The 56932-nt window shown below is 69.8% G+C and carries 52 protein-coding genes, 1 pseudogene and 1 riboswitch (1 of these 54 cut by a window edge); of the genes and pseudogenes, 20 read left to right on the top strand and 33 right to left on the bottom strand.

Going from position 1 to position 56932, the window contains the following annotated elements; genetic code table 11:
- A protein-coding gene (locus OC490_RS33350; protein ID WP_262061752.1) for a LysR family transcriptional regulator crosses the window boundary here: on the bottom strand, window positions 1-386 show its 5' end (the start). The gene continues 517 nt to the left of window position 1, outside the view; 386 of the gene's 903 nt are visible here — the first part of the coding sequence; it begins with the start codon at window positions 384-386; the stop codon falls past the left edge of the window.
- 59 nt (window positions 387-445) lie between these two features.
- Entirely contained in the window at window positions 446-1777 is a 1332-nt protein-coding gene (locus tag OC490_RS33345; RefSeq protein WP_262061751.1) for an aminotransferase class I/II-fold pyridoxal phosphate-dependent enzyme, read from the bottom strand.
- Window positions 1778-1849: 72 nt separating this feature from the next.
- Between OC490_RS33345 and OC490_RS33340 the strand changes: the two genes are divergently transcribed.
- Together OC490_RS33340 and OC490_RS33335 are read left to right on the top strand one after the other, a co-directional pair.
- Window positions 1850-2536 carry a pyridoxamine 5'-phosphate oxidase family protein gene (locus tag OC490_RS33340; RefSeq protein WP_262061859.1) on the top strand — a complete coding sequence of 229 codons (687 nt, stop codon included), beginning with the start codon at window positions 1850-1852 and terminating at the stop codon, window positions 2534-2536.
- The gene (locus OC490_RS33335) at window positions 2536-3168 is read left to right on the top strand and encodes an FMN-binding negative transcriptional regulator (RefSeq protein WP_262061750.1); all 633 of its coding nucleotides are present in this window, start codon (window positions 2536-2538) and stop codon (window positions 3166-3168) included. Before OC490_RS33340 ends, OC490_RS33335 begins: the two co-directional genes overlap by 1 nt.
- A gap of 13 nt (window positions 3169-3181) precedes the next feature.
- On the opposite strand, the gene OC490_RS33330 is transcribed toward OC490_RS33335, so the two are convergent.
- Window positions 3182-4189, bottom strand: a complete 1008-nt coding sequence (locus OC490_RS33330) for an EamA family transporter (protein WP_262061749.1) — start codon at window positions 4187-4189, stop codon at window positions 3182-3184.
- Window positions 4190-4277: 88 nt separating this feature from the next.
- Window positions 4278-4829, bottom strand: a complete 552-nt coding sequence (locus tag OC490_RS33325; protein ID WP_262061748.1) for a Clp protease N-terminal domain-containing protein — start codon at window positions 4827-4829, stop codon at window positions 4278-4280.
- Between the two features lie 219 nt (window positions 4830-5048).
- On the opposite strand from OC490_RS33325, the gene OC490_RS33320 reads away from it, so the two are divergent.
- Window positions 5049-5216, top strand: a complete 168-nt coding sequence (locus tag OC490_RS33320) for a hypothetical protein (protein WP_262061747.1) — start codon at window positions 5049-5051, stop codon at window positions 5214-5216.
- A gap of 145 nt (window positions 5217-5361) precedes the next feature.
- The gene (locus OC490_RS33315; RefSeq protein ID WP_262061746.1) at window positions 5362-5790 is read left to right on the top strand and encodes an SRPBCC family protein; all 429 of its coding nucleotides are present in this window, start codon (window positions 5362-5364) and stop codon (window positions 5788-5790) included.
- 105 nt (window positions 5791-5895) lie between these two features.
- On the opposite strand, the gene OC490_RS33310 is transcribed toward OC490_RS33315, so the two are convergent.
- Window positions 5896-6531 carry a PadR family transcriptional regulator gene (locus OC490_RS33310; protein WP_026178907.1) on the bottom strand — a complete coding sequence of 212 codons (636 nt, stop codon included), beginning with the start codon at window positions 6529-6531 and terminating at the stop codon, window positions 5896-5898.
- Window positions 6532-6657: 126 nt separating this feature from the next.
- Between OC490_RS33310 and OC490_RS33305 the strand changes: the two genes are divergently transcribed.
- On the top strand, window positions 6658-7548 hold the full coding sequence (locus OC490_RS33305; RefSeq protein ID WP_262061745.1) for an aminoglycoside phosphotransferase family protein: 891 nt from the start codon (window positions 6658-6660) through the stop codon (window positions 7546-7548).
- A gap of 141 nt (window positions 7549-7689) precedes the next feature.
- On the opposite strand, the gene OC490_RS33300 is transcribed toward OC490_RS33305, so the two are convergent.
- Entirely contained in the window at window positions 7690-8205 is a 516-nt protein-coding gene (locus tag OC490_RS33300) for a hypothetical protein (RefSeq protein WP_410099207.1), read from the bottom strand.
- Window positions 8206-8230: 25 nt separating this feature from the next.
- On the opposite strand from OC490_RS33300, the gene OC490_RS33295 reads away from it, so the two are divergent.
- Window positions 8231-8368, top strand: coding sequence for a hypothetical protein (locus OC490_RS33295; protein WP_262061743.1), 138 nt, complete (start codon window positions 8231-8233; stop codon window positions 8366-8368).
- 97 nt (window positions 8369-8465) lie between these two features.
- A complete protein-coding gene (locus OC490_RS33290) occupies window positions 8466-9278 on the top strand; it encodes a PhzF family phenazine biosynthesis protein (protein ID WP_262061742.1) in 813 nt (270 codons plus the stop codon).
- A gap of 28 nt (window positions 9279-9306) precedes the next feature.
- On the opposite strand, the gene OC490_RS33285 is transcribed toward OC490_RS33290, so the two are convergent.
- Entirely contained in the window at window positions 9307-10107 is an 801-nt protein-coding gene (locus tag OC490_RS33285) for a CPBP family intramembrane glutamic endopeptidase (RefSeq protein ID WP_262061741.1), read from the bottom strand.
- A 139-nt stretch (window positions 10108-10246) separates the two neighbouring features.
- On the opposite strand from OC490_RS33285, the gene OC490_RS33280 reads away from it, so the two are divergent.
- Window positions 10247-12034, top strand: a complete 1788-nt coding sequence (locus tag OC490_RS33280) for a substrate-binding and VWA domain-containing protein (RefSeq protein WP_262061740.1) — start codon at window positions 10247-10249, stop codon at window positions 12032-12034.
- Between the two features lie 12 nt (window positions 12035-12046).
- Here OC490_RS33280 and OC490_RS33275 read toward each other — a convergent pair whose 3' ends face one another.
- Window positions 12047-13564: a glutamate-cysteine ligase family protein gene (locus OC490_RS33275; RefSeq protein ID WP_262061739.1), complete on the bottom strand. Its 1518-nt coding sequence runs from the start codon at window positions 13562-13564 to the stop codon at window positions 12047-12049.
- 522 nt (window positions 13565-14086) lie between these two features.
- Here OC490_RS33275 and OC490_RS33270 point away from each other — a divergent pair.
- Both OC490_RS33270 and OC490_RS33265 read left to right on the top strand, forming a co-directional pair.
- Complete coding sequence (locus OC490_RS33270) at window positions 14087-14671, top strand: hypothetical protein (protein WP_262061738.1); 585 nt, start codon at window positions 14087-14089, stop codon at window positions 14669-14671.
- A 284-nt stretch (window positions 14672-14955) separates the two neighbouring features.
- Window positions 14956-15147, top strand: a complete 192-nt coding sequence (locus OC490_RS33265) for a DUF5999 family protein (protein ID WP_043667998.1) — start codon at window positions 14956-14958, stop codon at window positions 15145-15147.
- 68 nt (window positions 15148-15215) lie between these two features.
- Here OC490_RS33265 and OC490_RS33260 read toward each other — a convergent pair whose 3' ends face one another.
- From OC490_RS33260 to OC490_RS33225, 8 genes are all read right to left on the bottom strand, one after another.
- The gene (locus OC490_RS33260) at window positions 15216-16700 is read right to left on the bottom strand and encodes a glycoside hydrolase family 43 protein (protein ID WP_262061737.1); all 1485 of its coding nucleotides are present in this window, start codon (window positions 16698-16700) and stop codon (window positions 15216-15218) included.
- 57 nt (window positions 16701-16757) lie between these two features.
- Entirely contained in the window at window positions 16758-19298 is a 2541-nt protein-coding gene (locus OC490_RS33255; RefSeq protein WP_262061736.1) for a sensor histidine kinase, read from the bottom strand.
- A gap of 1 nt (window position 19299) precedes the next feature.
- Window positions 19300-19983 (bottom strand): response regulator, encoded by a 684-nt coding sequence (locus OC490_RS33250; RefSeq protein WP_019059380.1) that lies wholly within the window; start codon window positions 19981-19983, stop codon window positions 19300-19302.
- A gap of 100 nt (window positions 19984-20083) precedes the next feature.
- Window positions 20084-20752 carry a potassium-transporting ATPase subunit C gene (locus OC490_RS33245; RefSeq protein ID WP_262061735.1) on the bottom strand — a complete coding sequence of 223 codons (669 nt, stop codon included), beginning with the start codon at window positions 20750-20752 and terminating at the stop codon, window positions 20084-20086.
- Window positions 20753-20758: 6 nt separating this feature from the next.
- Window positions 20759-22855, bottom strand: a complete 2097-nt coding sequence (gene kdpB, locus OC490_RS33240; protein WP_410099210.1) for a potassium-transporting ATPase subunit KdpB — start codon at window positions 22853-22855, stop codon at window positions 20759-20761.
- Window positions 22856-22884: 29 nt separating this feature from the next.
- A complete protein-coding gene (gene kdpA, locus OC490_RS33235) occupies window positions 22885-24549 on the bottom strand; it encodes a potassium-transporting ATPase subunit KdpA (RefSeq protein ID WP_262061733.1) in 1665 nt (554 codons plus the stop codon).
- A gap of 7 nt (window positions 24550-24556) precedes the next feature.
- Window positions 24557-24646 (bottom strand): K(+)-transporting ATPase subunit F, encoded by a 90-nt coding sequence (kdpF, locus tag OC490_RS33230; RefSeq protein ID WP_016434100.1) that lies wholly within the window; start codon window positions 24644-24646, stop codon window positions 24557-24559.
- A 271-nt stretch (window positions 24647-24917) separates the two neighbouring features.
- Entirely contained in the window at window positions 24918-26759 is a 1842-nt protein-coding gene (locus OC490_RS33225) for an APC family permease (RefSeq protein WP_262061732.1), read from the bottom strand.
- Between the two features lie 270 nt (window positions 26760-27029).
- Between OC490_RS33225 and OC490_RS33220 the strand changes: the two genes are divergently transcribed.
- Window positions 27030-27530 (top strand): hypothetical protein, encoded by a 501-nt coding sequence (locus tag OC490_RS33220; RefSeq protein WP_262061731.1) that lies wholly within the window; start codon window positions 27030-27032, stop codon window positions 27528-27530.
- On the opposite strand, the gene OC490_RS33215 is transcribed toward OC490_RS33220, so the two are convergent.
- On the bottom strand, window positions 27508-30021 hold the full coding sequence (locus OC490_RS33215; RefSeq protein ID WP_262061730.1) for an ATP-binding protein: 2514 nt from the start codon (window positions 30019-30021) through the stop codon (window positions 27508-27510). The two genes, OC490_RS33220 and OC490_RS33215, sit on opposite strands and share 23 nt — an antisense overlap.
- A gap of 182 nt (window positions 30022-30203) precedes the next feature.
- On the opposite strand from OC490_RS33215, the gene OC490_RS33210 reads away from it, so the two are divergent.
- The 3 genes from OC490_RS33210 (at window position 30204) to OC490_RS33200 (ending at window position 34683) form a co-directional block, all read left to right on the top strand.
- Window positions 30204-31778, top strand: coding sequence for a Na+/H+ antiporter (locus OC490_RS33210; RefSeq protein WP_262061858.1), 1575 nt, complete (start codon window positions 30204-30206; stop codon window positions 31776-31778).
- 303 nt (window positions 31779-32081) lie between these two features.
- Entirely contained in the window at window positions 32082-34043 is a 1962-nt protein-coding gene (locus tag OC490_RS33205) for an amino acid transporter (RefSeq protein ID WP_262061729.1), read from the top strand.
- A gap of 118 nt (window positions 34044-34161) precedes the next feature.
- On the top strand, window positions 34162-34683 hold the full coding sequence (locus OC490_RS33200; RefSeq protein WP_262061728.1) for a hypothetical protein: 522 nt from the start codon (window positions 34162-34164) through the stop codon (window positions 34681-34683).
- Here the strand turns inward: OC490_RS33200 and OC490_RS33195 are convergent.
- Window positions 34661-35251 (bottom strand): DUF1707 domain-containing protein, encoded by a 591-nt coding sequence (locus tag OC490_RS33195; RefSeq protein WP_410099206.1) that lies wholly within the window; start codon window positions 35249-35251, stop codon window positions 34661-34663. The two genes, OC490_RS33200 and OC490_RS33195, sit on opposite strands and share 23 nt — an antisense overlap.
- A 98-nt stretch (window positions 35252-35349) precedes the next feature.
- Between OC490_RS33195 and OC490_RS33190 the strand changes: the two genes are divergently transcribed.
- Entirely contained in the window at window positions 35350-35745 is a 396-nt protein-coding gene (locus tag OC490_RS33190; RefSeq protein WP_200713589.1) for a molybdopterin-binding protein, read from the top strand.
- 42 nt (window positions 35746-35787) lie between these two features.
- On the opposite strand, the gene OC490_RS33185 is transcribed toward OC490_RS33190, so the two are convergent.
- From OC490_RS33185 to OC490_RS33175, 3 genes are all read right to left on the bottom strand, one after another.
- A complete protein-coding gene (locus OC490_RS33185) occupies window positions 35788-36948 on the bottom strand; it encodes an NAD-dependent formate dehydrogenase (RefSeq protein ID WP_262061726.1) in 1161 nt (386 codons plus the stop codon).
- 104 nt (window positions 36949-37052) lie between these two features.
- Window positions 37053-37985 carry a LysR family transcriptional regulator gene (locus tag OC490_RS33180; RefSeq protein ID WP_262061725.1) on the bottom strand — a complete coding sequence of 311 codons (933 nt, stop codon included), beginning with the start codon at window positions 37983-37985 and terminating at the stop codon, window positions 37053-37055.
- 26 nt (window positions 37986-38011) lie between these two features.
- A complete protein-coding gene (locus OC490_RS33175; RefSeq protein ID WP_262061857.1) occupies window positions 38012-38917 on the bottom strand; it encodes a PucR family transcriptional regulator in 906 nt (301 codons plus the stop codon).
- 97 nt (window positions 38918-39014) lie between these two features.
- Here OC490_RS33175 and OC490_RS33170 point away from each other — a divergent pair.
- Window positions 39015-39650: pseudogene (locus OC490_RS33170) on the top strand (xanthine dehydrogenase family protein molybdopterin-binding subunit); the annotation flags it as partial.
- On the opposite strand, the gene OC490_RS33165 reads toward OC490_RS33170, so the two are convergent.
- Entirely contained in the window at window positions 39562-40053 is a 492-nt protein-coding gene (locus tag OC490_RS33165) for a molybdopterin-dependent oxidoreductase (protein ID WP_262061724.1), read from the bottom strand. The pseudogene OC490_RS33170 and the gene OC490_RS33165 sit on opposite strands and share 89 nt — an antisense overlap.
- A gap of 219 nt (window positions 40054-40272) precedes the next feature.
- On the opposite strand from OC490_RS33165, the gene modA reads away from it, so the two are divergent.
- From modA to OC490_RS33150, 3 genes are read left to right on the top strand one after another with little or no spacing between them, the layout of a single operon-like run.
- The gene (modA, locus tag OC490_RS33160; RefSeq protein ID WP_262061723.1) at window positions 40273-41094 is read left to right on the top strand and encodes a molybdate ABC transporter substrate-binding protein; all 822 of its coding nucleotides are present in this window, start codon (window positions 40273-40275) and stop codon (window positions 41092-41094) included.
- A complete protein-coding gene (locus tag OC490_RS33155; RefSeq protein WP_262061722.1) occupies window positions 41091-41948 on the top strand; it encodes an ABC transporter permease in 858 nt (285 codons plus the stop codon). The genes modA and OC490_RS33155 overlap by 4 nt, the downstream gene beginning before the upstream one ends.
- On the top strand, window positions 41945-43009 hold the full coding sequence (locus OC490_RS33150) for an ABC transporter ATP-binding protein (RefSeq protein WP_262061721.1): 1065 nt from the start codon (window positions 41945-41947) through the stop codon (window positions 43007-43009). Before OC490_RS33155 ends, OC490_RS33150 begins: the two co-directional genes overlap by 4 nt.
- A gap of 92 nt (window positions 43010-43101) precedes the next feature.
- Here OC490_RS33150 and gcvP read toward each other — a convergent pair whose 3' ends face one another.
- Window positions 43102-45987, bottom strand: a complete 2886-nt coding sequence (gcvP, locus tag OC490_RS33145; protein WP_262061720.1) for an aminomethyl-transferring glycine dehydrogenase — start codon at window positions 45985-45987, stop codon at window positions 43102-43104.
- A gap of 179 nt (window positions 45988-46166) precedes the next feature.
- Window positions 46167-46262: riboswitch (glycine riboswitch) on the bottom strand.
- A 114-nt stretch (window positions 46263-46376) separates the two neighbouring features.
- On the opposite strand from gcvP, the gene OC490_RS33140 reads away from it, so the two are divergent.
- Complete coding sequence (locus tag OC490_RS33140; protein ID WP_262061719.1) at window positions 46377-46748, top strand: PRC-barrel domain-containing protein; 372 nt, start codon at window positions 46377-46379, stop codon at window positions 46746-46748.
- On the opposite strand, the gene OC490_RS33135 is transcribed toward OC490_RS33140, so the two are convergent.
- The 10 genes from OC490_RS33135 to OC490_RS33090 all read right to left on the bottom strand — a co-directional run bounded on the left by OC490_RS33135 (window position 46670) and on the right by OC490_RS33090 (window position 56767).
- Window positions 46670-48172, bottom strand: a complete 1503-nt coding sequence (locus OC490_RS33135) for a DNA polymerase IV (RefSeq protein ID WP_262061718.1) — start codon at window positions 48170-48172, stop codon at window positions 46670-46672. The genes OC490_RS33140 and OC490_RS33135 overlap by 79 nt on opposite strands.
- Before the next feature lie 57 nt (window positions 48173-48229).
- Complete coding sequence (locus tag OC490_RS33130) at window positions 48230-48874, bottom strand: MerR family transcriptional regulator (RefSeq protein ID WP_200716112.1); 645 nt, start codon at window positions 48872-48874, stop codon at window positions 48230-48232.
- A 216-nt stretch (window positions 48875-49090) separates the two neighbouring features.
- Window positions 49091-49564 (bottom strand): bifunctional nuclease family protein, encoded by a 474-nt coding sequence (locus OC490_RS33125; protein ID WP_006123076.1) that lies wholly within the window; start codon window positions 49562-49564, stop codon window positions 49091-49093.
- Window positions 49565-49649: 85 nt separating this feature from the next.
- The gene (locus OC490_RS33120) at window positions 49650-50387 is read right to left on the bottom strand and encodes a MerR family transcriptional regulator (RefSeq protein ID WP_262061717.1); all 738 of its coding nucleotides are present in this window, start codon (window positions 50385-50387) and stop codon (window positions 49650-49652) included.
- Window positions 50388-50430: 43 nt separating this feature from the next.
- Complete coding sequence (locus OC490_RS33115; protein ID WP_200716114.1) at window positions 50431-51312, bottom strand: FHA domain-containing protein; 882 nt, start codon at window positions 51310-51312, stop codon at window positions 50431-50433.
- A gap of 61 nt (window positions 51313-51373) precedes the next feature.
- Window positions 51374-52210 (bottom strand): DUF881 domain-containing protein, encoded by an 837-nt coding sequence (locus OC490_RS33110; protein ID WP_262061716.1) that lies wholly within the window; start codon window positions 52208-52210, stop codon window positions 51374-51376.
- Between the two features lie 5 nt (window positions 52211-52215).
- Window positions 52216-52548 (bottom strand): small basic family protein, encoded by a 333-nt coding sequence (locus OC490_RS33105; protein ID WP_019059351.1) that lies wholly within the window; start codon window positions 52546-52548, stop codon window positions 52216-52218.
- On the bottom strand, window positions 52545-53381 hold the full coding sequence (locus OC490_RS33100; protein ID WP_262061715.1) for a DUF881 domain-containing protein: 837 nt from the start codon (window positions 53379-53381) through the stop codon (window positions 52545-52547). Before OC490_RS33100 ends, OC490_RS33105 begins: the two co-directional genes overlap by 4 nt.
- A gap of 167 nt (window positions 53382-53548) precedes the next feature.
- A complete protein-coding gene (locus OC490_RS33095; RefSeq protein ID WP_262061714.1) occupies window positions 53549-56044 on the bottom strand; it encodes a mannose-1-phosphate guanyltransferase in 2496 nt (831 codons plus the stop codon).
- Between the two features lie 114 nt (window positions 56045-56158).
- Window positions 56159-56767, bottom strand: coding sequence for a CDP-alcohol phosphatidyltransferase family protein (locus OC490_RS33090; RefSeq protein ID WP_262061713.1), 609 nt, complete (start codon window positions 56765-56767; stop codon window positions 56159-56161).
- Window positions 56768-56932: the final 165 nt, after the last annotated feature.

The raw sequence follows: 56932 nt of genomic DNA, 5'->3' as shown, positions 1-56932 counted from the left end.
TCCAGTTCGGTGGAGCGGACGCGCAACGCGGGATGCCGGGCGCGCAGCGCGGCGAGTGCGGTGGGGAAGAGGCCGCGGGCGGCGGTCGGGAACGCGGAGAGCCGCAACTCGCCCACGACCTGCCCCCGTTGGGCCTCCAGGTCGGCCTGGGCCAGCTCCACCTGGGACAGGATCCGGCCCGCGTGCTCGGCGAGCAGCCGGCCGGCATCGGTGAGCCGTACCCCCCGCCCGTTCTTGGCGAGGAGTTGCTGTCCCACCTCCCGCTCCAGCTTGGACATCTGCTGCGAGACGGCCGAGGTCGTCACATGCAGCCCCTCGGCCGCGCCACTGACCGAGCCGTGCCGGGCCAGGGCGTCCAGGGTGCGCAGCCGCTCCAGATTCAACACGTAAGCGATACTACGAGATACCCGAAGCCGGATCCCGCTCGCGCTACAGGGTCACACCCTCACGCGTAACCGCGCATGGGCGTCCGGCCGCACGCGGAGGCGATCGCCTGCGCCAGCGGACCGGTCTCGTCGGCCGTCAGGGTCGAGACGGTGATCCGGATGCCGGACGGTGCGCTCATCCGGAAGCGGGCGCCGGGGGCGACGGCCCAGCCCGCGTGGAGGAGGCGGGAGACCGCGCCGGTCTCGTCCGGTACCGGGATCCACACGTTGAGGCCGCTGCGGCCGTACGCCGTGACCCCGTGGTCGGCGAGCGCGGCGATCAGCGCGTCCCGGCGACGGCCGTAGGCGGCGGCCACCGCCGGGGTGTCCACCGCGCCGTCCGCCCACAGCCTGGCCACGGCGCGCTGGGTGATCCGGCTGACCCAGCCCGGCCCCAGGCGCTGGCGGCCACGGACCCGGTCGAGGGTGACGGTGTCCCCGGTGAGCACGGCGAGGCGCAGATCGGGGCCGTAGGCCTTGGCCATCGAGCGGACGAAGGCCCAGTGGCGGGGGGCGCCGGCCAGCGGGTGCAGGGGCTGGTCGACGATGCCGTGGCCGTGGTCGTCCTCGATCAGCAGGGTCTCCGGATGCTCGCGGAGCACGGAACGCAGGGCACGCGCGCGCGTGGCGCTCACCACGGCTCCGGTGGGGTTCTGCGCCCGGTCGGTGACGATCAGGGCCCGCGCGCCGGACTCCAGCGCGGCGCGCACGTCGTCGGGGTGCGGTCCGTCGTCGTCGACGCGGACGGGGGTGACGCGCAGTCCGAGCGCCGGTACGAGGTCGAGCAGGCTGCCCCAGCCGGGGTCCTCGACGGCGACGGTGTCACCGGGCTTCAGATGGGCGGCGAGGACGCGCTCGACGGCGTCCAGCGATCCGGAGGCGACGGCCACGGGGCCGGCCGGCACGCCGTCCGCGTCCAGGGCGGCCCGCGCGGTGCGTGCCAGCTCCGGTTCGACGGGGTCGTCGCCGTACATGACCGGTTCGCGGTCGGAGAGCTCGGCGGCCAGGGTGAACGCCCGGACGAGGGAGGGCAGCAGGGCGGGATCCGGGTTGCCGTGGGACACCTCGCGCACCCCCTCCGGCACATCCACCCGGATGTGCTCGCGCCCGGTCGTGGCCGGCTTGGGCCGCACCCGGCTGCCACGCCGCCCGGCGGTCTCGATGACCCCGCGCTCCCGCAGGGTCCGGTACGCGGCCGCGACCGTATTGGGATTCACGCCCAGTTCTACGGCCAACTCCCGCATCGGCGGCAGCAGTTGACCCGGCTCCAGCTCTCCCGAGCCCACCGCGCGCTCGACGTCGGCAGCGATGTCGGCTGCGCGTCGCCCTTCGATCCGATATCCTCCTAGCACAAAGAACACTATGCACTAGTGCAATACATATCGCAACTCGACCCGGACACCGCCGAACACACGGAGAGCACCATGCAGGGGACCGCCTCACAGCCGACGTCACAGCCCGCCGCCTACACGCCGACCGACCTGACCGTCCCCACGCGCTCCGCGGAACGGGCGTCGTACGACAAGGAGTTGGTGCACGCGATACTCGACACGGCCTACGTCTGCCACCTCGGCTTCGTCCGCGACGGCCGGCCGGTCGTGCTGCCGACGCTGTTCGGGCGGGTCGGCGAGCGGCTGTACGTGCACGGTTCGACGGGTGCGCGCCCGCTGCGGATGACGGGGAAGGCCGACCCGGGGCTCCCGGTGTGCCTGACGGTGACCCACGTGGACGGTCTCGTGCTGGCCCGTTCCGCATTCCACCACTCGATCAACTACCGCTCCGTGGTGGTGCACGGCATCGCCCACCAGGTGACGGACCCCGAGGAGAAGCGGACGGCGCTGGACGCGCTGGTCGACCATGTCGTGCCCGGCCGCTCGGCGGACTCCCGGCCCGGCAACAGGAAGGAACTCGCCGCCACCATGGTGATCCGCCTCGACCTCGACGAGGTCTCCGCCAAGCTCCGCACCGGCGGCGCGAACGACGAGCCCGAGGACCTGGACCTCCCCCACTGGGCCGGTGTCCTCCCCCTGAACACCGGCTACAGCACCCCGCTCCCGAACGACGACCTGTCCCCCGGCGTCGAACTCCCGGACTACCTGGCGGTGTTGTGATGCTCATCCACCCCTGGGACGCGCCCCAGGACGACAGCGAGTGGCAACACTGGCTGGCCGCCCACGACTTCGGCCAACTCGCCGTCAACGGCCCGCCCGGCGAACCGCCGTTCGTCCAGCCCCTCCACTTCGCCTACGACCCCGAGCGCGGCGAGGCGGTCACCCACCTGGCCCGCCCCAACCCCCTGTGGCCGGCGCTGGAGGCGAACCCCCAGGTGGTGCTGAGCGTCGTCGACGACTACGTGTACATCCCCGGCCCCTGGCAGGCGGACCCGGACGTCCCACCGGAACACGGCGTGCCGACCAGCTTCTACGCGGCGGTCCAACTCCGTTGCACCGCCCACCTCGTGGACGACCCGGCCGAGAAGGCGACCCTCCTCAACCGCCAGGTCGGCCACTTCCAGCCCGGGGGCGGCTCCACCCCGGTCACCCCGGGCGAGCCACCGAACGGACGTCTGCTGTCCGGCATCCGCGCACTGCGCCTCGAAGTGACCGGCGTACGGGCCAAGTTCAAGTACGCGGGCAAGCGGTCCGCCGAGGTCCAGGACCGTATCGCGGTCGGGCTCGCGGGGCGGGGCGGGGTGCGCGACGAGGTGGCACGGGAGCATTTGCTGCGGCGGCGAGAGGGGTGAGGAGGGCCGCGATCTAGGCGGCTGTTTCCCGTGAGGACAGTTGCTCCCTCTCGGGGCCGCCGGTCGCGACCGGTTCCTCGGAGTGCTTTGCAGGGGCCGAGGACTGGGCGATGAGCGCGCCCAGCAGGACGACCGCTCCGCCGGTGATCTGGGGTGCGGAGAGGTGTTCGCCGAGGAGGATCCAGGCCAGTACCGTCGCGATGACCGCTTCGAGGCAGGCGACCACGCCCGCGACCTGCGGGGAGAGGCGGCGGACGGAGACCACTCCGGTGACGTAGGCCAGGACCGTGGCGACCAGGACGATCCAGGCGAGCAGGAGCGCGGCCGGGACCGCGTTGCCGTTCATGTCGGCGTCGCCCTTGAGGACGGACCAGTCCATGGTCCAGGGACGGGCCACGGCGGTCAGTACCAGGGCGCCGACGAGCAGGCCGTAGGCGATCACGCCGAGCGGGTCGGGCGCCTCGGTGCCGGCGTCGCTGCCCTGGTCGGACAGGACGAAGTAGCCGACCTGGCAGCAGGCCGCACCGAGCGCGAGCAGCAGTCCGACGGCGTCGAAGCTCAGGCCCGACCACACCTCGACGACGCAGGCGAGGCCACCGGCCGCGAGGACCACGCCGAGCGCGGCGGCGCGGGTGACCGGACGCCGCTGCACGAACCGGACCCAGCCGAGGACGAGGGCGGGTGCGAGATATTCGACGAGCAGGGCGACGCCGACGGGTATGCGGGAGATCGCAGCGAAGTAGCAGGCCTGGACGCCGGCGACGGCGAGCAGTCCGAAGCCGAGGAGCAGTGCGGGGCGGCTGCGTACGAGCGCGCGATGGCGCAGGGCGAGGGGCAGCATCACCAGGGCGGCGCCTGCCACCCGCAGCCACACCACGTGCAGTGGGTCGAGGCCCGCCTCGATCAGCGGCTTGGCCGCGACCCCCGATCCCCCGAAGGCCAGCGCGGATCCGAGCGCCAGACCGAGCCCGACACCCTTCGCACCACCGGCGGCACTGCTCTCAGACGTATGCACGGCCACATGATGACAGGGGACGACATGAGCGTCACCCCTGTTGACACCTGTCTCAGCGCGTGGACGACCGCCAGAGGGTCGGTCACCGGCTCGATCAGCAGCCCGTATCGCCGCCCGCGACGTACTCCCCCGGCCGGCTCTCGATCCACACCAGCACCTCGGGGGACTCGATGCCCGCGCGGTGGAGGACCTCGACGGCACGGGCCTCGGGGTCCGCGACGAGCGCCGCGAGGAGGTCGATGCCGTCGGCCAGGTCGCCGTCGCGGAGTTCGGCGCGCTCGCAGGCGTACTCCAGGGCACCGGCGGCCAGCGGCGACCAGCCCTCCGCCGCCGGGATCACGGGGATCGCGCCGGAGTCCTCGACGCTGCCCTGCCAGCGCAGGCCGTAGCCGATGCTGCGCTGCACCAGGTAGCCGAGCAGTCGGGCGATCTGGGGGCCGTCGCCAAAGACGGCACGCGCCTCGGGGTCCGACTCCAGGAGGCTGTGCAGCAGATGGGCCGTGTCGATCTGCCGGTCCCCGTCCCGCAGGGCCCGGCGACGGGCACCCGCCACCACCGCTGCCAGCTCTGCACTGAGCCTGGCATCGTTGTCCGCGCGGTGAATACCTTGCTCGCGGTTCGACTGCCTGGGAATACGGGGTTGCACACTCTCACCCCATCAGTCCCCCGCATTGAGGGCATCCCCGGAGGGGAGCATTTCGGCATCCCACACAGAGTGGACTCCGGGCGACGAGATCTCCTCCTTACGGATGAGATCTCGCGCTTCAACCCCGAGAGGCGCGCGCCGCCTTGCCGCGCGCCCCGTGCGCAACCGCCCTGCACCCGGCGTACGTCTTTCGCGAACATGGAGAGCAGGTGCTGGCTGGTGGCGTTGCCGGCGGTCGACGGCAGGCAGTACGTGTACCGGGTGTACGCCCCGGAGGACGCGCTGCCCGCCGACCTGTTCTGGGACGCGTGGCACTGCCACGACGAGAGCACTCACCCGCGCGCGTGGGACCTGTTCGACGCTGCGGTGATACGGCGCGTGGGCTGAGGGCGACGAGGGCGTGCCGCTCCGAACTCGGGTACCGCGGACACTTCCTGACGGTTCATCAGTATTGAATGTTGCGCGCCCTGCGGCTACGTTCCGCGACACCGTAGCCCGACAGCACCGTTGCCCGACAGGAAGAGGTGGTCGTATGGCCGAAATCAGCGCGGAGGCACGCATCGAGGCCCCGGCCGAGAAGGTGTGGACCCAGCTCACGGACTGGTCCGCGTACGGCGAGTGGAACACGACCCACACCAACTTCCCCAAGGGCGGCCCCGAGACCCTCGAAGTGGGCGCGACCTTCCAGGAGAACATGAAGCTGATGGGCTTCCCGGCGGAGGTCGAGTGGACCGTCGAGGAGGCGGAACCGGACCGGGTGCTGGCCATCCGCGGCAAGGGCCCGATGGCCGTGAACGTCGCCACGCGCTACACGCTCACACCGGACGGCGACGCCACGACGGTCCGTATCGACGGCGAGTTCACGGGTGCGGCGGTGACGTTGATGGCGGGCAAGCTGAAGGACTCGGGGACGGCCGCCCTGAACGAATCGCTGCGCAAGCTGGGCGGGCTGGTGGCCTGAGGACGGCGCCGGGGCACCGCAGGAACGGGAACGCGCACAGGGAAGGCGCCCCACGGAACTCCCGTGGGGCGCCTTGACCTGCTGCCCTTTCCGACCCCGAGGACATCAGTCCTCGTCGGCCAGGATCAGGTACAGCTTCTTGCGGGCGTCGTTGATGACGGTCAGCGCCTTCTCGCGCTGCTCCTTGCTGCCGGTCTTCCAGACCTGACCGAAGGCCTCCATCAGACCGAAGCCGGCCTGGCGGATCTCACTGAGGGCCTCCCAGTCGACACCGCGGGAAGCCTCTTCCCAGGGCGCGTCCGGACCTTCCTCGGCCGCGGTGCGGCCGGCGTCGGTGAGCGAGAAGAGCTTCTTGCCGCCCTCCGTCGCGCTGGCGATCAGGCCCTCGTCCTCCAGCAGCTGCAGGGTGGGGTAGACCGAGCCGGGGCTCGGCTTCCACGCGCCGCCGCTGCGCTCGGCGATCTCCTGGATCATCTCGTAGCCGTGCATCGGCCGGTCCTTGAGCAGGGCGAGGATCGACGCGCGTACGTCGCCGCGCCGTGCCCTGCCTCGCGGGCCGCCGCGTCCTCGTCCGCCCCAGGGGCCGGGACCGAAGCCCGGTCCGAAGCCGGGGCCGCCGGGACCGCCCGGGCCACCCGGACCGAAGGGTCCGAACGCCGCACGCCGTCCGTCGGGGCCGCCCCGGCCGCGCCGGGGGTGGCCTTCCTGTCCATGTCCACGCTCGTATCCGTGGGTACGCATCGCAATCACTCCATTCCATCGTTGATCTGTCGCGATGCGTCAACGATATATCGGAACTGTTCGGATGACAAGCCCCCGAGAAATCTCGGTTGCTCCGGACCCGGGCACATGGATAACTGGACGACCATGCATGCCGACCAAGTGGACGTGACCAGCGAAATCGTCGCGACCCTGATCCAGGAACAGTTCCCCCAGTGGAGCGGCAAGACGATCCGCCCCCTGGCATCGACCGGGACGGTCCACGCCATCTTCCGCATCGGGAACGACCTCTCAGCGCGTTTCCCCCTGCGTCTGGCCGACGCCGCCGAGGTGCTGGCGGTCCTCGAACAGGAAGCGCGGGCGAGCGCGGAGCTGGCACAGGTGTCCCGGTTCCCCACCCCGGAACCCGTCGCCCTGGGAAAGCCCGGAGCGGGTTACCCCCTGCCGTGGTCGGTCCAGACCTGGCTGCCGGGAACGGTCGCCATCGACGCCGACCCCAGTGGGTCGGACGCCTTCGCCGAGGACCTCGCGTCCTTCATCGCGGCCCTGCGGAACGCCGAGACACGGGGGCGGCGTTTCGACGGCGACAATCGCGGCGGCGTCATCGCTGACCACGACGACTGGATGGCGACGTGCTTCCAGGAGAGCGAGGGGCTGCTCGACGTACCCCGGCTGCGCCGGCTGTGGAGCCACTTCCGGGAGCTGCCCCGCACGGCCGCCGACGTGATGAGCCACGGTGACCTGATCCCCGGCAACGTCCTGGTCGCCGGAGACCGGCTCAGCGGCGTACTCGACACCGGCGGCTTCGGCCCGGCCGACCCCGCCCTGGATCTGGTCAGCGCCTGGCACCTGTTGCAGCCGGGCCCGCGGGAAGTACTCCGGCGGGCACTGGCCTGCGACGATCTGGAATGGGAACGCGGCAGGGCGTGGGCGTTCGAACAGGCCATGGGTCTCGTCTGGTACTACGTCGAGACCAACCCGACGATGAGCAGCATGGGACGCCGGACACTCGACCGCATTCTCGGGTCGATGGAGTGAGGCCGCCCCGACCGCCCAGCCGGACACCATCGGCCGCCGGGTCCTGCGCCGAACGTCACCGCAGCCCTACAACCACCGCGCCTTCCCCTGGACGGCCCGTGATCTTCCGAAGCAGATCGAGAAAGTCGCCGGACGATCGCCTCACCGAGAGGACGCGCGTTCCAGCAACCAGTCCTCGACCACCGCGAGGTCCGCACCGGTGAGGCCGGTCGTCGAATCCACGCGGTGGAGCAGGGCGTGTCCTCGGTGGTGGGCCGACACCCAGGTGCGGTCGAGGTCGGTGATCTCGTCGTCGACCCAGATGAAGGGGCGTCCCGCCGCGGCCCGGACGAGGGCTCGGGTCTTCCAGTTGAGTACGCCTGACTCGTACTCCTGCGGCGCCTCCGGCAGTTCGGCCACCGGAAGCCTCGGCAGCCCGAGGAGCGGGGACAGCACCTCGTTGGCGTCCGCCATCCACGCGGTGGCCCATGTCAACTCGCAGGGCAACGCCAGCAGACGCGGAACATGGCCTGTGTCGATCTTCGCCAGCTGAGGATTCGACGTGCCCTGCCAGTCCTCCCACCCTTGGGGGCTGGACGGAATCCGCGCCCCGCCGAGGGGCAGGAGCGTTCCGTCGACGTCCAGGAAGAACAGCGGGCGTTCCGCCCATTCGGTCACGGTCCTCTCCCCTGAAGTCGCCCGCATGACCGACCCCTCCCACCTCGCCGCCGACCACGTCCAACTCGTCAAGAATCCGGCCGAGTCGGCCCCGCTGTCACGTGCGATGCCGGCCGCCTCGGCCTGTCCCCGAGGATGGCCGAACCGGCGGCCGTCCTCGTGATCACCGCCCGGCTGATCCAGGAGCCCGCCACGGAATCGGTCCACTCCCCCCGAATTGGCCTTGGTCCGGCAGGCCAGGGAGCCTCTAGCGTCGGAGTATGCGGATTCGAATCGTCGACGCGTTCACCGACCGTCCCTTCGCCGGCAACCCGGCCGGGGTGGTGCTTCTCGATGCCTTCCCGGAGGGCGACGACTGGCTGCAGAAGGTCGCGATGGAGGTCAATCACGCCGAGACCGCGTTCGCGCACCGGCTGCCCGAGGGCGGGGCCGCCGACTGGGCGTTGCGGTGGTTCACGCCGGCCACCGAGGTCGCGATGTGCGGACACGCGACCCTCGCCACGGCCCATGTGCTGCACACCACCGGCGCCCACGAAGGCCCCGCGCGGTTCGCCACCCGCAGTGGTGTGCTCATCGCCACGCCGGCACCGGACGGGTCGATCACCCTCGACTTCCCGACCGCTCCGCTCACCGCCGTCGAGATCCCGGACGGTGTCGCCGAGGCCCTGGGTGCCGAGGCGCTGACCGCCGTCGACACCGGACCGAACATCGGCGACCTGATCGTCGAACTCGCCGACGAGAAGACCGTCGTAGGACTGGCACCCGACCACAAGGCGCTCGCCGCCTACTCCGAGCGCGGCATCATCGCCACCGCCCGCGCCGAAGACCCCACGCGGGGCTACGACTTCGTCTCCCGCTGCTTCTTCCCGAACGTCGGTATCGACGAGGACCCGGTGACCGGAAGCGCGCACACGGCGCTGGCTCCGTACTGGTCCGAGCGGCTCGGGCGCACCACCCTCACCGGGCTCCAGGCCTCGCCCCGGTCCGGGCTCGTCCGTACCGAACTGCGGGGCGGGCGGACCCTGTTGACCGGGCGCGCAGTCACGGTCGTCGACGGCGAACTGCTCGCCTGAGCCGCAACCAGCCCGCCCCTCAGGGGAATTACGCCGTCGGCAGCCAGCCCACCTTGCCCGCCAGCAGCGCGTAGCCGACGAACGCTCCGATGTCGAGCAGGGAATGCGCCACTACCAGGGGGCCCACGCGGCCCCAACGGCGGTACAGGTAGACGAAGACCACGCCCATCACCATGTTGCCGACGAAGCCGCCGATGCCCTGGTAGAGGTGGTAGCTACCGCGCAGTACGGAACTGGCCACCAGGGCGGTGCCCGGCGTCCAGCCCAACTGGCCGAGGCGGCGCAGCAGATAGCCCACCACGATCACTTCTTCGAGGAGCGCGTTCTGCATCGCGGAGAGGATCAGGACCGGGTACTTCCACCAGACGTCGGGCAGCGCCTCGGGCACCACCGTGAGGTTGAAGCCGAGACCCCGTGCGGCCAGGTAGAACGCGATGCCGGTGCTGCCGATCACGGCCGCGATGGCCGCCCCTCGGCCCAGGTCGGGCCAGGGCCGGGTGCGGTCGAAGCCAATCGTGCGCAGGCTCTCGCCCTCCCTGAGGAGGAAGTGCGCGACGAGGGCGACGGGGACGAGGGCCGACGCGATTCCGAACAGCTGCCAGGCGAGATCCAGCCATGGACGGCCGGGCGCGGCCGAGGCGTTGAGGGTGGCCGCCTGGTCCTTGAGACCGCCCGGTTTCGTGACCGATCCGACAAAGCTGATCAGGGCGGACACTCCACTCGCACCGAGCGAAAGCCCCAGAACGAGCAGTGCCTCGGACCGGAGAATCCGCCGTGTGGGCCGCTCCAGCGGAAAAGTTTCGGCCACCTGCCCTGCCTCCACCTGCACACCTGCCTTCAGTTCGGAAATCCCGCCTCATGCCCATCTTCGTCCCGCTAGGGTCTCGAAAGAACTTACGAAGATCGTGCGCGACAGGCCGTTGGGGGAGACGGAGGCACGAGGTTCAACAGGGAGGGGCACCACCGTCATGGGACGTCACAGCTTGCCCGATCCGCACCGGGCGGGCGGCAGCGACCCCCGTCCGCGGGTACGGCGCCGCAAGGTGGCCCTCGCCACGGTGCTCGTACTGACCGTCGCCGGCGGTACCGCGGTCGCGGCGCAGAGCGGACTGCTCTCCTTCGGCTCCTCCTGCCGCAAGGACGCGGTACGACTGAAACTGGCCGCCTCCCCCGACATGGCCCCCGCCCTGCGCGCGGCGGCCGGACAGGCCCGCGACGAGAACATCACCTCCGACGGGCAGTGCCTGAACATCTCGGTGACCGCCCAGGAGTCGTACAAGTTCGCGGACACACTCAAGTCGGGCAAGCACCCGGACGTACAAGTGTGGGTGCCCGACTCGGAGTTGTGGGTGAACCAGGTGACGTCGGGCGCCGACTCGGACGCGACGGAGGCGACACCCGCGGGCAACGTCGCCTCCACCCCTGTCGGCGTGGCGATGGTGCCGGCCGCCGCGAAGTCGCTGGGGTGGCCGCAGAAGACGTACACCTGGCTGGACCTGGCCGGTGCCACCCTCCAGGACGACTCGCTGCGGCTGGGCGCGGCCGATCCCGCGCGCAGCGCGACCGGACTGCTCGCGCTGACGGCCCTGAGTACGGCCGCCGCCAAGGTCAAGGGCGGTGACACGCAGGCGGCGGCGATGATGAAGACGTTGTCGCAACGGATCTCGGACACCGACAGCCAGGTGCTGGACACCCTGCCGCGCGACTCCTCGGGCACCGAGCAGGGCAATCCGAAGCGCAACCAGGCGCTGGTGCTGAGCGAGCAGTCGGCGTTCGCGTACAACGCGTCGGCCGACGGCGGCGGGAGTCTCGACCTGTTCTATCCGAAGGACGGTTCCCCTCGGCTGGACTACCCGTACAACCTGGTGGACCGGGAGCGGCTGACGACGGACGAGAGCCGGGCCGCGATCCGGTTCATGACGTATCTGAGCCAACCCGCGCAGCGGAAACTGATGGAGAAGTACGGCTTCCGCACGGACGACGAGGACGCGCCGAAGTCGGTGATCGCCAAGGCCGGCGGGAGCAGTCCGCAGCCGTACGCCGTGGCGCCCGCCGAGCCGGCCTCCGACGCGGCGCTCCAGGAGGCGCTGGGGACGTGGACGATCACGGTGCAGAGCGCGCGGATCACCACGGTCGTGGACGCGTCGTCGTCGATGTCGGAGTCGGTGCCGGGGACCGGGCAGTCGCGGATGGACGTCACCAAGGCGTCGCTGCTGCAGGCGCTGGCCACGTTCACTCCCGAGGACGAGATCGGCCTGTGGGAGTTCTCCACGAAGCTCGACGGCAACAAGGACTACCGCGTCCTGGTGCCCACCGAGCGGCTCGGCGACCGCGTGGGCGGCGGCACCCAACGGGACCGGCTGTCGGCGGCGTTCGGGAGCCTGAAGCCGGTACCGAACGGGGCGACAGGGCTCTACGACACCACGCTCGCCGCGTACAAGGCGGCCACATCCTCCTATGCGGACGGGAAGTTCAACGCTCTGGTGATTCTGACCGACGGGGTCAACCAGGACCCGGGCAGCATCTCGCGGACCACGCTTCTCAAGGAGTTGCGCCAACTCGCCAGCCCTGAGCGGCCGGTGCCGCTGATCATGATCGCGGTGGGTCCCGAGGCCGACAAAGAGGAGGCCCGGCAGATCGCCGAGGCGACCGGCGGCTCGGGCCACGAGGTGAGCAACCCGGCGCAGATCCAGTCGGTGATCCTCCAGGCCATCGTGGCGGCGGGCGCGGCGGGCGCCTCCGCCGACACGGGCTGAAACAACGGCGGTTCACCCCAGCGGTGCCGGTTCCGGCAGGCCCACCGGCCAGGTGTGGACCGGCTCGCCGAGGTGCATCAACTCGCTGTAGCGGCGGGTGGTGGCGGCCAGTGCGGCTTCTCTGGTGAGGCCTTGTTCGAGGGCCTGGTGGAAGGTGGCGGACTGCCAGGTCGCGCCGTTGGCCCGGCGGCGGCAGCGTTCGTCGATCACTCCCAAGTACAGGTCCCGGTCGGCCGGTTCGACCCCCCACGCGTCAAGACCGGCCTCGGCGAGCGGCAGCAGTTCGTCGCGTACGAGGGCCACCGCGTCGATCTCGGTGGTGCCGCCGAGCCGTCCGCGCCGGGGCCAGACGAGCCGGGCGTCGATGCCGTGGCGGCACGCGGTGTCGAAGTTGGCGGCGGCGGCCTCGAAGGGCAGCCGGGTCCACACCGGCCGCGACTCCTCGGCGAGGGCGCGGACGACGCCGTAGTAGAACGCGGTGTTGGCGATGACGTCGGTGACGGTGGGTCCGGCCGGCAGGACGCGGTTCTCGACGCGGAGGTGCGGGACGCCGTCGGCGATGCCGTAGACCGGGCGGTTCCAGCGGTACACCGTGCCGTTGTGCAGGACGAGTTCGGCGAGGGTGGGGATGCCGTCCGCGTCGAGCACGTCGAGGGGGTCCTCGTCGTCGTGGATCGGGAGCAGGGGCGGGAAGTAGCGGAGGTTCTCCTCGAAGAGGTCGTACGCCGAGGTGACCCAGCGCTCGCCGAACCAGGTGCGGGGGCGGACGCCCTGGGCCTGGAGCTCGGGCGGGCGGGTGTCGGTGGCCTGTTGGAAGAGCGGCGGGCGGGACTCGGGCCACAGCTCACGACCGAACAGGAAGGGCGAGTTGGCACCCACGGCGACCTGGACGGCGGCGACGGTCTGGGCCGCGTTCCACACGTCGGCGAAGCGGTCCGGGGTGACCTGGAGGTGCAACTGCACGGAGGTGCAGGCGGCTTCGGGTGCGATGGAGCCGGAGGTGCAGGTGAGGTGCTCGACGCCGTTGATGTCGAGGACGAAATCCTCGCCCCGGGCGGCCACGATCTGCTCGTTGAGCAGGGTGTAGCGGTCGACCGCGGAGAGGTTCGAGGAGACCAGGTCGTCCCGGTCGAGCGTGGGCAGAATGCCGATCATCACTATTCCGGCGTCGACCTCGCCCGCTTTCCGGTGGGCATATGCCAGGGACGTGCGGATCTCCTCGGCGAGCCGGTCGAATACCCGGCCCTCCAATCGATGTGGGGCAATGTTGACTTCCAGATTGAACATGGCGAGTTCTGTTTGGAAATCTCGGCTTGCGATGCGTTCGAGGACCTGTGCATTCAGCATTTTCGGCATGCCGTCGGCGCCGGCGAGGTTGAGTTCGATCTCCAGCCCCATGAGGTTCCTGGGGCGGTCGAACCGCTTCTCCGCCAGCAGCCGCTCCAGTCCCGCCAGGCACCGCCGCAGCTTGGCGCGGTAGCGCTGGCGGTCCGCGAGCTCGAACGGCCCCGCCACGACCTTCTCCCCCACGATGCACCACCTCCTCGTCCCGGGTCAGGAAGGATGATGCCCAGACCTGGCGATCGATAACGTCCCGCGACGGCCCGGCGCCCGCTACTCTGGTCCGAAGTGACCCGCGGCACATTCACGAGGCATGGGGCGATGCGCGGTTCCGCGCACAATGCGGGCCTCGTGAAAAACGCCGACGAGAATTGGCCGACCGCATGGGTGACATATCCCGAGGTCATCGCCGTTTACCCGGTTCGGAACCGGGATGATTCCCGCGAATCGCTGGCCGAATGGTCCCTTGTTGTTCATACGGGAAACGGTTAGACGAAACACCGTCAGAACACGTGTCGTATAAACTCCGCGAACAAGGCAGAAGGTTGGTGCCCACGGTCATGGTCCTGCCGTCGAGGTGACGTGCGGCAGGCCGTACGCATGTTCACAGCACCCCCGGCCCCCGCCTCTCTGACCCCGAGAGCTGACAGCGCCGTCCGCCCCCGTCCCGCCCTCGCGCCACCGTGCCTGTCGAATGAGAGGCGACCCACCATGCCGCTGCATGTCCCCCCGGCTCCCGCGCCCGCCCTGCGCTCCGTTCTCACGGCACTCGGTTCCCCCACCGCCGTCCGCGAGGCCCGAACGCCATCCCTGCGCGCCGCCCAGGGACCCGCCACACCCGAACTCCCGTTGCCCGTCCATGTACTGGACCGCGTCGCGCCGGAGGGGACCGCCGTCACCTCGCTGGCCGGGTGGCGTTTCCTGATCCGCTGCGGTGACCGCGCGGTCGCCGCCGCCGAGACGATGCTGACCCCCGACGGCTGGGCGTTCTCGCACTTCTTCGAGGGCCCCTACATCGCCGCCACCGAGCGGGCGCTGCGCCAGGCGGAGAACATGAAGGGCGCCTACCAGCCGCGCCTGCTGTCCGTGCCCGGCCTCTACATGCTCACACTGTGGCTGCACGGCGATCTCACCGCGGACGGCGCCGACGGCCACCCCGCCGCGACCGATCTGCTGGTCCCACTGGCCCCGGCACCCCCCGGCATCGCGGCCCACCGTCCGCACCGGGTCGCCGAGTTGCTGCCGGTGCTGACTCATCGGGTGACTCCGGCGCCACTACTCAGTTCACCCGCCTGACTTCTCTCCGCTGTCACCCCCGTACCCCGCCGCCGAATTCCCGGTAGCGGGGTACGATCGCGTTTCCGATCCTCTTTATGTTCGTATCGCTCGTACGAGCAGGAAAAAGCTCGTACGAGCCGGGAATTGGGCTGAACCGTCCGCGCGGGTGATGCGTCATCAACCTGTGAGAAGCGGTGCCGCTAAATCCCTGCGGATTGACGCCCGTGGGGCAACACTGGGTTCGGACCGACTCAACACCACGGGGGACGGACATGACCACAACAGAGCGAGAGATCCCACCAATGTGCAAGCACCAGCCACCGTGTCCCACAGCCGAATCTGCCGACCGGGAATCCGCCCGTCTCACGGCGCACCACCCGGAACAGGGCTGGAGCCTGCTGTGCAACGGCGTTCTCCTGTTCGAGGACACCGGTGAGCTCCTGCCCGACGGCCAGATCATCGCCCCGCACCGCCAGGTGATGACTGCCGCTTGAGCAATTCAGGGACATGAGGGGCCGGCCGCACACACGAGGTGCGCACCGGCCCCGACGCATATCCGGGGTCAATCACTCCCCGTAGTCGACCGCTGTCCGAGTGCCTCCCCGAGTGCGAAATACTCGAACCAGTCGAAGGCCGCCGCGCCCTCGCTGACATACATGCCGATCACGCGCCCGGTGAAGCCCCCGGCGACCTGGGTGGAGAGATAGCGGCCGTCCAACTCGGCCAGTTCTACGGCACCTTCGGGGCCCTCCACGGAAAAGGTGAGAGTGTCCGGCCCGCGCGTGCCGGTGTCGGCCGTGCCGATGTCGACGGCGAGGGTGACCGGGCCGGGCGGTACCGGTTGCTCCGCGACCCGCTGCCGTACCGGGCCGATCCGCGCGAGCACGCTCACCACTCCCCCGGCGATCTCGATGTCGTAGTGATGGGACTCGTCCATGCGGACGGAGAGTCCGGCGCACCCGGAACCGGGGTCGACGCGGACCGCCGCCCGGCAGTCGGGGTGTTGCTGCCGGCGTCCGAGGAAGGCGGGGCCGGCCTGCGCGGCGAGAGTCAGCCAGCCGGGCCGTCGGGTCAGCGACCAGCTGTCGTCCGGCCTGTTGCGCGGGGAGATCCAGGAGAAGGCGAGGGTCGGGGCGTCGAAGTCGTCGCGTACCGGCGGGAGTTGGAAGGGATGCCAGGCCGTCGGAGCCGGGTGCTGTTCCCGCACCGGGCCGACCCGGGGCCAGCCGTCCACCCACTCCACCGGGGTCAGGAACGTCTCGCGGCCCAGCACGTGGAAGCCGGGGAACCACCCCCGGGGCCGGGTTCCGAGCAGCACCATCCACCAGGTGCCGTCGGGGGTGGTGACCAGGTCGGCGTGGCCGGTGCTCTGGATGGGGAGGTCGGTGCTGCGGTGGGAGAGGATCGGGTTGGCGGGGGCCGGCTCGTAGGGGCCGCGCGGGGAGCGGGCGCGGGCGATGGAGACGCTGTGGCCGTGTGCGGTGCCGCCCTCGGCCAGCAACAGGTACCACCAGTCGCCGACGCGGTACAGGTGCGGGGCCTCCGGGTGCTGGAGTCCGGTGCCGGACCAGACCGGGAACGGGCCCTCCAGGACCTTGCCGGTCGCCGGGTCGATGCGGGCCACTTTCACCCCGGCCACGGCACACCAGCAGTTCCCGTCCTCGTCCCAGGCCAGGTCGGGGTCGATACCCGGCAGGTCGACGAGCACCGGGTCCGACCAGGGACCCTCGGGGCGGTCTGCGGTGACGAGGAAGTTCCCCCTGCCGCGCACATCGGTGGTGATCAGGTGGAAGCGGCCGTCGTGGTGGCGGAGGGTCGGGGCGTAGATGCCGGCCGAGGCGGGGGTGTCGTCCGGCAGGTCCAACTGGCTCGGCCGGTCAAGGGCGTTGCCGATCTGGCGCCAGTGCACCAGGTCCCGGCTGTGGAAGAGCGGGACGCCCGGGAAGTACTCGAAGCTGGAACACGCAAGGTAGTAGTCCTCGCCGACCCTGCACACACTCGGGTCGGGATGGAACCCGCCGATGACCGGGTTGTCGTACGTCCGCATGTGTCCCCGTCCCTCCGTCCGGCCCGTTCTCGAAAGTTTCGGGCCGATCTACGAACCTTACGGAGCGGGACTGTAGGTGGGTCCTTCAACTGGGGCAAGAGCGGGGGCGAGTTGGAGACTGAGCACCATCGTGAGGCCGCCACCGGGTGTGTCCTCCGCGCTGAGCGTGCCGCCGAGCGCCTCGGTGAAGCCGCGGGCGACGGCGAGACCGAGGCCGACTCCTGCGCCGCGCGGGGCGTCGCCGTAGCGCTGGAAGGGTTCGAAGATGCGGTTCTTCGCCTCGTCGGGGACTCCGGGGCCGCGGTCGACCACGCGGATCTCGACGCGGTCGGCGATGGCACTCGCCTTGACCAGTACGGGAGTTGCCTCCGGGCTGTACTTCACAGCGTTCTCGACGAGGTTGGCCACGGCCCGCTCAAGGAGCCCGGGGTCGACGGCCACCATGGGCAGCGTCTCCGGGATGTCCAGTTCGACGGTGTCCTCGGGGACTCCGCCCAGCGCCATCGGGACGACCTCGTCGAGGTCCACCTCGCGGATCATCGGGGTGACCGTGCCGGTCTGCAGACGGGACATGTCGAGGAGGTTCCCGACGAGGTTGTCCAGGCGGTCGGCGCCGTCCTCGATGCCGGCCAGCAGCTCCGCCCGGTCCTCGTCCGACCAGGCGACGTCCTCGGAACGGAGCGAGGTGACGGCCGCCTTGATGCCCGCGAGGGGGGTGCGCAGGTCGTGGCTCACGGCGGCCAGGAGAGCCGTGCGGATGCGGTTGCCCTCCGCCAACGCGCGGGCCTGGTCGGCCTCTTCGCGCAGCCGGCGGCGGTCCAGTACGACGGCGGCCTGCGCGGCGAAGGCGGCCAGGACGCGGCGGTCCTCGGCCGGGAGCACCCGGCCGGAGAGGGCGAGGGCCATGTGGTCGCCGACCGGTACGTCGACGTCCGCGTCCTCGGGGTTCTGGCAGGGGCGCGGGCCGACGCTGCCCGCGCAGGTCCAGGGTTCGACGTCGCTCGCCCGCTCCAGCAGAGCGGCCGACTCCATGCCGAAGGTCTCCCGGACCCGCTCCAGAAGCGCTTCCAGGCTGGTCTCGCCGCGCAGCACATTGCCCGCGAGGAAGGAGAGGATCTCCGACTCGGCGCGCAGCCGGGCCGCCTGATGGGTGCGCCGGGCCGCCAGGTCGACCACCGACGCGACGGACACCGCCACGGCCACGAAGATCGCGATGGCGACGATGTTCTTGGGGTCGGCGATGGTGAAGGTGTGCACGGGCGGGGTGAAGTACCAGTTCAGCAGCAGTGATCCGACCGCCGCCGAGGCCAGCGCGGGGAAGAGTCCGCCGAGCAGGGCAGCCGCCACGGTCAGCGAGAGATACAGCAACATGTCGTTGGCCAGGCCCACTTCGGGCGTGACACTGCTCAACAGCCAGGTCAGCAGCAGCGGTCCGCCGATACCGGCCAGCCAGCCCCAGACGATCCTGGCCCGGCCGAGCCGCGCGCCCCGGTTCACGGGCAGTCCGCGTCCCTTGCCCGCCTCGTCGTGGGTGATCAGGTGGACGTCGAGGTCGGGTCCCGAGTCCCGGGCGACCGTCGAGCCGACGCCTGGCCCGAAGACGTACTGCCAGCCCTTGCGGCGGGAGACACCGAGGACGATCTGGGTGGCGTTCACCCCGCGCGCGAAGTCCAGCAGCGCCACCGGGATGTTCTCGCCGACGACTTGGTGGAAGGTGCCGCCCAAGTCCTCGACGAGAGTGCGCTGTTGGGCCAGTTCCTTCGGGGAGGCGGAGGTCAGGCCGTCGCTGCGGGAGATGTAGACCGCCAACACCTCACCGCCCGCGCCCTTTTCGGCGAGCCGTGCGGCCCTGCGGATGAGCGTGCGTCCCTCCGGACCGCCGGTCAGCCCTACGACGATCCGTTCACGGGACCCCCAGATCGCCGAGACGCGGTGTTCGCTGCGGTACTCCTGGAGGTAGGCGTCGACCCGGTCGGCGAGCCAGAGCAGCGCCAACTCCCGTAGCGCGGTGAGGTTTCCGGGACGGAAGTAGTTGGAGAGGGCCGCGTCGACCTTGTCCGGTTTGTAGATGTTGCCGTGTGCCATCCGGCGGCGCAGCGCGGGCGGCGACATGTCGACCAGCTCGATCTGGTCGGCGCGGCGGACGACTTCGTCCGGGACGGTCTCCTGTTGCCGTACGCCGGTGATGGACTCGACGATGTCGCCCAGGGACTCCAGGTGCTGGATGTTGACGGTCGAGATGACGTCGATGCCGGCGGCGAGGAGTTCCTCGATGTCCTGCCAGCGCTTGGTGTTGCGGGACCCGGGGATGTTGGTGTGCGGCAGCTCGTCGACGAGGGCCACCTCGGGGTGCCGGGCGAGGACCGCGTCGACGTCCATCTCGCTGAACGTCGTGTCCCGGTACGCCAGTTCCCTGCGCGGGATCTCCTCCAGGCCATGCAGCATCACCTCGGTGCGCGGCCGGTTGTGGTGCTCGACGAACGCGACCACGCAGTCGGTGCCCCGCTCGATACGGCGGTGCGCCTCGGACAGCATCGCGTACGTCTTGCCGACGCCCGGTGCCGCGCCGAGGTAGATCCGGAGCTTGCCGCGTCCCATGTCATCCTTCGAAGCGGTAGCCCATGCCGGGCTCGGTGATCAGATAGCGGGGGCTCGACGGGTCCCCCTCCAACTTCCTTCGCAACTGGGCCATGTAGACCCGCAGGTAGTTGGTCTTGTTGCTCTGGGACACCCCCCACACCTCCTGCAGCAGGTACTTCTGCGTGACGAGGCGGCCCGGGTTGGTGATCAGGATCTCCAGCAGATGCCACTCGGTGGGGGTGAGGCGGATGTCGTGGCCGCCTCGGGTGGCGCGCTTGGCGAGCAGGTCGATGGTGAAGTCGTCGGTGGTGACCAGGGTGGTGGTCGGGGCGAGCGGCACATCCTCGACGCGGCGGACGGCGGCCCGCAGCCGGGCCAGGAGTTCGTCCATGCTGAACGGCTTGGTGATGTAGTCGTCGGCGCCCGCGTCGAGGGCGGCGACCTTCTCGTCGGAGGCCTGCCGGGCGGACAGCACCAGGATGGGGACACGGGTCCAGCCGCGGAGTGCCTTGATGACGTCGACGCCGTCCATGTCGGGCAGTCCGAGGTCGAGCATCACGACGTCCGGCTGCCGCATGGCCGCGAGCCGGAGCGCGGTGGCGCCGTCGGGGGCCGCGTCCACACCGTACTGGCGGGCCTGCATGTTGATCACGAGGGCCCGTACGAGCTGCGGGTCGTCCTCCACCACCAGCACCCGTGTCATGGGGGTGTGCCTTTCCTGTGGTCCCTGGCATGGCGGCGGGAGTCGGCGGCGCCGGGATCTCCCCCGGGCCGCCGACTCCCCTGCCGGTCGCGTAACGCCATCAGCTCTTCGTCACAAGGGACTTGAGCGCGATGTTGAGCTCCAGCACGTTCACCGTGGGCTCACCGATGAAGCCGAGGGTGCGGCCGTCGGTGTGGTCGTCGACCAGCTTCTGCACCTGGGCGACGGACAGTCCGTTCTTCTCGGCGATGCGGTGGACCTGGAGGTCCGCGTACGCCGGGGAGATGTCCGGGTCCAGGCCGGAGCCGGAGGACGTCACCGCGTCGGCGGGCACCTCGGACGCCTTGACCGTGTAGCCGGGCACCGAGTTGTCCTTGATGACGGCGGCCTTGGCGTCCTTCACCTGCTGGACGAGCACCTTGCTGTCGGCGGCGAGGTTGGTGGCGCCGGACAGGATCAACGAGTACTGCGTGTTGACGCTGTTGGTGCCGAGGCCGTTCTGCGGGCGGCCCTGGAACCACTTCAGATCCGGGTCCGGGGTCTCCTGCCCCTTCTTCAGCGGCAGGTTGTACGACTGCCCGATGAGGGACGAGCCGACGACCTTGCCGTCCGCCTTGATCTCCGAGCCGTTCGCCTTGCCGGGGAAGATCGCCTGGGCGATGCCGGTGACGACCAGCGGGTAGATGACACCGGTCACCAGGGTCAGCACGAGCAGGGCTCGCAGGCCCGCCCAGAGCAACCGGGCTGTGTTGGATACCGAGTTGTTCATAACTGGTCAGCCGATTCCGGGGATGAGGGAGATGAGGAGGTCGATGATCTTGATGCCGATGAAGGGCGCGATCAGGCCGCCGATGCCGTAGATCGTCAGGTTGCGGCGCAGCATCTTGTCGGCGCTGACCGGCCGATACTGCACACCCCGCAGGGAGAGCGGCACGAGCGCGATGATGACCAGCGCGTTGAAGATGACCGCCGACAGGATGGCGGAGTCCGGCGAGGACAGGCCCATCACGTTGAGCTTGTCCAGGCCCGGGTAGACGGCCGCGAACAGCGCCGGGATGATCGCGAAGTACTTCGCGACGTCGTTGGCGATGGAGAACGTCGTCAACGCGCCCCGGGTGATGAGGAGTTGCTTGCCGATCTCGACGATCTCGATGAGCTTGGTCGGGTTCGAGTCGAGGTCGACCATGTTGCCGGCCTCCTTCGCGGCCGACGTGCCGGTGTTCATCGCCACGCCGACGTCCGCCTGGGCCAGCGCGGGTGCGTCGTTCGTACCGTCACCGGTCATCGCGACCAGCTTGCCGCCGGCCTGCTCCCGCTTGATCAGCGCCATCTTGTCCTCGGGAGTTGCCTCCGCGAGGAAGTCGTCGACGCCGGCCTCGTCCGCGATCGCCTTGGCGGTCAGCGGGTTGTCGCCCGTGATCATGACGGTCTTGATGCCCATGCGGCGCAGCTCGTCGAACCGCTCGCGCATGCCCGCCTTGACGACGTCCTTGAGGTGGATGACGCCCAACACCCGTGCGCCGTCCGCGTCTTCGACCGCTACGAGCAGCGGGGTACCGCCCGCCGCGGAGATCCGGTCGGTGAGCGCGCCGGCGTCCTCGGACACCTCGCCGCCCCGCTCCCGGACCCAGGTGACGACCGAACCGGCCGCGCCCTTGCGGATCTTGCGTCCGTCGACGTCCACACCCGACATGCGGGTCTGGGCGGTGAACGCGATCCACTCGGCGTGGGCCAGCTCGCCCTGGTGGCGCTCGCGCAGGCCGTACTTCTCCTTCGCCAGGACGACGATGGAGCGGCCTTCGGGCGTCTCGTCGGCCAGCGAGGAGAGCTGGGCGGCGTCGGCGAGTTCGGCCTCGGTGGTGCCGGTCACCGGCACGAACTCGGAGGCCTGGCGGTTGCCGAGGGTGATCGTGCCGGTCTTGTCGAGCAGCAGCGTCGAGACGTCACCGGCGGCCTCAACCGCCCTGCCGGACATGGCCAGTACGTTGCGCTGGACGAGGCGGTCCATGCCCGCGATGCCGATCGCGGAGAGCAGTGCGCCGATCGTGGTCGGGATCAGACAGACCAGCAGGGCCACCAGCACGATCATCGTGAGGTGGGTGCCCGCGTAGTCCGCGAACGGCGGCAGCGTGGCGCAGGCGAGCAGGAAGACGATGGTGAGGGACGCCAACAGGATGTTCAGGGCGATCTCGTTGGGCGTCTTCTGCCGGGCGGCGCCCTCGACCAGGGCGATCATCCGGTCGATGAAGGTCTCACCGGGCTTCGTCGTGATCTTGATGACGATGCGGTCGGAGAGGACCTTCGTACCGCCGGTGACGGCCGAACGGTCGCCGCCGGACTCGCGGATGACGGGCGCGGACTCGCCGGTGATGGCCGACTCGTCGACGGACGCGACACCCTCGACGACGTCACCGTCGCCGGGGATGATGTCGCCCGCCTCGCAGACCACGAGGTCGCCGATGCGGAGTTCGGTGCCGGGGACCTGCTCCTCGACGGTGCCGTTGAGCCGCCTGGCCACCGTGTCGGTCTTGGCCTTGCGCAGGGTGTCGGCCTGCGCCTTGCCGCGGCCCTCGGCGACGGCCTCCGCCAGGTTGGCGAAGATGACGGTCAGCCACAGCCAGGCGCTGATCGCCCAGCCGAACCAGTCGCCCGGGTCCTTGAAGGAGAAGACGGTGGTGAGCACCGAGCCGATCCACACGACGAACATGACGGGCGACTTGACCATCACCCGCGGGTCGAGCTTGCGGCAGGCGTCGGGCAGGGACTTGATCAGCTGCTTCGGGTCGAACAGGCCCGCGCCGACCCGTCCTTCGTCCTTGTGACCGGTCGGCACATCGCTGTGCGGCGCCCGGGTCGGAGTGGCTGTGGACATCGAGTCCTCTTGGTTCTCTATACGGGTGCTCATGACGCCAGCCCCTCGGCCAGCGGACCCAGCGCCAGCGCCGGGAAGTAGGTCAGACCGGTGATGATGAGGATCGCGCCCACCAACAGTCCGGTGAACAGCGGCTTCTCGGTGCGCAGGGTGCCCGCGGTGACCGGTACCGGCTTCTGCTCGGCGAGCGAGCCGGCCAGGGCCAGCACGAACACCATCGGCAGGAAGCGGCCGAGCACCATCGCGAGCCCGAGCATCGTGTTGAACCAGTCGGTGTTCGCGTTCAGACCGGCGAACGCCGATCCGTTGTTGTTGGCGGCGGAGGTGAAGGCGTACAGCACCTCGGAGAATCCGTGCGCGCCGGAGTTCAGCATCGAGTGCGGCGGGGTCGGCAGCGCCATCGAGGCGGCGGCGAAGATCAGCACCAGGGCCGGGGTGATCAGGATGTAGCAGGCCGCGAGCTTCATCTCGCGGGTGCCGATCTTCTTGCCCAGGTACTCGGGCGTACGGCCGACCATGAGCCCGGCGATGAACACCGCGATGACCGCCATGATCAGCATTCCGTAGAGGCCGGAGCCGGTACCACCGGGTGCGATCTCGCCCAACTGCATGCCCAGGATGGTGATTCCGCCGCCGAGACCGGTGAACGAGGAGTGGAAGGAGTCCACCGCGCCCGTCGAGGTCAGGGTGGTCGACACCGCGAAGATCGACGAGGCCCCGACACCGATCCGGGTCTCCTTGCCCTCCATCGCACCGCCGGCGGCCTGCAGCGCCGCACCGTGGTGGGCGAACTCGGTCCACATCATCAGGGCGACGAAGCCGACCCAGATGGTGGCCATGGTGGCGAGGATCGCGTAGCCCTGCTTGATCGAGCCGACCATCACGCCGAAGGTGCGGGTCAGCGCGAACGGGATGACCAGCAGCAGGAAGATCTCGAAGAGGTTGGTGAAGGGCGTCGGGTTCTCGAAGGGGTGGGCACTGTTGGCGTTGAAGTAGCCGCCGCCGTTGGTGCCGACCTCCTTGATGGCTTCCTGCGAGGCGACCGCGCCGCCGTTCCACTGCTGGTGGCCGCCCATGAACTGGCCGACCTCGTGGATCCCGGAGAAGTTCTGGATGGCGCCGCAGGCGACGAGCACGATCGCGGCGACGACGGACAGCGGCACCAGGATGCGGATCGTGCCGCGCACCAAGTCGGCCCAGAAGTTGCCGAGTTCACCGGTGCGCGAGCGCGCGAAGCCTCGTACGAGAGCGACCGCGACGGCGATGCCGACAGCTGCGGAGACGAAGTTCTGCACGGCCAGACCGGCGGTCTGCACGACGTGACCCATGGTCTGCTCGCCGTAGTACGACTGCCAGTTGGTGTTCGTCACGAACGACACAGCCGTGTTGAACGACTGCGCCGGGTTGACGGACGAGAAGCCCAACGAGCCCGGCAGGATGCCCTGGAGACGCTGGAGCAGATAGAGGAAGAGAACACCGACCGCCGAGAAGGCGAGCACGCTGCGCAGATACGCGGGCCAGCGCATCTCGGTGTTCGGGTCGGCACCGATGCCCTTGTAGATCCACTTCTCGACCCGCAGGTGCTTGTCGGAGGAGTAGACCCCGGCCATGTAGTTGCCGAGCGGGATGTAGGCGAGCGCCAGCGCCGCTATCAGGGCGATCAGCTGGAGCACACCGGCAAGGACGGGACCCATACGCTACTCAGAACCTCTCCGGGAAGATCAGGGCGAGGACGAGATAGCCCAGCAGGGCGACGGCCACGACGAGGCCGACGATGTTCTCGGCGGTCACAGCTTCGTCACCCCCTTGGCGACGAGGGCCACCAGCGCGAAGACCGCGATCGTGGTGACGACGAAGGCCAGATCGGCCATCGTGAGCTCCTGGATTGAGGTTCGAATGGAACGGACGCTTAGAGGTAACCGCGCCCGTGACCGGATTCGGCCGCCGTTGACGGGTCCCTTACGGCGACGCATACGCCTTTGACGGGACTCTTACGGCGGGGCGGGGCGTGGCACCACCGGCACCGGCCCGCGGGTCTGGGGGCTGCGCCCCCGGACCCGCGTCAGAACAGCCGGAACCGCAGCCGGCAGATCACGGCGTCGGTGTCCCGCCGTACGGCATGGGCGACGACGGCCCCGCGCTGGTTCTGGAGCAGCCGCTGCCACAGCCGTACCGGCTCCACCTCGGCGATCAGGACGGTGACCCGGGTGTCCGGTTCCGTCGCCGACACGTCCCGTACGTAGGCGGCGATGGGGCGGCCCAGCGTGCGGCGTTCGCAGGTGAGGCGGACCAGGGGCACGCCGGGGTTCCACTCGGCCCAGGCGCGCTCCAGGGCGTGGAGGTGGGCGCGGTCCTCGGGGTCGGGGTAGCAGACGGTGACCGCGCGCACCTCGTCGCCGAGGGAGGCGGCGGCCGTCAGCGCCTCGGAGGTGAGCCGGGTGAGGGAGGAGACCGGCACGATCACCACCGACCGGTCGCGGTGCGGCGGCTCCGGGATACGGCCGAGGCCGAGCCGTTCGCCGATGTGCGTGTAGGCGCGGTGCACGGCCTCGAAGGCGAGCACGAGCAGCGGCAGGGTGATCACGATCAGCCAGGCGCCGTCCTCGAACTTGCTCGCGGTGACGACGACCGCGGCCACGCCGGTGAGGACCGCGCCGAAGCCGTTCAGCAGGGCTTTCCCGCGCCGGCCGGGTCCGCGTTCACCGCGCCAGTGCCGGACCATGCCGACCTGGGCGACCGTGAAGCCGACGAAGACGCCGATCGCGAAGAGCGGCACGAGGGTGTTGGTGTCGCCGCCGGAGAACACCAGCAGGGCCGCCGAGACCGCGGCCAGCGCGAGCACGCCGTGCCGGTGCACCTGGCGGTCGGCCTTGAGGGCGAAGACGTGCGGAAGGTAGTTGTCGCGGGCCAGCAGCTTGAGCAGCACCGGCAGCCCGCCGAAGGACGTGTTCGCGGACAGGGCGAGCAGGATCATCGTCGCGAACTGGATGACGTAGAAAGCCCAGTTGTGGCCGAGTGAGGCGTCCGCGAGCTGGGCGAGGACGGTGACTCCCTGGACGGGCTGGAGGTGGAAGCGGGAGATCAGCACCGACAGGCCGATGAGCATCACGCCGAGCACCGCGCCTAGGGCGACCTCCGCGCGCTGGGCCCGCTTGACGCGGGGCGCGCGGAAGGAGGGCACCGCGTTGGCGATGGCCTCGACGCCGGTGAGGGCGCTGCAACCGGAGGCAAAGGCTTTCAGCAGGAGCAGGGTGCCGACGCTCGTCGCGTTGTCGGCGAGCGCGGAGGCATGGCCGTCGGCGGTCGCGGTGCTGACCGGCGCCGACCGGAACAGGCCGACCGCGATGAGCACGAAGATGGAGCCGACGAACACGACGGTCGGCACGACGAAGGCGCGCGCCGACTCGACGATCCCGCGCAGGTTCACCGCCGTGACCAGCACCAGCACCGCAAGACACAGCCACAGCCGGTCGTCGTACAGGCGCGGGAAGGCCGAGGTCAGGGCGGCGACTCCGGCCGTGACGGCGACGGCGACGTTCAGGACGTAGTCCAGTACCAGCGAGGCGGCGGCCACCAGGCTCGTCCGCGCGCCGAGGTGCGTCTTCGCCACGGCGTAGGAGCCGCCGCCGTCCGGGAAGGCCGCGATGACCTGCCGGTAGGAGGCGACGAGGACGGCCAGCAGGGCGGCGATGGCGAGCGTCACCGGCAGGGTGAAGCCGAGTCCGTGCGCGCCGGCGGCGGCCAGTACGAGGACGATCGCCTCAGGGCCGTAGGCCACCGACGCCATGGCGTCCAGGGACAGGGCGGCGAACCCTGCGAGGGCGGTCAGCCGATGGCGCTCGCCGGTATCCGGGGGCTCCTCGTCGGCCGGCGTCTCACCCGGCTGGACAGTCAGAACGCTCATGCTGATGGCTCCTTCGCGTACGGACGCGCGGTGACGGGAACGCGCGCGTGCGCTCAAGGTTCTGTCCCGCCACCACCGGTTTCTCCTTCTCCTTGCGGCTTCTTCGCGCCGAACACGCGTTCTTTGACGCGAACTTGACGAGGGTGTGACCAGGCCAACTGCTCCCGGCCGCTGCAAGGCCGCTGCGAGGGCGTCAAGAACCACCGGACACCCGTCAGAGTCGCGTCAAGGCCCGGCTTCCGTACGCCGGGAATCTCTACGGTCGCCTCCATGGAACCGGTGGAGGACCGACGATGGGCGCAGGATCTGCGCGGCACGTTCCGCTGCGCGGGCGCGCTCCTCGGACTCCTGCTGGTCGTCGACCACTTCGGCGGTCGGCTCACGCTCTGGCGCGCCGCGCTCTGGTTCGCCCTGGCCCTGCTGCTCTTCGTGGTGCTGTATCCGGCCCGGGTCCGGGCGGGCGAGGGCTGGCTGTCCTCGCGCGGGCTGCTGCGCGAGCGGCGCGTCCGCACGGACCGGCTGGTGTCGGTGCGCTGTCTGGACGGGGTCTCTCAACGGCTGTTGCTGCGGGACGAGTTCGGCGCCCGGGTCGAGATCGATCCCGATGTGCTGGTCAACAACCCTGATGTGTGGCACCGGTTGGCCGAGGACGCGCACAAGTCCCTTGCCTCCGGCTCGCTCACCTGCGGGGCGACCGCCCTGCGCCGGGTCGCGGAACGCGTCGAACGCGAGACCGCGGAGACCGTGTTCAGGGTGTCCGGTCTGGAGTGACCACCAGGCTCGGATCCGGCTGGCTCGCCCCTTCGGCCAGCGGCAGGGACACGACCATGGTCAGACCGCCGCCCGGTGTGTCCTCGGGGGTGAGCGTCCCGTTCATCGCCTCGGTGAGGCCGCGCGCGAGGGCGAGTCCGAGGCCGAGGCCGGTGGTGTTGTCCGTGTCACCGAGGCGCTGGAACGGCTCGAAGAGCCGCTCGCGACCGGTAGTCGGAAGCCCGGGCCCCCGGTCCACGACCCTCAACTCCACCCGGCCGCCCAGCGCGCTCGCGGTGACCAGCACCCGGCGGCCCGGTGGGGTGTGCCGGGCCGCGTTGCCCGCCAGGTTGGCGATCACGCGCTCCAGCAGCGGCGGATCGACGAGCACCGGCGGGATCGACTCCACGTCCCGCAGGTCCACGTCGGGCACGTCCGCGAGCGCCATCGGCAGCACTTCCTCCAGGCTCGTGGCCCGCAGGTTCAGTGGGAGGACTCCCGCCTCAAGGCGGCTCAAGTCGAGGAGATTTTCCAGCAGTCGGCTCAGCTTGGCCATGGACTCGTCGGCGGTGGCGAGGAGTTCGTCACGGTCCTCGTCCGAGAATTCGACGTCCCGGCCGCGCAACGAGGTGACGGCCGCCCAGCCCGCCGCGAGCGGGGTCCGCAGGTCGTGGCCGACCGCCCGCAGCAGCGCCGTACGCAGGCGGTCGGCCGCCTTCACCGGCTCTATCTCGGCCGCCGCTTCGGCGAGTTGGGCCCGTTCGACGGCGGAGCCGACATGGGCGGCGAAGGCGGCCAGGACGCGTCGTTCCGAGGAGGAGAGGGTGCGTCCGCGCAGGACGAGGAAGGCCCCGGGGCCGGCCGGGACGATGGTGACTCCGCCGCCGACCTCGTGGTCCGGTGGCTCGTCGACGAGTTCCGCCGAGTCGGTGCCGAAGGTCTCGCGGGTGCGTTCCAGCAGTGCCGGGATCGTCTGGCCGCCGCGCACGATGCTGCCCGCGAGGGATGACATGGTCTCGGCCTCGGCGGTGGCACGCGCCGAGCGCCGGGACAGTCGTAGCGAACGGTCGACGACGGCGGCCACGGTCGCCGCCACGACCGTGAACACCCCCAGCGCCAAGAGGGCGTTGGGGTCGTCCAGCGTGAACTGCCCTATGGGCGGTATGAACCAGTAGTTGAGCAGCAGCGAGGCCGTCACCGACGCGATGACCGCCGAGGTGACACCGCCTATGCAGGCGACCCCGACCACGGCGAGCAGGAACAGCAGTGCCTCGCTGGTGAGGTTGACCGTGCCGCGCACCTGCGCGAGGAAGACGGTGAGCAGCACCGGCAGCACAAGTCCCGCCACGGGACCGGCGATCAGCCGTCCCGTCGAGAGGGTACGGCGGCGGGACGGCAGCAGGGTGCCGCGCCCGGCGCGCTCGTGGGTGACGCGGTGAACATCGATGTCACCAGAGAGTTCGGTGACCGTCTCGCCCGTGCCGGGTCCGGTCAGGAACCGCTCCAACCGGCCCCGGCGGCTGGTGCCGAGGACGAGTTGGGTGGCGTTCTCGGTGCGGGCGAACTCGACCAGGGCGGTGGCTACTCCGTCGCCGACCACCGAGTGGTAGCTGCCGCCGAGATCCTCGACGAGCCGGCGCTGCCGGGCGAGCGATGCGTGCGACACCCCGGCGGCGAGTCCGTCGCTGCGGGCCACGTGCACGGCGAGGAGGTCGCCGCCGGCGGAACGGTCGGCGATGCGGGCGGCCCGCCGGATGAGTGTGTCGCCCTCGGGGCCGCCGGTAAGGGCGACGACCACTCGTTCCCGGGTCTCCCACCCCCCGCCGATCGCGTGCTCGGCGCGGTAGGCGTGCAGGGCCTCGTCGACCCGGTCGGCCACCCACAGCAGCGCCAACTGCCGTAGTGCGGTGAGGTTTCCGGGCCGGAAGTAGTTGGCGAGGGCCGCGTCGATCTTCTCCGGCGTGTAGATGTTGCCGTGCGCCATGCGCCGCCGCAGTCCCTCGGGCGGCATGTCGATGAGTTCGATCTGCTGTGCTCGGCGGACGACGTCGTCGGGCAGCGTCTCGTGCTGCGGGACCCCGGTGATCTTCTCGACCACGTCCTTGAGGGAGGCCAGGTGCTGCACGTTGACGGCGGTGACGACGTCGATGCCCGCGGCGAGCAGTTCGTCGATGTCCTGCCAGCGCTTGGCGTTGCGTCCGCCGCCGGGGACGTTGCTGTGGGCGAACTCGTCGACGACGGCCACCTCCGGGCGGCGGACGAGGACCGCGCCGAGGTCCATCTCCTCGAAGTACCCGCCCCGGTAGGCGCATTGGGCCCGCGGCACGACCTCCAGGCCGTCGAGCATCGCCTCGGTGAGCGGGCGCCCGTGGCACTCGGCGAAGCCCACCACCACATCGGCGCCCCGGGCGGCCCGGCGCCGCGCCTCGTCGAGCATGCGGTAGGTCTTGCCGACGCCCGGGGCCGCCCCGAGGTAGACCTTCAGTCGTCCGCGTCGTAGTACGTCGTTCATCGCCTCCCAGAGAAGCGCTCCGCAGGCCTCAGGGCAGGCTTCTTGATGCGTCCCTGGCGCCGCCCGCGAGGACGTTGACACTGTCTTGACGGCATCCGGCCGGGTTAGGGTGTGCACGGTGTGCCGGGAAGTCTGGTCGGCGGGGAGTCCGCATGGGCTCGTCCAAGACCCAGGGGGACGGCATGCGCGGCGTCGGTACGGTTCTCGCTCTCGTGGTACTGGCGACGCTGGTCGCGACGTTCGCCCGCCGCTGGCGGATCCCCGCCCCCTCTCTCCTCGTGGTCGCCGGTCTCGCCGTGGCGCTGCTGCCGGGCACCCCGGCCATCGGGATCAGCCCGGACGTGATCGGTCTGGTGGTGCTGCCGCCGCTGCTCTACGCCAGTGCCGAGGACTTGTCGTGGCGCGAGCTGAAGGCCGTGTGGAAGCCGGTCGGGATCCTCGCGATCGGCCTGGTCGTCGCGTCCGCGGCGGCGGTGGGCTGGGTGGCGTCCACGGTGACCCCGCTGTCCTGGCAGATGGCGTTCGTGCTCGGCGCGGTCCTGGCCAGCACCGACCCGGTCGCCGTCACCGCGCTGGGCCGACGGCTCGCGCTGCCGCCCCGGGTCCAGATGCTCGTCCAGGCGGAGTCCCTGTTCAACGACGCGACCTCGCTGGTCCTGTTCCGGGTCGCGGTGAGCGTCGCGGTGGCCTCGGCGGCGGCGAACTGGGGTGCCGCGGGCGGCGAGTTCATCGTCCTCGCGGGTGGCGGCACGGTCATCGGGGCGGCCGTCGCCCACGCCGTGACACTGATCCGGCGGCGTACCGAGGACCCGGTCCTGGAGACGGTGATCGCCCTGGTCACGCCGTACGCGGCCTACGTACTGGCGGAGGGGGCGCACACGTCGGGCGTGACCTCGGTCGTGGTCGCGGGGGTCGTCCTGGGCGGTCGCGGCGACCGGCTCACCAACGCCCGCATACGGCTCCAACTGCACGCCGTCTACGGCACGTTGGTGTTCCTGCTGGAGAGCGTGGTGTTCTCGCTGATCGGGCTGGCGCTGCCCACGCAGGTGCGGGCGCTGTCCGACGGCGACCGGGCCTGGCCGCTGTACGCGCTCGCGGTGGCGGGCACCCTGATCGCCGTACGACTGCTGTGGCTGGCGCCGTTGTCGGCCGTGGTGCAGCGCAAGGGCGGGACGCACCGGGTGAACTGGCGGGTGCCGATGGTGCTGACCTGGGCGGGCACCCGGGGTGTTCTTCCGCTGGCGGCGGCCCTGTCGATCCCGGAGGTCACCAGCAGCGGCGCCACGCTGGCCGACCGCCCGCTGGTCCTGGTCCTCACCACCTCGGTCGTGGTCGTCACCCTGGTCGTGCAGGGCTTCACCCTCGCGCCCGTCGTCCGCCGCTCCGGCATCGCGCTGGAACCCGACCACACGGAACGCGAAGAGGCCTCCGCCCGCTGCAGGTTGGCCGACGCGGGCATCCGCCGCCTCGACGAACTCGCCGAGTTGGAAGCCGTACCGGACGTCGTCCTCGACCGGCTCCGCCGCGGCCTCAACGCCCGCCTCGACGACGCCCGCGACCGCCTCGCCGAGCACAACGGCCACCCGTCCCCCACGGAGTCGGCCGACCTGGTCTACCGCCAGCTCCGCCGCGACCTGATCGCCGTCGAGGCGGTGGAACTGCAGCGCCTCTACGACGACCACGCCATCAGCGACACGACCCGCAGGCGGCTGCAGCGGTCGCTGGATCTGGAGGAGGCAAGGCTGGCGGACGTGTGACGCGGTGGTACCGGGACGGGTGGCGGCTCTCTTCCGCATGCACACTCGGCCCGTCGTCACGCTCGGTGTCCACCGTCCGGTACCGCCCTCCCCACACCCCCATACAGCCCAACGCGCCCCGAACCACTTCCGGCCACCCCTTCCTGATGCGCTCCTGCCGCCCACCCGGCCAGTCTTAACGGAAGATTGACGCCCATGGCCCCGACATCCATGGGCCCACGCGTCACTCTCCGCTTACGCTGGTGCCGCCGTCCGCGTGATGGCCAGAAACCGCACGCTGACCCGCACCCCAGGAGCACGCCGATGGCCACGACCGAACACCCTCCCGCCAGTCGCCTGCGCGCCTGGATGCTGGAGGGCCTGGCCGACATGGGCAAGGGTGGCGGCCAGCAGGTGCCGCAGTCCGTGCCGGAGCCCGAACAGCACGCCCACAAGGGTCAGCGCTGGTGGCGGGTGATGTGCCTGACCGGTGTCGACTACTTCTCCACCCTCGGCTACCAGCCGGGCATCGCGGCCCTGGCCGCCGGACTGCTGTCGCCGGTGGCGACCATCGTGCTCGTGCTGGTCACTCTCTTCGGCGCCCTGCCGGTGTACCGCCGGGTGGCCGAGGAGAGCCCGCACGGCGAGGGCTCCATCGCGATGCTGGAGCGGCTGCTGTCGTTCTGGAAGGGCAAACTGTTCGTCCTGGCCCTGCTCGGCTTCGCCGCGACCGACTTCCTGATCACCATCACCCTTTCGGCGGCGGACGCCTCCACTCACCTGGTGGAGAACCCGCACTTCACGAGCGTGCTGCACGACAAGCAGATGCTGATCACCCTGATCCTGGTCGCCCTGCTGGGCGCGGTGTTCCTCAAGGGCTTCCTGGAGGCGATCGGCGTCGCGGTGTACCTGGTGGTGGCGTACCTGGCGCTCAACACCGTGGTCGTCATCGTCGGCATGTGGCACGTGGTCACCGAGGGACACGTGGTCACCGACTGGACCAGTGCCCTGACCACCGAACACGGCAACGTCTTCGCCATGGTGGGCGTGTCCCTGCTGGTCTTCCCCAAGCTGGCGCTGGGCCTCTCCGGCTTCGAGACCGGTGTGGCCGTCATGCCGCACGTCGAGGGCGACCCGGACGACACCGAGCAGAATCCGAAGGGCCGGATCCGGGACACCAAGAAGCTGCTCACGGCCGCCGCGCTCATCATGAGCGTGTTCCTGATCGCGACCAGCTTCATCACCACCGTGCTCATCCCGGAGAAGGAGTTCAAGTCCGGCGGCCAGGCCAACGGACGCGCGCTGGCGTATCTCTCGCACGAGTACCTGGGCAACGCCTTCGGCACGGTCTACGACTTCTCCACCATCGCCATCCTCTGGTTCGCCGGCGCCTCCGCGATGGCCGGCCTGCTCAACCTGATGCCGCGCTATCTGCCCCGCTACGGCATGGCCCCGCACTGGGCCCGCGCCGTCCGCCCGATGGTGATCGTCTTCACGCTGGTCGCGTTCCTGGTCACCTGGATCTTCGACGCCAGCGTCGACGCCCAGGGCGGCGCCTACGCCACCGGCGTCCTGGTCCTGATGTCCTCGGCCGCCATCGCGGTGACCATCTCCGCCCGGCGCGCCCACCAGCGCAACTGGACCATCGCCTTCGGCATCGTCTCGGCGGTCCTCCTCTACGTCACCGTCGTGAACGTCATCGAGCGCCCGGACGGCGTGAAGATCGGCGCCTGCTTCATCGCCGGCATCATCCTGGTCTCCCTGCTGTCCCGGCTGGCCCGCGCCTTCGAACTGCGCGTCACCAGCGTGCAGTTGGACCCCATGGCGGAACGATTCATCCGGGACATGGCCAGCCGGAAGATCCGCTTCGTCGCGAACGAGCCCGAGCGCCGGGACAAGGCCGAGTACCGGGAGAAGATCGAGCAGATCCGCACCGACAACGACATCCCCGGTGAGGACTTCGTGTTCGTGGAGGTGACCGTCCTCGACGCCTCCGAGTTCGAGGCGGGCCTGACGGTGCGCGGCGAGGTGCTGCACGACCGCTACCGGGTGCTGACCCTGGAGTCCTCGTCCATTCCGAACGCGCTGGCCGCGCTGATGCTCCACGCCCGCGACACGACGGGCCGCATCCCGCACATGTACTTCGAGTGGACCGAGGGCAACCCCTTCGCCAACTTCCTCCGCTTCTTCCTCTTCGGCCAGGGCGAGGTCGCCCCGGTCACCCGAGAGGTCCTCCGCGAGGCAGAACCGGACCGCACGAGGCGCCCACGCGTGCACACGGGCTGACCGTTCAGGCCCCCCTTGTCACCGTCACCGTAAGAGACGCGACAAAATCCGGTCCCGCAGTGTAAGAGGCCCGTCAGGGGCCCGCGTGTCGGGCCCGGGGCGGCCTACGGTCGGCCTCATGCGGCACAGCACCCCACCACCGGGCCCGACCGGCGACCGCCACTGGCGTGGCGACGCCCGGCTGGCGACGGGCTGCGCGCTCGGCTTCCTCGGGATGACCCTGCTGGTCGACTGGAACGCCGGAACCCTGACCCTGCCCCGCGCGCTGCTGTGGTTCGCCATGTCGGCGGCGCTCTGCGCCGTCCTGCTCCCGCATCGCGTCACCGCGGGCCCCGGCTGGCTCACCGTGGACAGCCCGCTGCTGCGCCGCACGGTACACACGGACGCGCTGACGGTCGTACGGCAGTACGGCGATGTCTCCACGCGTCTGGTCCTGCGGGACACGCACGGACAGTGGCTCGAACTGGACCCCCGGGTGCTGGTCGCCAACCCCCTCCTCTGGCACGAACTGGACACCGGCATACGGCACTCCATGGAGCGCGGCACCCTGCGCCAGGGCACCGATGTCCGGCGTCACCTGGGCCAGCTGATCGACGACGAGGCGGCCCGGTCGGTGCTCAGGGCGTCGGGGATTTCCTGACCTTGCGCCGCGTCCGGCGGACCAGGACCTTCCCCAACCCCAGTTGCCCGACGATCTCTATCCGCAGGTCGACCGGAGCGCCCGTGTCACCCGGTCCGCGCGTCTTGACCTTGCTGTAGTTGAGCACCAGGTCGTCGGTGTTCACGACGACGCCCGGCGATACCAGCAGCCGTAGGGCACCTAGGTGCATGTCCAGGTCGATGCGGAGCGTGGCCTGGGTGATCACCGCCTGGGTGAAGTCGAGCGTCACATCGCCCAGGCGCGACCGGATCTCCAGCCGGCGCGGCACCACCCAGCCGTCACCGCGCCGCGTCGAGCCGCCGTTCTGCTCGATGCGGGCGACGTCCTTCACCTCGACCGGAGTCGTGCCCGCCACCGCCGGCAAGTCGGCCGTCAGGACCGCCAGCTCCCCCAGCGTGCGGGCGGACAGAGCGGCCTCGACGCGCTCGTCGAGTTCCTCGGCGGTCAGCCGTCCGTCGCCGGCCGCGCCGGTCAGCACGTCCACGACGCGGTCCCGGTCCGCATGGGAGGCCCGCAACCCGGTCGTGCTCATCAGCTCACCCGACATACCCTCACCCCGATCGACGGACTGACGCTATATCGCGTTATACCCCAGAGCCAACCCCCCGTCCACCGACTTCCGTTTCTGCCCCTAGGGTGGCGCGTATGCAGTCCTACACAATCGGCCAGGCGGCACGGCTGCTCGGCGTGAGTCCGGACACCGCGCGCCGGTGGGCGGACGCGGGCCGGGTGACGACCCACCGCGACGAGGGCGGCCGTCGGCTCATCGACGGTGTCGACCTGGCCGCGTTCTCGGTCGAGTTGGCGAAGTCGGGCGCCGTCGAGGAGGACACCTCGTACACCTCGGTGCGCAACGCGTTCCCCGGCATCGTCACCGCGATCAAGCTCGGCGATGTCGCCGCCCAGGTCGAGATCCAGGCCGGTCCGCACCGGCTGGTCTCGCTGCTGACCCGGGAGGCCGTCGAGGAACTCGGCCTGGAGGTCGGCATGGAGGCCACCGCCCGCGTGAAGTCGACGAACGTACATATCGACCGCGTATGAGGCGTGCGGTGACCTCCGTCCGTCACCTGGTGGGAGCTTCCGTCACTTGTTGACGGAGTAGGAGTGCGCGCCGGTCCCCGCCAACGCGCCCCCGTCGACGATCAGATACTCGTCGCGGATCGGCCGCCCCGCGAAGAACGCCTCCAGGATCTCCCGGGTGCCCGCCGCGTACCGGGCCTGCGCCGACAGCGAGGAACCGGAGATGTGCGGGGTCATCCCGTGGTGCGGCATCGTGCGCCAGGGGTGGTCCGCCGGAGCGGGCTGCGGGAACCACACGTCACCGGCGTAACCCGCCAACTGCCCGCTGCGCAGCGCCCGTTCGACGGCGTCCCGGTCGACGATCTTCGCCCGCGCGGTGTTGATGAGATACGCGCCGCGCTTCATCTGCGCGAGCAGTTTGTCGCCGAACAGCCCCTCCGTCTCCGGGTGCAGCGGCGCGTTGATGGTGACGACATCGCAGTGCGGCACCATGTCCTCGGCGCTCTCGTGCCAGGTCAGCCCCAACTCCCGCTCCACGTCCTCGGGCAGCCGGTACCGGTCGGTGTAGTGCAGCTTCACGTCGAAGGGCGCGAGCCGCCGCAGCACCGCGAGCCCGATCCGCCCGGCGGCGACCGTCCCGACGTGCATGCCTTCGAGGTCGTACGAACGGGCCACGCAGTCCGCGATGTTCCAGCCGCCGTCGAGCACGACCTGGTGGGAGGGCAGGTAGTTGCGCACGAGGGACAGCGTCATCATCACCACGTGTTCGGCGACGCTGATGCTGTTGCAGTACGTCACTTCGGCGACCGTCACGCCGTGCGAGATCGCCGCGTCGAGGTCGACGTGGTCGGAGCCGATGCCGGCGGTGACCGCGAGCTTGAGGTTCTTCGCGGCGGCGATCCGCTCGGGGGTGAGGTACGCGGGCCAGAACGGCTGCGAGATCACGATGTCGGCGTCGACCAGTTCCCGGTCGAAGACCGAGCCCTCGCCGTCCTTGTCGGAGGTGACGACGAGGGTGTGCCCGTTGGCCTCCAGGTAGGCGCGCAGGCCGAGTTCACCGGAGACGCTGCCGAGGAGGTGGCCCGGGGTGAAGTCGACCGCCTCGGGGGTGGGGGTGGTCTGGCCGCCCGGGTAGTGGTCGATCACGGGCAGGTCGTCGCGGGCGTACGAGGTCGGGTAACCGTCGGTGGGGTCGTCGTACAGGACACAGAGAACCTTGGCCATGTCGCGGCTCCTCAACTCCGTTGGCGGAAGGTGAACTTCACGATCCTCGGGGTGAATCGCCCTGGTCAAAGCGAACGTTGCTATGCCGGGATAGCCCGCGTCTATCAGCGGTCGTCCCCCAGGTAGGTGTGCAGGAGTTCGTCGAGGGCGTCGCGTACGCCCGCTTCCCGCGCCACCTTCAACAGGGCCTCCGCCAGCACCGATTGGGGCTCGCTGCGGGCGACGACCAGTCCTACCCGTGGCCCGTGCGCGGGTCCCTTCAGTGGTACCACCCGCATCCCGACCGGGACGTCGAACATGTGCAGCCACGCGTGCGAGATCACGCTGGACCAACGCCCGCCGGGGAGCAGGGTGTAGAGCCCGGCGACGCTGTCCGACTCGATCGCCGGGGAGACCGTCGCCCCCTCGGCGGCGAAACACTCGTCGATGATGCGGCGGTTGCGCATCCGCGAGTTGAGCAGGCAGAGCGGGAGCGTGGCCGCCTGGGCCCAACTCGCCCTGGAGACACCGCCGAGCGGCCCGTCGACGGGGGTCAGGAGGACGTACCGCTCCTCGTAGAGCGGGAGGCGGCGGACGTTGCGCAGGGCGTCGTCGTCCAGGTAGGTCATCGCCGCGTCCAACTCGAACTCGGCGAGCCCGTGGGTGATGCCGACGGACGACAGCGACTCCAGGGCGACCCGGGCCCGGGGATGCCGTTCGCAGAACGGGGTGGTGAGGAGGGAGGCGGCGGGCAGCGCGGTCGGCACCACGCCCAGCCTCAGCGTGCCGGTGAGGCCGCCGCGCAGGGTGGACAACTCCTGGTGCAGGGCGTCCCGTTCGGCAAGGATGCGGTGCGCCCAGGCGAGCACCACCTCGCCCTCGGGGGTCAGCCCCTCGTACTTTCTGCCGCGCCGTACGATCGGTACGTCCAACTCGTGCTCCAGTCGGCGGATCGCGGCCGACAGCGAGGGCTGCGAGACATAGCAGGCCGCCGCGGCGCGCGCGAAGTGCCGCTCACGGGCGAGCGCGACGAGGTACTCCAGCTGACGCAACAGCATCCCTGACCTCCCCTGTGACGTGCAGGTTAGGCGCTGTCCGTCCGGCACAACAGGGCCGCCCACAGATCCAGGCGGTCGTAGAGGCTGGAGAGGTCGCGGCCGGTGAAGTGCTCGATACGACCGATGCGGTAGTGCACGGAGTTGACGTGCAGATGCAGCGCCTCCGCGGTCCGCGCCCAGGAGCCGTCACAGGCGAGGAAGGTCTCCAGGGTCTCCAACAGGACGGCGTTGCCCCGCAGTTCACCGAGAACGGTCCGGCTGAAGGCGGTACGGACCTCGCCCGGCACACCGGTGAGCAGCGCGTCGAGCCCGGTGAGCGTCGAGGCGTCGGTGAGCACGGAGCCACCGCGTGCGGTGCCGCGCGCCGAGGTGAGCGCGTAACGCGCCTGCGCCAGGGCCCCGTTGAGATCCTTCGCCTCGGCCACGGTCGCCCCGGTCCCGCCGTAGAGCGGCACGGCCGGCTCACTGGCGGCGACAAGCGGCCAGACCTCGCGGAACGCGTCGGCCTCACCCCGGGTGACGACCGCGAACGCGGTTCCGTCGGGCAACCGCCCTACGGCTCCGACGCCTTGGGGCAATGCGGCAAGCGCGGCGCCGCCCGCCGACCGTTCCCCAGCCCCAGCCCGCGCGACCGCTGCACCGCCCGGCGCCCGCCCCTCAGCCCTCTCCCCCGCCACCACATGCGCGACCACTTCCGCCAACGCACCCTCGGCCAGCCCGGCCCGCTGTGCCCCGGTCTCCGCGACCAGCACGCGGTACGGCCCGTCCGCCGGCAGCCCACAGGCCCGTAGCGCCGTCGCCACGACGGAGGGATCCGTACCGGGCACGGCGAGCAGTGCCCCCAACTCGTCGGCCGTCCGCCGCTCTTCGGCCCGCGACCGGACCCGCGCCTCCTGGCAGCGCCCCAGCACCGAGGCCAGTTCGTGCAGCATGCACGGCGGTGCGTCGTCGAGGTCGGGCAGGCAGAGGTGCCAGCGCTCGTAGGGCGAGACCCCGTCGGCGTCGACGGGGAGGGCCTCCGCAAGCAGCTCGGCCGCCCATCTGCAACTCCCGCGCGCGGACTGCCGGTTGGCGGAGGAGGCCGTACTGCATCCTGATGGCCGTCTGTCGTTGAAGGAGCTGCACGCGGCCGGTGCGGCGGTCGGGGTGGAGTTCACCGCCGACGGACACTTCGGCGGGACGCCCCGCTCCGTGACCTTCAACGCGCAGTGGTTCAGGGTCGCCGTGGACCCGGACTCGGGCGAGATCCGCATCCTGCGCAGTGTGCACGCGGCCGACGCGGGCAAGGTGATGAACCCGATGCAGTGCCGGGGCCAGGTGGAGGGCGGGGTCGCCCAGGCGCTCGGCGCGACCCTCTTCGAGAACGTCCGCATCGACGAGCACGGCGCGGTGGAGACGGCCGCGTTCCGCCGCTACCGGCTGCCGCAGTACGCGGACGTGCCGCGCACCGAGGTGCACTTCATGGAAACGGCGGACGCCATCGGGCCGTTGGGCGCCAAGTCGATGAGCGAGAGCCTCTTCAACCCGGTCGCGCCCGCGTTCGCCAACGCGCTGCGGGACGCGACGGGCGTCCGCTTCACCGAACTTCCGCTGACCCGCGACCGGGTGTGGCTGGCACTGGCCAACTCGCCGCGCCGTACCCCCCGTCCACCCGTATCGCACTGATCCCACTGATGTGCCGGGCCCCGCAACGGTCCTGTGGAAGCACCAGTTGCGGTCCGGCACGGTCGAGCGGAGTGTCATCGATGCTGACAGCGAGCAGAACAGGGGCATGAGCGAAGTCGGGATCGATCTCGGCCCAGGACAGCAGCGCGTGGTGCCCGTCCGTACCGCTCACCGCGATGAGGAAGCGCAACCGGTCCTTGCGGCGGACGGGGTCGAACCCGGGACCGGCCGCGGACAGGACGTCGTAGAGCCGTGGTCCCGCGAAGCGGTGGACCTGGGTGCCGCTGGTGGCGCACTCGAAGCTGACCCGGACCCGGTGCAGCGGCCAGTTCAGCAGATCCGGCACGGTCAGCCGGGTGGGCCGGGCCAGGTCCCCCGTCAGGTCGAGCTGCGCGAGCGTCACGAGCCATCACCTCCCGGAATGTGGTACCCGGACGGCAGTCCCGTACAAACGCACATGCACGCCCCGCAAGCAAATAGTGCAGCTCATGCGATGCGACAGGAGACTTATGCCTGGCAAATGCGGCAGTATCATCGCGGCACGGCCGTTACGGCCGCCGAAGGGCGCGACAACCGCTTTCATGAGCACCTTTCATGAAGAGACCAGAGGAGTAGAACCGTGATGACCCGTTCCGCGCGTCGGACCCGCCGGACCCTGCAGGTTGCGGGGGCCGGAGCCGCCGCGCTGCTGGCCCTGAGCGCCTGCTCCTCCAGCGACGACTCGTCCTCCTCGAAGTCCGACACCTCGGCGTCCGCGTCCCCGAAGATGTCCGGCACCGTCACCGTCTTCGCCGCCGCCTCGCTCAAGGAGTCCTTCACGACCCTGGGCAAGGAGTTCGAGACTGCGCACCCGGGTACCAAGGTCACCTTCAACTTCGCGGGCAGCGACACCCTCGCCGCGAGCATCACCAGCGGTGCCCCGGCCGACGTGTTCGCCGCCGCGAGCCCCAAGACCATGGCGATCGTCACGGACAAGGGCGACGGTGTCGGCACACCGGCCACGTTCGTGCGCAACCAGCTGGAGATCGCCACCCTGCCGGGCAACCCCGACAAGGTGACCTCCCTCAAGGACCTCACCAAGTCCTCGCTCAAGGTCGTGCTGTGCGACAAGACGGTGCCGTGCGGCGCCGCCGCTCAAAAGGCGCTCACCGCAAGCAAGTTGAAGCTCACCCCGGTGTCGTACGAGGAGGACGTCAAGTCGGCCCTCAACAAGGTGGTGTTGAAGGAGGCCGACGCGGCGGTCGTCTACAAGACCGATGTGCACGCGGCAGGTGACAAGGTGGAGGGCGTGGAGTTCCCCGAGTCCGCCGACGCCATCAACGACTACCCGATCGTCCTCCTGAAGAACGCGCCCAACGCCGTCGCCGCCAAGGCGTTCATCGCGCTGGTGCAGTCCGCCGAGGGCCAGAAGGTGCTGTCCGCGGCGGGCTTCCTCAAGCCGTGACCCAGCTCGACACCTCCGACGCCGCGGCCGAGACCCTGAAGGGCGGGCCGCGGCGTCGCCGTGTCCGGATGACCGGACGCGGGGTGCCGTTGCCCCTCCTGCTGCCCGCACTCATCGGCCTGGCGTTCCTGCTTCTCCCGCTGCTCGCCCTTCTCGTGCGGGCCCCCTGGCGGTCGCTGCCGTCACAACTCACCAGCACGGAGGTCTGGCAGGCGCTCCAACTCTCCCTGCTGAGCGCGACCTTGGCGACAGCGGTGTGTCTGGTGCTGGGCGTGCCGCTGGCCTGGCTGCTGGCCCGCACGGAGTTCCCCGGCCGCCGCTTCGTCCGCGCCCTGGTGACACTCCCGCTGGTCCTGCCCCCGGTGGTGGGCGGAGTGGCGCTCCTCCTGGCCCTCGGCCGCAACGGTGTCGTGGGCCAGTGGCTCGACTCGTGGTTCGGCATCACGCTTCCCTTCACCACGACCGGTGTCGTGGTCGCGGAGGCGTTCGTGGCGATGCCGTTCCTGGTCATCAGCGTCGAGGGCACCCTGCGCGCCGCCGACCCGCGCTACGAGGAGGCCGCCCAGACCCTCGGCGCCTCCCGCTTCACGGCGTTCCGCCGGGTCACACTCCCTCTGATCGCCCCGGGCATCGCGGCCGGCTCGGTGCTCGCCTGGGCCCGCGCACTGGGCGAGTTCGGCGCGACGATCACCTTCGCCGGCAACTTCCCCGGCCGCACCCAGACCATGCCCCTCGCGGTCTACCTCGCCCTCCAGAACGACCCCGAGGCGGCGATCGCCCTCAGCCTGGTCCTCCTGGCCGTGTCGATCGCGGTCCTGGCCGGACTCCGGGACCGCTGGATGGCGACATCATGAACAACTTCGTCACCACAGCCGAAGCGGGCCTCGACGCCCATCTCGTCGTGGACCGCGGCACCTTCCGCCTCGACGTCGAACTGACCGCCGCACCCGGCGACGTAGTCGCCCTGCTGGGCCCCAACGGCGCCGGAAAGACAACCGCGTTGCGAGCCCTGGCCGGCCTGCTCGGCCTGACGGACGGTCATCTACGGCTGGACGGCGCGGAGTTGGACCGTACTCCCCCGGAGTCCCGCCCGGTTGGCGTCGTCTTCCAGGACTATCTCCTCTTCCCGCACCTCACCGCCCTCGACAACGTCGGCTTCGGCCCCCGCTGCCAGGGCGCGACCAAGGCGGAGTCCCGCGCCATCGCAGCCGAGTGGCTGGAGAGGATGGGCCTCACCGAGCACGCGGGCGCCAAGCCCCGCCGGCTCTCCGGCGGCCAGGCCCAACGCGTCGCCGTGGCAAGGGCGTTGGCGACCCGCCCCCGCCTCCTGCTCCTCGACGAACCCCTCGCCGCCCTGGACGCCCGCACCCGCCTGGACGTACGGGCCCAACTCCGCCGCCACCTCGCGGAGTTCGAGGCGGTCGCGGTGCTGGTCACCCACGACCCCCTGGACGCCATGGTGTTGGCCGACCGGCTGGTCGTGATCGAGCAGGGCACGATCGTCCAGGAGGGCACCCCCGCCGACATCGCCCGCCACCCGCGCACGGACTACATCGCCCAACTGGTCGGCCTCAACCTCTACAAGGGCAGCGCCGACGGCCACACGGTCACGCTCGACACCGGCCCCGTGATCACCACCACGGAAGATCTCCAGGGCGAGGCGTTCGTAGCGTTCCCGCCCAGCGCGGTAACTCTCTTCCGGGACCGCCCCACCGGCGCCAGCGCCCGCAACCTCTGGCACTGCGAGGTAGCGGGCCTGGAAACCCACGGCGACCAGATCCGCGTGGACCTGACCGGCGAACTCCCCCTGGCAGCAGACCTGACGACAGTCGCGGCAGCCGAACTGGACCTGCACCAGGGGGCTTTGGTCTGGGCTGCGGTAAAGGCAACCCAGACCCACTCCTATCCAACCTGAGCTACAGCGCCCCGATAGGGGCGCGGGGCTGTATCGATTTGTGGCTCCGCCACGGGGCGCGCCCAGCCACGACGGACCCGCAGCCGGAAAACTCAGTCCTCGTACGCATCCAACGGCGGGCAGGAACAAACAAGGTTCCGGTCCCCAAAGGCCTGGTCGATCCGCCGCACCGGCGGCCAGTACTTGTCGGCAACGGAAACACCGGCCGGGAAGACAGCCTCCTCACGCGAGTACGCGTGCCCCCACTCCCCACCCAGCGCGGCAGCGGTATGCGGCGCGTTCCGCAACGGGTTGTCCTCAGCCGGCCACTCCCCCGACCCGACCTTCTCGATCTCCCCACGAATCGCGATCATCGCCTCGCAGAACCGGTCCAGTTCGATCAGGTCCTCGGACTCGGTCGGCTCGATCATCAGCGTGCCGGCCACCGGGAACGACATGGTCGGCGCGTGGAAGCCGTAGTCGATGAGCCGCTTGGCGATGTCGTCGACGCTGACCCCGGTCGCCTTGCTGATCGGCCGCAGATCGATGATGCACTCGTGCGCGACGAGCCCGCCGGGCCCGGTGTAGAGCACCGGGTAGTGCGGTTCGAGCCGCTTGGCAATGTAGTTGGCGCTGAGCACCGCCACCTGCGTGGCCCGCTTCAGCCCCTCGCCACCCATGAGCCGGACGTACGCCCACGAGATCGGCAGGATGCCGGCGGAACCCCACGGAGCGGCCGAGATGGGCCCAACTCCCGTCTCCGGCCCGGCCGCCGGCTGCAACGGGTGGTTCGGCAGGTACGGCGCCAGGTGCGCGCGCACGCCCACCGGCCCGACACCCGGCCCACCGCCACCATGCGGAATGCAGAACGTCTTGTGGAGATTCAGATGCGAGACGTCGCCACCGAAGTGGCCCGGCTTGGCAAGCCCCACAAGGGCGTTGAGGTTGGCACCGTCGACGTAGACCTGCCCGCCCGCCTCGTGCACCTGCGCGCAGATGTCGGCGACGTGCTCCTCGAACACGCCGTGCGTGGACGGGTAAGTGATCATCAGCACCGAAAGCTCGTCGCGGTACTGCTCGATCTTCGCCCGCAGATCCTCGACGTCGATCTCGCCGTCCTCGGCGGTCTTCACAACGACGACCTTCATCCCGGCCATCACCGCGCTGGCGGCATTCGTGCCGTGCGCGGACGACGGGATCAGACACACGGTCCGCTGCTCGTCACCGTTGGCCCGGTGGTATCCGCGTACGGCGAGCAGCCCGGCCAGCTCGCCCTGCGAACCGGCGTTGGGCTGCAGCGACACCTTGTCGTACCCGGTGACCTCGGCGAGCCGCTCCTCCAACTCCCGGATGAGCGTGAGGTATCCCTCCGCCTGCTCGGCGGGCGCGAAGGGGTGCAGCTGCCCGAACTCGGGCCAGGTGACCGGCTCCATCTCGGTGGTCGCGTTGAGCTTCATCGTGCAGGAGCCCAGCGGGATCATGCCCCGGTCGAGCGCGTAGTCACGGTCGGCGAGCCTGCGCAGGTAGCGCAGCATCGCGGTCTCGGAACGGTGGTCCCGGAACACGGGGTGCGTGAGGTACGCGTCGTTCCGCAACAGCGCCTCGGGCAGCGTGTCCTCGGCGGTCGCGTCGAGCGCCTCGATGTCGCCGTCGACCCCGAACGCGGTCCATACGGCGGTCAGTTGGGCGCGCGTGGTGGTCTCGTCGCAGGCGATCGACACCTGGTCCGCGTCCACGAGGTGGAGGTTGACGCCGTCCTCCCGGGCCGCGGCGACGACCTCGGCGGCCCGGCCGGGCACACGTGCGGTCAGCGTGTCGAAGTAGCCGCCGTGCACGACCTCGACACCGCCTGCGGTGAGCCCGGCGGCGAGGATCGTGGCGTACCGGTGCGTCCGGCGCGCGATGCCCTTCAGCCCCTCGGGCCCGTGGTAGACGGCGTACATCCCGGCCATGACGGCAAGGAGCACCTGGGCCGTGCAGATGTTGCTGGTGGCCTTCTCACGGCGGATGTGCTGCTCGCGGGTCTGCAGGGCGAGGCGGTAGGCCTTGTGCCCGTCGGCGTCGACCGAGACGCCCACGAGCCGTCCGGGCAGGCTGCGCGCGAACTTCTCGTGCACGGCCATGTATCCGGCGTGCGGCCCGCCGAAGCCCATCGGCACCCCGAAGCGCTGGGTCGTACCGACCGCGATGTCCGCGCCCAACTCGCCGGGCGACTTGAGCAGCGTGAGCGCGAGAAGATCGGCGGCGACGGTGACGAGCGCGCCGAGCGCGTGCGCCTGCTCGATCAGCGGCTTGATGTCGCGTACGGCACCGGAGGCGCCCGGGTACTGGACGAGCACGCCGTTGATCTCACGCTCGGCGAGGTCGGCCGGGATGCCTTCGCCGAGGTCGGCGACGACGACCTCGACGCCGGCCGGCTCGGCGCGGGTCTCGATCACGGCGATCGTCTGCGGCAGCACGTCCGCGTCGACCAGGAACAGACCCTTCTTGTTCTTGCCCATGCGCCGCGACAGCGCCACGGCCTCGGCGGCGGCCGTGCCCTCGTCGAGCAGGGAGGCGCCGGAGGTCGGCAGCCCGGTGAGGTCGGCGACCATGGTCTGGAAGTTGAGGAGGGCTTCGAGCCGGCCTTGGGAGATCTCCGGCTGATACGGCGTGTAGGCCGTGTACCAGGCCGGGTTCTCCATGACGTTGCGCAGGATCACGGGCGGGGTGAAGGTCCCGTAGTACCCGAGCCCGATCATGGAACCGAGGACCTCGTTGCGGTCCGCGAGGGAACGCAGTTCGGCCAGCACCTCGGCCTCGGTGCGGGCGCCCGGCAGGTCGAGGGAGTCGGCGTTCTTGATCACATCGGGGACCGCGGCGGCCGTGAGCTCGTCGAGCGAGCCGTAGCCGACCTGCGCGAGCATCTTGGCCCGCGCTTCCTGGTCGGGACCGATGTGGCGCTGCTCGAACGGAATGCCCTGTTCGAGCTCGGAGAGCGAAGTGCGAGGGGCGGTCATTTGGGAGGCCTCCTGGTCGGACACGACCTTCGAGGGCACCACGACAGTGGGGTGCCCGGACGGCCTCCCCCTCTGTCATCTCAACCTGAGAGCTTCACCGGCCACCCGAAGGTCACCGGTTTTCACCGTCGGTGAGAGCGAGAGCCGTCGCCGGCACCCGCCCTGCTTTCCAGAGTGACCTCGTCCGTGCGGTACGTGAGCCTGAGAGATTCCGGGGAGGATTTGCTCCTTCGGCGCCTCCGATGAAGTCTGGAGGACTCTCCCGCACGGGGTCAGCAGCCGCTGGCCAGCCTACCAGCGAGCGGTGAAGCCGAGCTTTCGAGTGGCCACCGAACCGAATGTGCTCTTTTGTAGAGTTTACGGATGAGTTGCGACCAGGAGGAGGGCCCGTGCAGACCGATATCGATCCGCGCAACCTGATCGGCCGCAAGGCGTTCGACCGCACCGGCGCCAAGATCGGCACGATCGACGAGGTCTACCTCGACGACGCGACCGGCGTACCGGAGTGGGCGGCCATACGCACCGGCCTGTTCTCCAGGGACGCCTTCGTCCCCCTGGAGCCCAGCGAACTGATCGAGGGCACCCTGCACATCCCCTTCGACCGCTCCCTGATCAAGGACGCCCCCGACTTCGGCGTCGGCCGCCACCTCTCCCCCGACCAGGAACTCCAGCTCTACCACCACTACGGCCTCGACGTGGCCCCACCGCCCTCCCTCCCGGACCGCGACTTCGGCAAACTGGCGGGCTCGGACGACACCTGAACCGAAGCGGCGGGAGGGTCGGCGGGTCTTCGACCTTCCGGGGGCGGCGCCACCAACTGCCCTGATGCTGCGGTCAGTTCACCCGCGTCTCGCGTCACCAACGGCAGTGGCTCCGCCGGCTCCAGCTCCGGATCGTCGGTCCGGAAGGTCCGGACCCGCCCGGGCCCGGCATCCTCCGGCGCTTCGAACCGCACGGTGACCCGCCCCAGCCCGCTGCCCTGCACCCACCCGTGCCCGAACCCCGAGTGATGCACGTCGTGGCCTGCCGGCCAGCGCCGCTCCACGGGTGCCGTCTGCTCCCCGCCGGCTTCCTCCTCCGTGTGCTCCTCCTCAAGAAGGTCGGCCTGTTCCCCCGCCGCCTGCGCGAACAGGTCCTCCTGCGTGTAGTCGGCGAGCCCGGAGACGCCCACCCCAAGGAGCCGCACCCCGCCCGTGGTGTCCACGGAGTCCAGCAACCGCGCCGCGGCCTCCCGCACCACCCCCGGATCGTCGGTGGGCCCACGCAAGGTCTCGGACCGGGTCAGCGTCGAGAAGTCGTACCGCCGCACCTTGAGCACGATGGTCCGCCCCGACAGCCCGGCACCCCGCAGCCGCCGCACACACCTGTCGGCGAGGCGCTGCACCTCCAAGCCCACTCGGATCCGGTCGTGGATGTCCACGTCGTAGGTGTCCTCGACCGACACCGACTTGGTCTCCCGCTCGGCCACCACGGGCCGCTCGTCGTGCGCGAGCGCCATGGCGTACAGCGCGTGCCCGTGGGCCTTGCCCACCAGCCGTACGAGCTCGTCCTCGCCCGCCTCGGCGATCTCGTCGACCGTGGTGATCCCGGCCCGCCGCAGATGGTCGCCCGTCGCCGGACCGACGCCGGGCAGCGTGCGCACCGACAACGGCCCCAGCAACGCCCGCTCGGTGCCGGGCTCGATCAGCACCAGTCCGTCGGGCTTGGCGCGCTCGGAGGCGATCTTCGCGATCATCTTGGAGGCGGCGAGGCCGACCGAGCCGGTGAGGCCCGTGACCGCCCGTATGTCGGCGCGCAGTCGCTCCCCGGCCCGGCGCGCCGACTCGGCGTCCCAGGCCGCCTCACCGGCCTCCAGGTCCACGAACGCCTCGTCCAGGCTCAGCGGCTCCACAAGCGGCGACAGCGCCCGCAGCAGCGCCATCACCTGCTCGCTGATCGACCGGTAGAAGCCGAAGCGCGGCACGAGATACGCGGCGTTCGGAGCGAGTCTGCGCGCCTGGGCCATGGGCATCGCCGAGTTCACCCCGAAGACCCGTGCCTCGTACGACGCGGTGGCGACCACCCCGCGCGGCCCGAGCCCGCCCACGACGACAGCCTTCCCGCGCAGGCTCGGCTTGGACGCCTGCTCCGCCGAGGCGAAGAAGGCGTCCATGTCGAGATGCAGGATCGTGGGCGCGGTTCTCACATCTCCGATGCTGCCCTACGCCACTGACAATGCCCCGTTACGGCTCCTGCCGGGCCCTCAGACGGCCCGGTTGCGCCGCCTGGCCAGCTCGTCGGCGGGGTTGGACCCGACGAGCGTCTCGCCGGTGTCGACGCGCTCCCCGTGCAGTTGCGACAGGGCGCTCTCCACATCCCGCCACACCACGCCCACGGCGATCCCGAAGACGCCCTGACCGCCCTGGAGCAGGGCGTGGACCTCGTCGGGGGAGGTGCACTCGTAGACCGTGGCGCCGTCGCTCATCAGCGTCATGCGCTCCAGATCGCGGAAGTCGCACTCCCTCAGGTGCAGAACGGCGCTGCGGATGTTCTGCAGCGACACGCCCGTGTCGAGGAACCGCTTGACGATCTTCAGGACGACCACGTCCCGGAAGCTGTAGAGCCGCTGTGTCCCCGACCCGTGCGCGGGCCGCACGCTGGGCTCGACGAGCCCGGTACGCGCCCAGTAGTCCAGTTGCCGATAGGTGATGCCGGCCGCCGCACAGGCCGTAGGGCCCCGGTAGCCGATCTGCTCGGACGCCATGGACGTCGCCCCTCCGCTGCTCGGCACGGCAGTGGGTCGATGCGGAGCGTGATCGGCCGCACTGCCATGAAGCGGGTACGGGCCACTGTCCCCGAAACTGCGTTCCGGGGCACCCCCAGCCGTACCGTCGCCGCTGCTTCTCACGCCGACCTCCGTCCTTGACCTGCCTTCTCGACGGTAGGCAGTCACCAGGGGTGCGTCAACGATCGCCACGCTAGGCACGCCGAGTGATAATCACCCTAGGAGTGGTTTCCCGTACCCCACCGCGGGGAAAGGCTAGCCGAATGCGCTCGCGGGGGGCCGCAGGACGCTCTCACACGCCGGTGGCAAATGCCAGCATTTCTCTGCCGGCCCTCGATCTCACTGGCTGTTGGTCCCGAAGTCCTCGGGCGAGATCTGGTCGAGGAACTCGCGGAACTTCTCCACCTCGTCCTCCTGCTCGTCCGGGATCGCGATGCCCGCGTCGTCGAGCACGCCGTCGCTGCCGTAGATCGGCGTCCCGGTGCGCAGTGCCAGCGCTATGGCGTCGGACGGGCGGGCGCTCACCTCGACTCCGCTGGCGAACACCAGCTCGGCGTAGAAGACGCCCTCACGCAGATCCGTGATGCGCACTTCGGTGAGCTCCTGGCCGACGGCCTCCAGCACGTCCTTGAACAGGTCGTGGGTCAGCGGTCGTGCGGGGGCCATGCCCTGCTGTGCGAAGGCGATCGCCGTCGCCTCCCCGGGCCCGATCCAGATGGGGAGGTAGCGGTCGCCTCCCACTTCACGCAGGAGCACGATCGGTTGGTTGGAGGGCATTTCGACCCGGACACCTACGACATCGAGCTCGTTCACACAGCAACCCTAGGCCGTGCCCGGGACGTTTGGGTAGTCGGGCCGAGAACGGGTGACCGATCAGGCGGCCGCAATCCCGTCCGGCTCAGGGCAGGCGCACGCCGAGCGCGGTCTGCACCAGCGCCGCGTGCAGCTTCACCGTGAGCCCCGCCAGCTCCTTCGTACGGGCCTCCGCGTGGGCCCTTGTCTGCGGATTGCGGTGCCGCTTCAACGGCGCGACCACCTGGTCGACGAGCCCGGCCTCACGGTCCGCGGCGGCCTTCATCGCGCGCAGGTGCCGCGGTTCGATCCCGAACCGCCCCAACTCCAGGACGAGGCCGGCCACGGTGACGGCTTCCGCGTCGTACACACCGTCCGGCAGCGGAGCGATGAGCCCGTACGACTCCCACTCGTCGAGCTCCTGCTCACCGATCCCGGCGGCGGCCAGCAGCTCGGCCCGCCCGATCCGGGCCACTGTGGGGCCCTCCACGGGCTCCAGGACGACTTCGCCGTCCCGCTGACGGCCCACGGCGGGCAGCGGGGCGGCTTCCCCGCGCTCCATGGCGTCGAGATGCTCGCGGATCACCTTGAGCGGCAGATAGTGGTCCCGCTGCATCCTCAGGACATGGCCGAGGCGTTCGACGTCTGCGGGGCTGAACTTGCGGTAGCCGGAAGGGGTCCGCTGCGGCTCGATGAGCCCCTCCGACTCCAGGAAACGGATCTTGGAGATGGTGACTTCGGGGAACTCGTCGTGCAGCGTGTTCAGCACCGTGCCGATGCTCATCAGCCCGGTGTCCGTGGCGGCGGTACCGTGCCCGGCACCGCCGCTCGGTGTTTGAAGCATGGACCTTCCTGGGGGAATCCCCCGGACCCAGTCCGAGGGAGGGTCAGTAACCCCGCTGGCTCGCGTAGAACACCAGCCGGTACTTGCCGATCTGCACCTCGTCACCGTTGGCCAGCGGGACCGAGTCGATGCGCTCACGGTTGACGTAGGTGCCGTTCAGGCTGCCGACGTCGGCGACCGTGAAGGAACCGTCGGCAACGCGCCGGAACTCCACATGACGGCGCGAGACCGTCACGTCGTCCAGGAAGATGTCGCTCTGCGGGTGACGGCCGGCCGTGGTCAACTCGCCGTCCAGCAGGAAGCGGCTGCCCGAGTTCGGACCGCGCCGCACCACCAGGAGCGCCGAGCCCAACGGCAGCGCGTCGACGGCCGCCTGCGCCTCCGGGGAGAGCGTCGGCATCTGCGTCTGGCCGGTCACCTCGGCGTCGTAGGCCTCAAGACCGGAGATGGAGATGGTCGACGTCGTCTCGGACGCGCGCTCCGGAGTTACGCCGGGTCGCAGCGGCGCACCGCAGTTGGAACAGAAGCGGCTGTTCTCCGCGTTGCGGTTACCGCACCTCGTACACACCAGGGCCGACATAGGGGAAAACCCTCCACCCGTACTTGAGGTTGACGGTTGTCCGAAACCTATGTCGCCGGACTGCGCAGGGTCAACCGATGGCGCGCCCTGACCAGCGACCTGGTCACGGAACAGCGGACGCTGGCCCTCTGCGTCCGGTTGTGCGCGATGGCGAGCGGTCTGATTGTCGCTGCTCTCTTTCGCACTCTTGCCGAACAACTTCGCAAACAACTTCACGGGCGATTCCCCTTGACCGAAACAGACCCGCCCGTGGGGCAGGACGAACCCTGATTGAACACACCGGTCGACCCGGACATCCTCACAACGTCCGTATCCACCAGACAGTTTCCACCACGCACCACCCAATCGGTGCGTCGACCCCCCGCAACCTCATGCCCTCGCCGGACGGTCCCCATGCACCCCCGGTTCACCGGGAGGACGACCGAGCGTAGTCAGGCTGCTTCGCGGCCCGCAAGGCATCCACGACGATCTTGCTCGACCGCCCGACGGTAACGGTGGCCTGCTCCTTCTCAAGAGTCTGCACCACGCCTCCAGGGATGTTGAGCGCCGGTTCGAGATCCTGCGGCTTGCCGATGACCTTGAAACGATAGGGGGCGTTGATCTTGTTCCCGTCGACACTCACGCTCTTGTCGGAGTCCGTCAGATAGGTGCCGGCCACCACGCGTACGCCGTTCACCTGGATCGCCTCCGCACCGGCCGCGCGCAACTCCTGGACCGCATCGAGCAACATGTCCGCCTCGACCGTTCCCTTCGTGTCATCGATGGTCATCGTGATGCCGGGTCCCTGCGCGGCCACGGTGCCCGCCAGGATGCCGAGCTGCTTCTCCTTCTCGGCCGTCTGCTTGCGGGCCTCCTCGGCCTGGTCGGAGCTGTTCTCCAGCTCGTCGCGCTGTTTCTGCAGACCCTGCTTCTCGTCCTCAAGACGCTGAGTACGGTCGTCCAGTTCATCGAGAATGCGCACAAGATCTTCCTGCCGGGCCCCACGCAGCGCGCTGTCACTGTTGCTGTTCGAGGCGACCTGCACGGCCAGCCCGAAGCCCAGGCCAAACAGCAGCACGGCGACGATGAGTTGGGCCCTGCTGGCGCGCGGCGGCCACAGCCCCTGCACCAGCCGCTGCCGACCCGTGACGGCGGGAGCGGACTTCTCCTCTGTGACCGGCGCCTCCGAGGAAGCAGACGCCGGTACCTCTTCGGGCAGTTCCCGGCGCAGCCTGTTCTCCGGCTGCTCGTCCTCGTTGCTCATCTACCTCACGCCCGGAAGACGTGCCGGCGGATGGCCGCGGCGTTGGAGAAGATCCGGATCCCGAGAACGACCACGACACCCGTGGACAGCTGGGCGCCGACGCCCAACTTGTCGCCCAGGAACACGATCAGCGCAGCCACGACCACGTTCGACAGGAACGACACCACGAAGACCTTGTCGTCGAAGATGCCGTCGAGCATCGCCCGCAGCCCACCGAAGACGGCGTCCAGCGCCGCGACGACGGCGATCGGCAGATAGGGCTCCACGACCACCGGCACCTCAGGCCGGACGAGAATTCCGGCCACCACTCCCACGATGAGGCCCAGTACGGCGATCACGATGTGCCCTTCTCAGTTCTCGGCTGTGCTGTTCGTACGATCACACTCGGCGCGGCGGGCAGCCGGAGGTCGCTCTCCACGGCGATGGTCGCCCTGATGCCGTAGTTGTCTTCCAGAGCGTTCAGATAGAGCCCGTCGGCACCGTTCTGGAACCTCGTGCTCAGACGCTTGCCGTCCCCCACCGCGAGCACCGTATAGGGCGGCACCAGTGGCCTGTTGTCGACCAGTATCGCGTCACCCGCGGCCCTGATCGCGGACAGCGCCGTCAGCCGCTGCCCGTTGACGGAGATGGCCTCGGCACCCGCCGCCCACAGTCCGTTGACCACGCGCTGCATGTCGCGGTCGCGCACCCGCCCGGTGTCGGAGAAGTCGGCGGTCTCGCGCGGGTTGTCGCCCCCACCGCTGCTGGCTTCCCTCGCGTCGTCGACGACGAGCTTCACACCGGGGCCGTGCACCGCGGTCGCACCGGACAGCATGCTCACCAGGTCCGCCTGGCCGCTGCCGCCGCTCGTCTTCAGCGCCGCCCGCTGCCGCGCGCTCACGTCGTCCCGGAGCGTGTCGACGGTGCCTTCCAGCTTGTCCGCCGACTTGGTCTCTTTGTCGATACGGTCGATCAGTTCCTGGCGCTCCTTGGCCACCACGGGGGCGGCCACCCGCGCCTGTGCCGCTCCCAGGGTCACGACAAGGGCCGCCAGCACCAGGCCGGCGGCGAGACCGAGTTTCGTCCGGAGGGGCTTCGGCATGCCGCTCGCGCCCGCGGACTTCTTCCGGGCGGCGGCCTCGGCGTAACCCTCGTCGAGGCTGTGGTCCATGACGTTGGTGAGCAGCGACATGGATGCGTCCGGACGCGCAGGGCGCGTGGGTGTGCTCCGAACGGGGGGCTGCTGCGGCATGCCGCACATCGTCGCACGTGGTGGCCTGTACCTCCGAATGGCCCCACCGGCGTGCCGGACAGGCCCCCTTGGGGAGGCATGTCCGGCACGCGCGCGTGGTCCGCGTTTTACCGTCCTGCGCTGTCCACGACTGCCGACCACTCGTCCAACAGGGCCTGCGCGGAGGCGTCGTCCGGCCCCTCGGCCCACAGGTGCGTGACCGCTTCGGCCGGGTCGGGCAACACCATCACCCAGCGACCGTCGGTCTCCACCACCCGTACCCCGTCCGTGGTGTCGACAAAGCGATCACCGGCCGCTTCCACGACCCGGCGCATCACAAGTCCCTTGACTGCCCAGGGAGTCGCGAGGTCCCGCTTCAGGACGTGCGCCCGAGGAATCCGGGCGTCGATCTGACTCAGCGTGAGTTGCGTCCGCGCCACCAGCCCAATGAGTCGTACGAAGGCTGCGGCGCCGTCGAAGACACTGCTGAACTCCGGGATGATGAACCCGGCCTTGCCGTCGCCGCCGAAGATGGTCGACTCGTCGCGCCCGACCCTGGTCAGGTCGTCCGGCGAGGTCGTCGTCCATTCCACCTGGGTCCCGTGATAGGCCGCCACCTGCTCGGCGATCCTCGTGGTGGTCACCGGCAGCGCCACCCGCCCGCTGCGCCGCTCTGCGGCCACCAGGTCGAGCATCACGAGCAGGGCCCGGTCGTCCTCGACGATCCGCCCCTTCTCGTCGACGAGCGACAACCGCTCACCGACCGGGTCGAACCGCACTCCGAACGCGGCCCGCGCGGAGGCCACGATCTCGCCGAGCCGCACCAGGCCCGAGCGCCGCGTGTCCGCGGTCTCCGTCGGCCTGGACTCGTCGAGACCGGGATTGATCGTCAGCGAGTCCACACCAAGCTTGCCGAGCAGGCTGGGCAGCACGAGCCCTGCACTGCCGTTTGACGCGTCCACCACGACCTTCAGGCCGGAGTCGGCAATTCCGGTCGTGTCGACATTCCGCAGCAGGGACCCCGTGTACGAGTCGAAGACACTGGCCGGGAAGTGCAGGTCCCCGATCTCACCGGGGAACGCACGCCGGTACTCCTGCCGCGCGAACACCCGGTCCAGCTTGCGCTGACTCCCCTGCGAGAGGTCGGCGCCCTGACTGTCGAAGAACATGATGTCGACGGAGTCCGGCACCCCGGGTGTGGTCCGGATCATGATCCCGCCGGCACTGCCCCGCGCGGTCTGCTGCCGGGCCACGGGCAGCGGTACGTTCTCCAGGTCCCGTACGTCGATGGCGCTGGTCTGCAGGGCGGAGATCACCGCCCGCTTGAGCGCACGGGCACCTCGGGAGTGGTCACGGGCCGTGGTGACCGTGGAGCCCTTCTTGAGGGTCGTGGCGTAGGCGCCGGCGAGACGCACGACGAGTTCCGGTGTGATCTCGACGTTCAGGATCCCGGACACACCACGAGCGCCGAAGAGGTGCGCCTGCCCTCTCGACTCCCAGATGACCGACGTGTTGACGAAGGCGCCGGCCTCGATCGTCTTGAACGGGTAGACCCGCACATTGCCCTGCACGATCGATTCTTCACCGATCAGACACTCGTCACCGATGACGGCGCCGTCCTCGATCCGGGCCGCACGCATGATGTCGGTGTTCTTTCCGACGACACAGCCACGAAGATTGCTGTGCTGGCCGACATACACGTTGTCGTGCACGACCGCCCTGTGCAGAAAAGCCCCGGTCTTTACGACGACGTTCGAACCGATGACGGTGTGCTCACGGATTTCGGCACCGGCCTCCACCTTGGCGTAGTCGCCGATGTAGAGCGGCCCGCGGAGAACCGCGTCGGGGTGCACCTCTGCACCCTCGGCCACCCACACTCCCGGCGACAGCTCGAAGCCGTCGATCTCGACGTCGACCTTGCCCTCCAGGACATCGGCCTGCGCCTTCACATAGCTCTCGTGAGTGCCGACGTCCTCCCAGTAGCCCTCGGCGACAAAGCCGTAGACCGGCTTGCCCTCCTTCATCAACTGCGGGAAGACATCGCCGGACCAGTCGACTGGAACATCGGCCTCGACATAGTCGAAGACCTCGGGCTCCATCACATAAATGCCCGTGTTCACCGTGTCCGAGAAGACCTGGCCCCAGGTCGGCTTCTCAAGGAAACGCTCGACCTTTCCCTCTTCGTCGACGATGGTGATGCCGAATTCCAGCGGATTGGGTACCCGGGTCAGACAGACCGTGACCAGCGCACCCTTTTCCTTGTGGAAATTGATCAGTTCGGTGAGGTCGAAGTCGGTCAGGGCATCACCGGAGATGACGAGGAAGGCATCGTCCTTCAACGCCTCTTCGGCGTTCTTGACGCTTCCGGCGGTACCGAGTGGCTTCTCCTCATTGGCATACGAGAGCTCCATGCCGAGCTCTTCGCCGTCACCGAAGTAGTTCTTGACCAGCGAGGCCAGGAACTGCACGGTGACTACGGTCTCATTGAGCCCATGCCTTTTGAGCAGCCTCAGCACGTGCTCCATGATCGGTCGATTGACCACGGGCAACAGTGGCTTGGGCATGCTTGAGGTCATGGGGCGAAGGCGTGTGCCTTCGCCTCCGGCCATCACGACGGCCTTCATGTCGGAAGCGTCCTCCTCTGAGAGACGACGGTCTAGCCGACTTCACCAGTCCAGATTGTCCCGCACTTTTCCGCAACGGGCCATCGAGCGACTGTTACCGCCCCATCGGCAAGGTCAGTCGGCCGTGGCATCCGCGCGCAGCAGGCGGCGGACTTGTACCACGTAGAGGACTCCTGCCCACCAGTACAGCGTTGTACCCCATCCGGCGAACGCCCATCCGAAAATCGCTGCGAGTGACGGAAGCCATCCACTTCCGTCACTGAGCAACAGCAACGGGAACGCGTACATCAGGTTGAACGTAGCCGCCTTGCCCAGGAAGTTCACCTGCAGCGGCGGATAGCCGTGGCGCCTGAGGACGGCCACCACTACCAACAGAACCAGCTCTCGCGCCAGCAGTGCCGCAGTCAACCAGATTGGCAGAATCTCGCGCCAGGTGAGTCCGACGAGAGTCGAGAGAATATAGAGCCGGTCCGCGGCGGGATCAAGAAGCCGGCCAAGGCTGCTGATCTGGTTCCAGCGCCGCGCGAGCTTACCGTCCAGGTAGTCGCTGATCCCGCTCAGCATCAGCACCAGGAGCGCCCAGCCGTCGCTCTTGGGGCCTCCGAACTCGGGCCTGAGGATCAACCACAGGAAGATGGGTACGCCGACCAGGCGCGCCATGCTGAGGATGTTCGGGATGGTGAGCACCCGGTCTGTCTGGACACGGGTCTCCTGGACCTCCACCCGGGGGCCTCCTGTGGGAAAACGTTCCGACGATGCCCCCTGACCTTACCCCAACGCAAAAAAGCTCTGGCTCTTGGGCTGCGTGCCCAAGAGCCAGAGCTCTAAAAGGAGTTCGGCGGCGTCCTACTCTCCCACAGGGTCCCCCCTGCAGTACCATCGGCGCTG

It is taken from the genome of Streptomyces sp. STR69 (genome assembly GCF_024519455.1).
In the GTDB taxonomy this organism is placed as follows: domain Bacteria; phylum Actinomycetota; class Actinomycetes; order Streptomycetales; family Streptomycetaceae; genus Streptomyces.
This window is presented reverse-complemented; position numbering and strand designations above follow the sequence as displayed.

Excerpts from the sequence above, each read along its gene's own strand:
- OC490_RS33210 (WP_262061858.1), top strand. The coding sequence starts at position 30,204 with ATGCGCGGCGTCGGTACGGTTCTCGCTCTCGTGGTACTGGCGACGCTG.
- OC490_RS33315 (WP_262061746.1), top strand. The coding sequence starts at position 5,362 with ATGGCCGAAATCAGCGCGGAGGCACGCATCGAGGCCCCGGCCGAGAAG.
- OC490_RS33265 (WP_043667998.1), top strand. The coding sequence starts at position 14,956 with ATGTGCAAGCACCAGCCACCGTGTCCCACAGCCGAATCTGCCGACCGG.
- OC490_RS33255 (WP_262061736.1), bottom strand. The coding sequence starts at position 19,298 with ATGGGACGCGGCAAGCTCCGGATCTACCTCGGCGCGGCACCGGGCGTC.
- OC490_RS33215 (WP_262061730.1), bottom strand. The coding sequence starts at position 30,021 with ATGAACGACGTACTACGACGCGGACGACTGAAGGTCTACCTCGGGGCG.
- kdpB (WP_410099210.1), bottom strand. The coding sequence starts at position 22,855 with ATGTCCACAGCCACTCCGACCCGGGCGCCGCACAGCGATGTGCCGACC.
- OC490_RS33270 (WP_262061738.1), top strand. The coding sequence starts at position 14,087 with ATGCCGCTGCATGTCCCCCCGGCTCCCGCGCCCGCCCTGCGCTCCGTT.
- OC490_RS33100 (WP_262061715.1), bottom strand. The coding sequence starts at position 53,381 with ATGTCGCTGCTCACCAACGTCATGGACCACAGCCTCGACGAGGGTTAC.
- OC490_RS33340 (WP_262061859.1), top strand. The coding sequence starts at position 1,850 with ATGCAGGGGACCGCCTCACAGCCGACGTCACAGCCCGCCGCCTACACG.
- OC490_RS33310 (WP_026178907.1), bottom strand. The coding sequence starts at position 6,531 with ATGCGTACCCACGGATACGAGCGTGGACATGGACAGGAAGGCCACCCC.
- OC490_RS33245 (WP_262061735.1), bottom strand. The coding sequence starts at position 20,752 with ATGAACAACTCGGTATCCAACACAGCCCGGTTGCTCTGGGCGGGCCTG.
- OC490_RS33185 (WP_262061726.1), bottom strand. The coding sequence starts at position 36,948 with ATGGCCAAGGTTCTCTGTGTCCTGTACGACGACCCCACCGACGGTTAC.
- OC490_RS33180 (WP_262061725.1), bottom strand. The coding sequence starts at position 37,985 with ATGCTGTTGCGTCAGCTGGAGTACCTCGTCGCGCTCGCCCGTGAGCGG.
- OC490_RS33280 (WP_262061740.1), top strand. The coding sequence starts at position 10,247 with ATGGGACGTCACAGCTTGCCCGATCCGCACCGGGCGGGCGGCAGCGAC.
- gcvP (WP_262061720.1), bottom strand. The coding sequence starts at position 45,987 with ATGACCGCCCCTCGCACTTCGCTCTCCGAGCTCGAACAGGGCATTCCG.
- OC490_RS33095 (WP_262061714.1), bottom strand. The coding sequence starts at position 56,044 with ATGAAGGCCGTCGTGATGGCCGGAGGCGAAGGCACACGCCTTCGCCCC.
- modA (WP_262061723.1), top strand. The coding sequence starts at position 40,273 with ATGACCCGTTCCGCGCGTCGGACCCGCCGGACCCTGCAGGTTGCGGGG.
- OC490_RS33290 (WP_262061742.1), top strand. The coding sequence starts at position 8,466 with ATGCGGATTCGAATCGTCGACGCGTTCACCGACCGTCCCTTCGCCGGC.
- OC490_RS33120 (WP_262061717.1), bottom strand. The coding sequence starts at position 50,387 with ATGCTTCAAACACCGAGCGGCGGTGCCGGGCACGGTACCGCCGCCACG.
- kdpA (WP_262061733.1), bottom strand. The coding sequence starts at position 24,549 with ATGGGTCCCGTCCTTGCCGGTGTGCTCCAGCTGATCGCCCTGATAGCG.
- OC490_RS33260 (WP_262061737.1), bottom strand. The coding sequence starts at position 16,700 with ATGCGGACGTACGACAACCCGGTCATCGGCGGGTTCCATCCCGACCCG.
- OC490_RS33150 (WP_262061721.1), top strand. The coding sequence starts at position 41,945 with ATGAACAACTTCGTCACCACAGCCGAAGCGGGCCTCGACGCCCATCTC.
- OC490_RS33200 (WP_262061728.1), top strand. The coding sequence starts at position 34,162 with ATGCGGCACAGCACCCCACCACCGGGCCCGACCGGCGACCGCCACTGG.
- OC490_RS33195 (WP_410099206.1), bottom strand. The coding sequence starts at position 35,251 with ATGTCGGGTGAGCTGATGAGCACGACCGGGTTGCGGGCCTCCCATGCG.
- OC490_RS33335 (WP_262061750.1), top strand. The coding sequence starts at position 2,536 with ATGCTCATCCACCCCTGGGACGCGCCCCAGGACGACAGCGAGTGGCAA.
- OC490_RS33205 (WP_262061729.1), top strand. The coding sequence starts at position 32,082 with ATGGCCACGACCGAACACCCTCCCGCCAGTCGCCTGCGCGCCTGGATG.
- OC490_RS33250 (WP_019059380.1), bottom strand. The coding sequence starts at position 19,983 with ATGACACGGGTGCTGGTGGTGGAGGACGACCCGCAGCTCGTACGGGCC.
- OC490_RS33225 (WP_262061732.1), bottom strand. The coding sequence starts at position 26,759 with ATGAGCGTTCTGACTGTCCAGCCGGGTGAGACGCCGGCCGACGAGGAG.
- OC490_RS33190 (WP_200713589.1), top strand. The coding sequence starts at position 35,350 with ATGCAGTCCTACACAATCGGCCAGGCGGCACGGCTGCTCGGCGTGAGT.
- OC490_RS33175 (WP_262061857.1), bottom strand. The coding sequence starts at position 38,917 with ATGCTGCACGAACTGGCCTCGGTGCTGGGGCGCTGCCAGGAGGCGCGG.
- OC490_RS33110 (WP_262061716.1), bottom strand. The coding sequence starts at position 52,210 with ATGAGCAACGAGGACGAGCAGCCGGAGAACAGGCTGCGCCGGGAACTG.
- OC490_RS33220 (WP_262061731.1), top strand. The coding sequence starts at position 27,030 with ATGGAACCGGTGGAGGACCGACGATGGGCGCAGGATCTGCGCGGCACG.
- OC490_RS33295 (WP_262061743.1), top strand. The coding sequence starts at position 8,231 with ATGACCGACCCCTCCCACCTCGCCGCCGACCACGTCCAACTCGTCAAG.
- OC490_RS33305 (WP_262061745.1), top strand. The coding sequence starts at position 6,658 with ATGCATGCCGACCAAGTGGACGTGACCAGCGAAATCGTCGCGACCCTG.